The sequence below is a fragment of the Shewanella sp. Isolate11 genome (assembly GCF_022398315.1).
In the GTDB taxonomy this organism is placed as follows: Bacteria; Pseudomonadota; Gammaproteobacteria; order Enterobacterales; family Shewanellaceae; genus Shewanella.
This window is the reverse complement of record NZ_JAKEVF010000002.1, coordinates 749,194-806,864: the sequence shown is the minus strand read 5'-3', so window position 1 is coordinate 806,864 and position 57,671 is coordinate 749,194. Positions and strand designations below refer to the sequence as shown.

The following is a 57,671-nucleotide window of genomic DNA, read 5'->3' as shown; positions in this document are numbered from 1 at the left end:
CAAAGCCTGGTCTGGTGTTGCGGCAGAAGCGGTCGTGATGGGCACTGTTAAGCCTTATGGTCCGGATCAGTACCTAGTAAATTTTGAACTGGTTGATTTGGTGAAGGCACAGATGCAATCCGGCGGTCCGAGCAGTGTGTCTGACTATTTGCTCGACAGCCGTGAAACCGTGATCAGTGCAGCGCAGTTTAGACAGTATGGTCATCGCATCAGTGATATTGTTTATGAAAAGCTTACCGGTATTCGTGGCGCTTTCTTGACGCGTATTGCCTACGTTGTTGTTGATCATAAAGATAAATCTCCTTATAAACTAATGATTGCCGATTATGATGGCTATAACGAGCAGATGCTATTACGCTCACCTGAACCATTGATGTCGCCAGCCTGGTCTCCTGATGGTCGCCGTTTAGCATACGTGAGTTTTGAGAACAAGAAGGCAGAGGTGTTCGTACAGGATATTTACACTCAGTCACGCACTAAAGTGACCAGTTTTTCTGGTATTAACGGGGCACCTTCGTTCTCGCCTGATGGTAAAAAGTTAGCTCTGACTCTCTCTAAAGATGGCCAACCAGATGTCTACGTGGTGGATATTGCCACTAAAGCATTGAAACGTGTGACTAATCATTATGCAATTGACACTGAGGCTTCTTGGACACCAGATGGAAAGTCACTAATTTTCACCTCAGAGCGTGGTGGCCGCCCACAGTTATACGAAGTGACTTTAGCTTCGGGTAAAGTGACTCGTTTGACCTTTGAGGGTGAGTGGAACTTAGGTGGCTCAATTTCAGCTGATGGTCGTAGCTTAGTGTTTGTTAATCGCACTAACGGTAAATTCAATATTGCTCGAATGGATTTAGAAACGCGCTTTATGCAAGTACTGACCAGCACTCGTTTAGATGAGTCACCCAGTATTGCACCAAACGGAACTATGGTTATCTACGGTACAACTTACCAAGGAAAACAAGTATTAGCGGCCGTTTCAATGGATGGACGGTTTAAGGCAAGGTTGCCAGTGGGTCAAGGGGAAGTGAAGTCTCCTGCTTGGTCACCTTTTTTATAATTAATTATCACATCAAAGAAGATTAAGGATTTTAAAATGGATCTTAATAAGCTGTTTAAAGCTATCGCTGTAGCACTTCCAATAATGGCGCTGAGCGCATGTAGCTCAACATCTGATTCAGAAACCGATGCAAGCGGTTCTGTGAGTGGTACTGAAAGTGGTCAAGTGACTTCAGGTGGTGTTGAAACCGGTGGTGTTGCACCTATGCTGACACCTGAAGAACAGCAGCGTCTTAAGTTTGAAGAGTTACGTAAAGAGCACATTATTTATTTTGATTTTGACCGTAGTTCAATCTCTTCTGATTTCTCTGAAGTGTTGAATGCTCATGGTGAATATTTGCTTGAACATCCAAATGTACGTGTGATGATTGAAGGCCATGCCGATGAGCGTGGCACACCTGAATATAATATTGCCTTAGGTGAACGTCGTGCTAAAGCGGTTGCTAAATATTTGCAAAGCATGGGCGTATCTCCAAGCCAAATGAGCATTGTCAGCTATGGTGAAGAAAAGCCACTAGACTTTTCTCGTACCGATGATGGCTTTGCTAAGAACCGTCGCGCCGTATTAGTTTACTAAAAATTGAGTTAGATAAGGTTACTTATGAAAACTGCCGTTCTCACCGCGGCAATGCTAATGAGTGTTGGAGTAGCAATTGCTGCTCCTGCACCTGTTGAAGATATTGCTGGTGGTTCACCTGATGATCGTATTACTCGACTGGAGCGTATGATCAAAGCTAAGCAAGCTGCAGAGTTTGAGATGCAACAGAGATTAGATACCTTGCAACAAGAGGTATTAGATCTCCGTGGTATGACGGAGCAGCAAAACTATCAGATTAATCAAATGTTGCAACGTCAACGTCAGCTGTATGAAGACATTGCTAATTTGAGTAGTGCTAAGAGTACGCCAGTAGCTTCTACTCCCGCTGCTTCTCAAGTAACCACATCTTCCTCTTTAGGTGAAACGGCCAGCTATGAAAGAGCCGTTAATTTAGTACTGAAAGAGCGTAAATACGACGAAGCGATCCCCGCCTTTAGAGGCTTTATTAAGCAATACCCTGATTCGACTTATGCTGCCAATGCCAATTATTGGCTAGGGCAGTTATTGTTTAATAAAGGTGAGTTTGAAGAGTCTAATCAAGCGTTTAGTTCGGTAGTAAATCAATATAAAGATTCAAATAAGCGTGCTGATAGCTTGGTTAAGCTAGGAATGATTGCTCAAAAACGTAATGATGCCGCTACGGCAAAACGTTTTTATCAGCAAGCTATCAATGAATATGGAAATAGCGCGGCCGCTAGACTGGCTAAACAGCAGATGGTTGGTTTGTGATCTGTATTTTGCGAAAAAACATACTCTTAGTCTGTTTTTCATGCAAACGGTAAAAAATGGGAAATTTACACTTGCATGAGAAGATGAAAAAGGTATTATAGGCGCCCTCAAAGCAGTGTAGATGTTTTGAGGGCGAATTTCTCAGGAATAAGCCTTGAGATGGGTCATTAGCTCAGTCGCTATTTTTAGAGAAAGGGCAGTTGGCTTTTAACCAATGATGAAGGTTAATTTACATCAACATCGATAAATGGGTCGTTAGCTCAGTCGGTAGAGCAGTTGGCTTTTAACCAATTGGTCGAAGGTTCGAATCCTTCACGACCCACCACTTTTCTGACAGTGGCAAAACATTCAGAGCATCCTAGATGGGTCGTTAGCTCAGTCGGTAGAGCAGTTGGCTTTTAACCAATTGGTCGAAGGTTCGAATCCTTCACGACCCACCACTTATTTTTAAGTGGTCAAATATAGGACGGAGATTAAGTTAGCTTAGTCGCTGCTTGTTAAAAAAGAGGCAGTTGGCTTTACTCTTAACTCCACATTGGTCGAAGGGTTGAATACTTCACGACCCACCACTTTTCTGACAGTGGCAAAACATTCAGAGCATCCTAGATGGGTCGTTAGCTCAGTCGGTAGAGCAGTTGGCTTTTAACCAATTGGTCGAAGGTTCGAATCCTTCACGACCCACCACTTATTTTTAAGTGGTCAAATAGGACGGAGATGAAGTTAGCTTAGTCGCTGCTTGTTAAAAAAGAGGCAGTTGGCTTTACTCTTAACTCCACATTGGTCGAAGGTTTGAATACTTCACGACYCACCACTTTTCTGACAGTGGCAAAACATTCAGAGCATCCTAGATGGGTCGTTAGCTCAGTCGGTAGAGCAGTTGGCTTTTAACCAATTGGTCGAAGGTTCGAATCCTTCACGACCCACCACTTATTTTTAAGTGGTCAAATAGGACGGAGATGAAGTTAGCTTAGTCGCTGCTTGTTAAAAAAGAGGCAGTTGGCTTTACTCTTAACTCCACATTGGTCGAAGGNGACCCACCACTTATTTTTAAGTGGTCAAATAGGACGGAGATGAAGTTAGCTTAGTCGCTGCTTGTTAAAAAAGAGGCAGTTGGCTTTACTCTTAACTCCACATTGGTCGAAGGTTCGAATCCTTCACGACCCACCACTTATTTTTAAGTGGTCAAATAGGACGGAGATGAAGTTAGCTTAGTCGCTGCTTGTTAAAAAAGAGGCAGTTGGCTTTACTCTTAACTCCACATTGGTCGAAGGTTCGAATCCTTCACGACCCACCACTTCTTAAAGTTTCCCCTATAGTATTTTTCATCAGATAAGTTGGTTCAATTGTAGCTTTTGAAACGAGAGACAGTTGGCTTTTCTTTTCCTTATAAGAGTCCACATTAGTCGAAGGTTCTAATTCTTCACGATACACCACTTCTTATCCATCACCTTCGATTTTGTTTTCCTATGAATTTTTAAGAGCTGCTGCTTCTATTGCTATTACCCCTCGGGTAAGCATGAGAGTCTTCGGCTTTTACTTTTATTAAGGCATTAGGGCATGGTTTTTGAAGCAGGATGTGTTGGTGAATGGGGAAGGGGTATAGTTGGGGGAACTTCTAAGTATGGTCTATTTATTAGTTGTTGCTTATCGACCTTAGTCTTATAGACGTTTTGCTAATGTTTTTGACTTATTAAGTCCGTCATATTCACTCTGATAAAATAATAAGGGAGAGTACCGATGGAACAATTAAAATTATCAATCGTCGCGGCCGCCACTATATTAGCTATGGGCTCAAGCGGGGCTATGGCTGAAACCGACTTTAAATTTGGGGGGTATGTAAAAACGGATGTGATGTTTAGTGATTACAGTAATGGAGCTCCTGACTCTGGTAATCTGTCACGTCAGTTTTATGTACCTGGAACCATATACGGCACGGCTGATAATGGTAAGCAAGTAGTCGACTTTCAAGCAAGGGAGTCTCGCTTTAACTTTAAGACTTCAACCGATCTTGATGGCCATAAACTTTCGGGTTTTATCGAACTCGATTTTATGACTCATGCTGATGGTAACGAGCGAGTATCCAACAGCTATTCACCTCGTATTCGTCATGCGTTTGTGAGCTATGATAATTGGACCGTGGGTCAAACCTGGTCAACTTTTCAAAACCCTGGGGCATTACCTGAAAATTTAGACTTTGTGGGTGCTGCTGAAGGTACACCGTTTGTTCGTCAAGCTCAGGTGCGTTATACCAACGGTGGTTTCCAGTTTGCGCTGGAAAACCCAGAGACAACGGTCACGCCATATACCGGTGGTGCGCGCGTTGTTAGTGGCAGTGGTATGATCCCTGACTTCGTAGCTCGTTATAACTTTAATACCGAGGGTGGCGCTAAATTCACCGTTGCAGGTTTAGCACGACAGTTAAACGTTGAAAATGCCACTATCGATGCACAGACTATGGCATACGGTGTAAGCGTAACCGGTGTCATTCCTGTAGGTAGTGATGATATTAAATTCTCAGCAACGGCAGGTGATGGTATGGGCCGTTATATGGCGCTTAACTATGCTAATGCGGGTGTAATTGATGCTAATGGTGATATTGAAACCATTTCTTCTTACGGTGGTTTTGTGGCATATCGTCACTGGTGGAATGATAAGTGGCGCTCAAGTATTACTGCATCAGGTTTTAAGGCCGATAATGATGTTGCCTTAACCGGTGGTGCTGTCAACGAAGAGTCATATTCAGGCTATATAAACTTACTTTATTCACCTGTGAAACCAATGACATTCGGTGTTGAATATATGTATGCAGAAAATACCAAGCAGAATGGAGATAAAGGCGAACTTAATCGCGTGATGTTCTCTGTAAAATATGTACTCTAGTTTATTGTTAAGCTAAATAAAAAGGAGGCAATTGCCTCCTTTTTTACGTTAAGCGATAAACTTAAAGTAAGTTGTTGTCGCGAACATATTGTTCGAACTCAGTGCAGCCACCAACGTGTACTTGATCGACAAAGATCTGAGGCACTGTTTCAACAGGCTTACCCACGGTCTTTTCTAGATCCGCTTTGCTTATCCCTTCTGCGTGAATATCCACATATTTAAATTTAAAATCATCACGAGCTTCAACAAGTTGCTCTGATAACTGAACGGCTCTAACACAATATGGACAGCCTGGACGGCCAAAAATTACAACAAACATATAAGCTCCTGATAAATCAACTGAGTCTTTATACCATAGCGACAGGGAGTTTGTATATTGTGATTCAGGCAAACTTTTGTTCACTGTGAAAGCGGCCTTGATAATCAAAAAAACGTTCGACTAGCTCCCATCCTTTTTTATTCTTTTTAAGCAATAATAAATCGGGGTAACGAAATGCTTCTCGGGCAGCGATAACCTGCTCGATATTCGCTAATTTGGGCTGTTTACATCCAGGCGTGCGGGTGTGTTTGTGGACAAAGATACCATAGAAAGCACGAATTTGAGCCGGAGTTTGAAAGCTAAAATAACAACAAAAGTCATTACCCTGATTGTCAAGATAACGCACTCTGAGTTTATCTTTGTGCTTTTCAAACAACATATCTTGGCAACGAAACAGATGATGGTGCTTTTGCTGTAACACCTCTTTTAAGCGCTTATCGGGGTCGACTAAGACGCTGTCACAATGTTGGCAGATTTTGGCTGCGATATCATTTTCCATACCGCACTGAGGACAAGACTTACTGCGAAAGCGGAAGTCACACTGCTGCTTACCTTGCTTTGTGTCGATAATGGCTTGGCAGCGGCGGCCAAAATGTTCAACCAAATCACCGTCATTATCTACTACTCCCCAAAATATATTGGCAAAATCACACACAGGGCAGTGTACTTGAACCGGGACACTTTTGCTGTCGGGTTTGGCTTGTCCGACTTCGGGAAAGAAGAGATCAAAGCCATTGGCGGCGTAGTCGATGATCATACAATCGCTTTTGCCTTCACAGATCCTTAGCCCTCGGCCGATCATTTGTTGAAACAAACTCACCGATGCTGTGGGTCTTAATATGGCAATTAAATCGACATGGGGCGCATCAAAACCTGTAGTAAGTACGGCTACGTTTACTAGGTACTTCAGTTGGCGTTGTTTAAAGCGCTCGATGATCTCATCACGCTCAGACGACGGCGTAGTGGCGGTGATTAAACCTGCTGCAATATCGCCAAGTTGATTGATGATCTCCTGAGCATGTCTGATGGTGGCGGCGAAGATAATGCAGCCGCGTTTGTGGCTAGCCAACTGGGTTATCTGCTTAACGATTGCCGTGGTGGCTCTGCCTGCCACATTGAGTAATGCATCGATCTCAGCCTCTCGATACTCACCCGTGGCTGTCGGTTCAAGTTCGCTGAAATCATACTGCGCCGATAAGCCGTCAAATAATTTTGGCTCGGTTAAATAACCTTGCTTGATTAATGGCCGGATAGGGAGTTCAAAGATACACTGCTCAAACGCTGGGGCTTGGTCATTGCCCATTCTGCCATGATAGTGATGGCGGTAGATCCAGCCTGAATCCAGTCGGTAGGGCGTCGCCGTCAGTCCCAGCAGTTTGAGTTTTGGATTGCGCTGTTTTAAATGGCTGAGCAGTTGTTGATATTGGCTGTCTTTATCGGCATTGACTCGATGACATTCGTCGATGATCACCAAGGAGTATGGTTCATCAAATTTTACCGGGTTTTTAACGGCAGATTGAATACTCGCGACTACGGTTTTATTGCTGGTGTTTTTTTGTTTTAAGCCTGCGGAGTAAATACTCGCCTCGTCGGTCAACAAACCTACTTTCTCAGCATTTTGGGCGACCAGTTCTTTAACGTGAGTCAATACCAATATACGTCCGCGGGCAATACGCGCTAGCTCGGCAATGACGATGCTTTTTCCCGCTCCGGTTGGCAATACGAGTACGGCGGAATCTTGGCTTTGTTTAAAATGGGCGATAGCAGCATCGACCGCTTGTTGTTGATAATCTCGTAATTGCACGTTGTTGATGATTTTGCTGGAATTGACAATGAAGTGAGACAGAGGATAACAGCGCTAACGCTTGCGAACCAGTTGCCATTGAAAATAAAAAGCCCCTCATTTGAGGGGCTTGAATTAGCGACGTTTAGTATCAGCTTATTCGCTGCGATTTAAGCGAGATTCAATCAAGGTATCGATTACCGCAGGATCTGCTAGCGTAGAAGCATCACCCAAATTGGTTACTTCGTTAGCAGCGATCTTACGTAAGAAGCGACGCATGATTTTGCCTGAACGAGTCTTAGGTAAACCGCCTGCCCACTGGATCAAGTCTGGTGTAGCTAATGCACCGATCTCCTTTCTGACCCATTGGCGCAGCTCTTGGCGAAGTTCTTCGCTTTCTTGTGTGCCTTTAGTCAGCGTCACATAAGCGTAGATGCCTTGACCTTTAATGTCGTGTGGATAGCCCACCACAGCGGCCTCAGCAACATGCTCGTGAGAAACGAGGGCACTTTCTACCTCAGCTGTACCTAGGCGGTGGCCGGATACGTTAATCACATCATCTACACGACCGGTGATCCAGTAGTAACCATCTTCGTCACGGCGAGCCCCGTCACCTGTGAAGTACATACCGCGGAATGTCTTAAAGTAAGTCAGTGCGAAACGTTCATGATCGCCATAAACCGTACGCATCTGTCCAGGCCAAGAATCGAGGATTACTAAGTTGCCTTCAGTTGCGCCATCGATAATATTACCCATGTTATCAACCAGTGCCGGTTGTACACCAAAGAAGGGACGAGTTGCAGAACCTGGTTTAGTGTCGGTAGCACCTGGTAGTGGACTGATTAAGATGCCGCCTGTTTCAGTTTGCCACCAAGTATCAACGATAGGGCAGTTTTCATGTCCAATCACTTCATGGTACCAACGCCATGCTTCTGGGTTGATTGGCTCACCCACAGAACCCATGATCCGCAGTGAACTACCATCAAATGAATCAAACTGCTCTTTACCTTCAGCCATCAAGGCGCGAATCAGTGTTGGTGCAGTATAAAGAATGTTGACTTTATGACGATCCACCATCTCTCCTAAACGAGCAGGGCTTGGGTAGTTGGGAACACCTTCGTGGATCAGAATGGTTGCGCCATTGGCCAGTGGGCCGTATACCATATAGGAATGGCCGGTGATCCAACCTACATCGGCAGTACACCAATAGACTTCACCTTCTTTGTAATCGAATACATATTCGTGAGTCATTGAGGCGTAAACCATGTAACCCCCGGTGGTGTGTAACACACCTTTTGGATTACCGGTTGAACCTGAAGTGTACAGTAGGAATAGTGGATCTTCTGCGCCCATCTCTTCGGCGACACAGTGCTCAGAAGCGGTGTCCATGAGCGACTGCCATTTGATGTCACGACCTTCTACCCAATTGACTTTATTGCCTGTGCGTTCAAATACAATCACTTTTTCAACGCATTTCACGTCAGGGTGAGATAATGCTTCATCGATGTTGGCTTTAAGCGGGATGATGCGTCCGCCGCGTACACCTTCATCGGCAGTGATCACCACCTTAGATTTGCCATCGATAACACGAGAAGCAATAGAGTCAGGTGAGAAACCACCAAACACCACTGAGTGAATTGCACCGATGCGGGCACAAGCCAGCATGACGATAGCCGCTTCTGGCACCATTGGCATGTAAACTGTCACAACATCACCACGGCGCACCCCCTGGCTGCGTAGTGCGTTGGCAAATTTACAGACTTCTTTGTGTAGCTCGCCATATGTTAGCGTACGTTGATCCGCGGCGTCGTCACCTTCCCAGATGATAGCGACCTTGTCGGCATTGTTTTCTAAATGTCTATCGAGACAGTTAACAGATGCATTCAGGGTGCCATCATAAAACCAGTTAATTGACAGGTTATGATCATCAAAAGAGGTTTGTTTAACTTTAGTGTAAGGCTTGATCCAATCGATGCGCTTACCGTGTTCTCTCCAGAAACCTTCAGGGTTGACCACTGACTCCTGATACATTTTTTTGTATTGTTCTTCGTTAATGTGTGCTTTAGTTGCGATTTCGCTTGGCACTTTATAGAGAGACTGCGTGCTCATCTGACTTCCTTTATTAGCTTATTGTGCATAAATGAAGTATGGATTGCTTGGGGCGATTAGCTCTATTAGACCTTGGTCTAGCAAAAAAAATATCGTTAACTTTTAGTCTGTTGTGATTATCCTCAGCAGAGAATTGCGCTAGTATTTAGCGCAGAATAATTAAAAAAATGGAAAACCTATGAATCTAACCCTCGTTGTGGGCGTGATTGCCATTTTATATGTGTCATTGCTTTTTCTATTGGCCTGGGGGGCCGAACGCTGGTTTGGGCGCATCACAAAGCGGATTCAGAGCTGGATTTACGGACTGAGTCTTGCTGTCTATTGTTCTTCTTGGAGTTTCCTTGGCACGGTAGGGCAATCGGCTGAAGATTTGTGGTCATTTCTACCGATTTTTATCGGACCAATTCTGATTTTTGTGTTTGGTTTCGGTTTACTTCGCAAAATGGTTATCGTGTCAAAGGCGCAAAATATCACCTCTGTAGCCGATTTTATTGCCGCTCGCTACGGTAAATCACAAACCATTGCCGCAATCGTCACCCTGATCGCGCTGTTTGGCATCATGCCTTATATTGCTTTGCAGTTGAAGGCGATGGTATTTAGCTTAAATCTGTTTCAACCTGAAATGTCACCTTATGATGGCGCTCGGGTATCCTTGATTGTTACTGCGTTATTAGCGCTTTTCGCCATCTTATTTGGTACTCGTAAACTTGATGCGACCGAACATAATCCAGGTATGATGTTAGCGATTGCGTTCGAGTCACTGGTTAAGTTAGCAGCCTTTTTGTTGGTGGGGTTAGTCGTCTGTTTTGGATTTTTTGATGGCTTTGGTGATATTTGGCAACAGGCGTTAGATAAAGATCTGATTATTAATCCCGAGCTGCGGATAGAACAGTTAACACCTCAGCTTTTGGTGGGGATGGCGGCTTTTCTGTGTATGCCTCGGCAATTCCATGTGATGATGGTGGAGTGTGCTGATGAGAAAACTTTACTCAAGGCACGCTGGCTATTTCCATTGTATTTGCTGTTATTTGGCCTTTTTGTCGCACCGCTGGCTCTCGCAGGTAAAATCTTGCTAGGTGACAGTGTTGCAGCCGATACCTATGTGATTAATTTACCCTTAGCGTTAGAGCATCCAGCAATTGCTTTAATCGCATTGCTGGGCACCTTATCGGCCGCGACTGGGATGGTAATTGTGGCGGTAGTGACCATTAGTGTGATGGTCAGTAACGAATGGTTAGTGCCACTATTGCTGCGCTCAGGACGTATCCGCCAGAAAAATTTCAGTCAATTTTCACAGTTCTTGTTAAACACCCGTCGTATATCCATAGTGCTGATTTTAGCCATCGGCTATTTCAGTTACCTGACCTTTATGGACAGCAATTCGCTATCGACATTAGGTATGTTGTCCTTCGGTGCATTTGCCCAATTGGCACCGGCATTAGTGGGCGGTATGTATTGGAAACACGGTAATCGTCGCGGTGTATATTTAGGCTTGATAGTCGGTTTTGGTTTGTGGTGTTACATCTTATTTCAAGGCATGGGTGATACAAGGGGAGTGTTTGGAGCAGAGTTAACCTTGCTCGATTCTATTAATCCTAGTGTTCGCGACACCCTTACCGCATTAATCGCTAACACCTGTTGTTATGTTTTAGGCTCCATTTGGTTTAGAGCTGGGGTTGCTGAGCGAATTCAAGCCAGTGCCTTTGTGACACCCGGTCAGCTAAAAAACAGTGATAATCGCCGAGCATCACCGATTTCCCAGCAAGATTTGTTAATTCTCGCCAGTCGCTTTGTTAGCCCTACGAGGGCTTATGAAAGCTTTTCGCGTTTTTCTGATGAAGCAGTACGCAGTGATAGTTGGCATAAGGTGGCATCGCCCGAGCTTATCGATCACACCGAGCACATGCTCGCCGGGGTTTTAGGTGGTTCCAGTGCTTCATTGGTGATGGACTCGGTTTTACAAGGGCGAGATCTTGCGCTCGATGAAGTGTTTAACTTAGTCGATGAAGCATCTTCGAAAATTATTCTTAGCCAAGATATGTTGCGTGGCGCGATAGAGCATGCCTATGAAGGTATGAGTGTGGTCGATAAAGACTTTAATCTGGTAGCTTGGAATTACAAATATGAAGAGTTATATCGATACCCAGATAACTTCTTACAACAAGGGATGCCTATTGCAGAGGTGATCCGCTTCAATGCCGAGCGCGGTTATTGTGGTGCTGGCGATATTGAAGAGCAGGTCGCCAAGCGCGTGCAACATATGAAAAACGGCACTGCTCATGTGTCTGAGCGAGAGCGCCGTGATGGTAAGGTGATAAAAATTCAGGGTAATCCTATGCCCAGCGGCGGTTTCGTGATGACTTTTACCGATATTACTCAATATCGGGCTCAAGCCAGGGCGCTACAAGAAAGTAATGAGACCCTTGAGGCAAGAGTCAAAGAGCGTACTTATGAACTGGCGTTGCTCAACAGTCAGTTACTGGAAGCCAAGGCGCAAGAGGAAAATGCCAATGCTTCGAAGAGCCGCTTCTTAGCCGCTGTGGGTCATGATTTAATGCAGCCGCTTAATGCGGCGCGACTATTTACTGCCTCGTTAGCTCAATATCCGAACCTAGACCAGGAGGGACGCACCACGCTGTCCCATGTCAATAGTTCGTTAAAGATCGCTGGTGAATTACTGACGGATCTGCTGGATATTTCTAAGTTGGATTCTGGCATGGTCGAGGTGAACCGCCGTGATTTCTCGGTATCTGAATTACTTGAAGGACTGGCTGTTGAGTTCAATGCGATGGCTAAAGATTACGGTATTAAGTTTTCGCTGATCCCGAGCAGTGTCATCATAAATTCAGATCTGAGTTTACTTCGTCGTATCGTGCAAAACTTCTTAACCAACGCTTATCGCTATGCCAAAGGTAGCCGAGTCGTTTTAGGCTGTCGCCATCGCGCTGGAGTATTAGAAATTCAGGTTATTGATGCCGGTTGCGGCATAGATGAAAAAGAGGTCGGTGAAATTTTTAAAGAGTTCAAGCGTCTGGATAATCCGCAATCAAAAAGTGTCAGTGGCTTAGGGCTTGGGCTAGCGATTGCCGACCGTATTGCACGGGTGCTCGAGCATGATATCAAGGTGGTATCTAAGTTGGGTCTAGGTTCGATGTTTTCTATTATCGTGCCTTTGGGTGATAAAGCCCATGTTACCTCGCCGAAGAGATCCAACATGGTCATGCAACCGCTCGCTGGAGTGAAAGTGCTGTGTATCGATAATGAAGAGGCAATTTTAGCGGGACTGGAAAGCTTATTGAGCCGTTGGCAATGTGATGTAGTGTGTGCCAGTGATCTGGCCGATGCGCGAATAAAGCTCGGATTAAAAGGAGTTGCGCCCGAGATTGTTCTTGCTGATTATCATCTGGACCATGGCCAAAATGGAGTCGATGCCATGGATGGTATTCGTGCACTTTATGGTGTTCACTTACCTGGTATTTTGATTACTGCCAATACCAACAAAGACTTGATTGAAGATATTGAGCGACGTGGATATCACTATATGGCAAAAATGGTCAAACCCGCGGCGCTAAGAGCCTTGATTTCAAGTTTGATAAAAAAATAGTTTTGATTGAAATTTCATGAAAAATATAAGTTATTAAGGATGTTATCTTGAACTTACAACAAGTCAGCTGCATAGATGGCCAAGGGATTTCTAGCTTAGTCGCTCCAAGTAAAGTGGTCTGTGTCGGGCGTAATTATGTTGAACATATCAGCGAGCTCAACAATGAAGTGCCACAACAGATGGTGCTGTTTGTTAAACCCAACTCGGCAATTTCAAGCCAATTAAATAGCTTTCATCATGAGCCACTGCATTATGAAGCCGAACTGTGTTTTATGGTTAAACAGGGAAAGTTTCATGGTGTCGGCGTTGGGCTCGATCTCACTAAACGTCAACTACAAAGCGAATTAAAAGCTAAAGGTTTACCCTGGGAGCGCGCCAAAAGTTTCGATGGCTCGGCGTTATTTAGCGAATTTGTTGAGATAAAAGGTGACTTATCCGAGCTATCTTTTAGTTTGCATATTAATGGCCAGAAGCGCCAATTTGGTAATGTGGATTTAATGATCAACAAGCCGGATGATATTTATCGCGAAATCAGCGAGTTCATGACGTTAATCGATGGTGACATAGTGATGACAGGGACACCCAAAGGGGTGGGGGTTGTCGAAAGTGATCATGAGTTTACTCTTTGTTTATTTGAGCAAGACCAAGTGATGACACATGTGAGGTGGAACGCGTGTTAAAATGTTGAATAGTGGTTATGCGATGCATTTTATTGACCTGACTTACAACTTCGATATACTCGAATATCAAACGTTTTGTAAAAAATATAAAACAATAATTACTGGATCACTTCTTACTTAGCGCGAAAAGGAAGCCAAATGTCTCTACCTCGTTGTCCCTCTTACTATAACGCGACCATTAAACATGAAACCCATTATCCTCAACTTGAGGGTGAGTTAGAAGTTGATGTGGTGATCATCGGTGGTGGTTTTACCGGAGTAGCAACGGCATTGGAGCTTAGTGAGCAGGGGATCTCGGTGGCGATCGTTGAAGCCAATAAGATTGCTTGGGGCGCAACGGGCCGAAATGGAGGCCAAGTTACCGGCAGTTTGTCTGGCGATAAAGCCATGGTAAAGCAGCTACAAAATAGCATTGGCATCGAGGCTGAACAGTTTGTATGGGATTTACGTTGGCGCGGACATGAGATCATCAAACAGCGAGTGGCTAAGTATGGTATTGATTGTGATTTAAAATATGGCCATCTGCACACGGCTTATAAACCGGCGCATATGGCTGAAATGCTAGCCACTTTCGATGAAGGTGCTCGCCGCGGTATGGCTGATGAATTAATTTTAGTGTCAAAAGCTGGCATCAGCGATTATCTCGATACACCGCTTTACCATGGTGGATTATTAAATAAACGCAATATGCACCTGCATTCGGTTAATTTATGTATTGGCGAAGCCAGAGCCGCTGAGGCCAATGGTGCGAAAATTTTTGAATATTCCCAAGTGATCGATATACAAGATGGTGAGCAGGTGGTTGTTAAAACGCCGAAAGGGCAGATCACTGCGAAAACCGCTGTGCTTGCTGGTAATGCATATCATAAGCTGGCGCGAAATAAGTTAAGCGGTTTATTGTTTCCCGCATCATTAGGTAATTGTGCCACTGTTCGATTAGATCCCGCACTGGCAAAACAGTTAAACCCACATGATTTAGCCGTTTACGATAGTCGTTTTGTGCTGGATTATTATCGCATGACTGCGGATCATCGCTTAATGTTTGGCGGTGGGACTAACTATTCTGGCCGAGACTCTAAACATGTTGCCGATGAATTAAGGCCGGCATTAGAGCGCACATTTCCAAAGCTTAAAGGCATTGAAATTGAGTTTGAATGGACTGGCATGGCGGGGATTGTGGTGAATCGTATTCCACAGCTTGGAAAAATATCTCCCAATTTGTTTTATTGTCAGGGTTATTCTGGCCATGGGGTTGCCACCTCTCACATCATGGGGGAAATTATGGCGCAGGCGGTGAGAGGGCAATTAGAAGAGTTTGATCTATTTGCCAATATGAAGCAGATCCGCTTGCCAGTTGGCGAATGGTTAGGCAAACAGGGGATGGCGCTGGGGATGCTCTATTATCGGATGATGGAGCATTTTCGCTAATATCTGCGGAAACACCGATCGGTTGATATCGTGCTAAACATGGCTGTATCTGCAATCTAGTGTTTATCAGCTTTGTGGTAGATGATAGTTACGACAAAGCTGATCAATACAGTAATGATTATTTGACCTTGGTAATACCTATCAATATGCACACGGCACCGCCAATCATGCCTGCCCAAGCTTCAATTGGCGCATCGCCGCTAAAGGCTCTGCTGAGTTGAGAGCTCGCCGAATCAAAGATGTTATAACCCCATGCTGCCAAAGCAACGCCAACGATAATAAGTACAATTCCGAGCACTTTGTTCATTGATATCGATCCTATAGTGAAAATATGAATATAAAATTTACCAGCATTGAGTAAAAAGTGTTTGTCTGAACGTCACAATTTTGTGTTCTCTATCAAACTTAACCTCTCGACTAAAAAAATCAATCTGAATCTGGATTATTTTCAATAGATTATCGATTAGGGCAAGTTTGCTTCGAGAAAGTCCACCATCAGTCTGACTTTCGGTGAAAGGTGACGATTCTGCGGATAGAGTGCCCACACGCCTTCATTGGGTTCTTGATAGGCCGTCAGGAGAGGAACCAGAGTGCCTTCTTCTATGTCCTGGCTAATATAGTAATTTGGCAGTTGCGCGATACCTATACCTTTAAGTACAGCGTCACGTAGGCCGTGGCCTGTATTACATTTTAGTGTGCCTTTAATTTTGACTTGTCGTTCACGACCTTGGTCGATAAAGCGCCAATAGTCATAATTGCCACTAAGACAATTATGCTGGCTGAGTTCAGACAGGGTATGAGGCTCACCAAATCGTTTAAGATATTCGGGTGAAGCACAAACAAAGTTAGTTCGCTGGCTGACACGTTTGGCCATCAGACTGGAGTCGGCCAGCTTTCCTATACGGATAGCTAAATCTATACCTGCATCGATTAAATTAACTTGCCTGTTGGTGAGCTCAACATCCATCTCGACGCTGGGATACTGCTGCATAAAGTCATTAACTATGGGTAGAATATATTTTTCACCATAAGCCACAGGCGCAGTGAGTTTGAGTAAACCTTGAGGGGTGTTTTTTAGGCTGCTTAATGCACGCTCTGCTTCATCTAGCCCATCGAGAACCTGACGGCAATGCTTATAGTAGAGGCTTCCCTCTTCGGTTAAGGCCACTTTACGAGTTGTACGGTAAAACAGTTTGGTATCGAGTCTGCGTTCTAGCGCACCAACTTGGCGACTCACTTGAGCGGTCGATAAATTTAATCGTTTAGCGGCTCCGGTAAAGCTATTTGTTTCACTGACTGCGACAAATTCACTGACCCCTTCCCAATTCTGCATTGTTACTATCTCGTAAAAATGATTTACAGTTTTGCTAGATTATCATTGCATGTGAAATAAATACAATAAGCCATAACCTTTGGTCGCGGCACCATGATGCCGTAAAGCACAGCAATTTAGGCAAAAGCGGCTAAATTGTGTGTGGGTATGTAATTTATTGGAGTAGCTAAACATGGCAGATAAGTTTATTAAATCGAAAGCGGCAATTGCTTGGGCAGCGGGTCAACCTTTATCGGTAGAAGAGGTTGATGTGATGTTGCCTAAAGCGGGTGAAGTCTTAGTCAAAATCGTTGCTACAGGCGTTTGCCATACCGATGCATTTACCTTATCAGGTGATGATCCTGAAGGGGTTTTCCCAGCGATCTTAGGCCATGAAGGTGGCGGTATTGTTGAAATGGTTGGTGAAGGTGTTACCAGCGTAAAGGTGGGAGACCATGTTATTCCGCTTTACACCCCTGAATGTGGCGAATGTAAGTTTTGTAAATCGGGTAAAACTAACCTTTGTCAAAAGATCCGTGAAACTCAAGGTAAAGGTTTAATGCCTGATGGCACCACACGTTTCTATAAAGATGGTGAGCCAATTTTCCATTACATGGGCTGCTCAACCTTCTCTGAATATACTGTGTTACCTGAGATTTCTTTAGCAAAAGTCAATCCTGAAGCGCCATTGGAAGAGGTGTGTCTCTTAGGTTGCGGTGTCACTACCGGTATGGGCGCAGTACTCAATACGGCTAAAGTCGAGCCGGGCGCAAGTGTGGCTATTTTTGGTATTGGAGGGATTGGGTTATCAGCCATTATTGGTGCGACAATGGCTGGCGCTACCCGTATCATTGCTATCGATATTAACGAGAGTAAATTTGAATTAGCACGTCAATTAGGCGCGACTGACTGCATCAATCCTAAAAATTATGACAAGCCGATCCAAGAAGTGATTGTAGAACTGACAGACGGTGGTGTTGATTATTCATTTGAATGTATCGGTAACGTCGATGTAATGCGCTCAGCGCTGGAATGTTGTCATAAAGGCTGGGGTGAGTCGGTAATTATCGGTGTGGCAGGTGCGGGGCAGGAGATCTCTACACGTCCATTCCAATTGGTTACTGGACGTGTATGGCGTGGTAGCGCATTCGGCGGTGTGAAAGGGCGTTCAGAGCTTCCTGAAATTGTTGAAAAATACCTACGCGGTGAGTTTAAACTAAGCGATTTCATCACTCACACTATGGCGCTAGAAGAGATTAACAGCGCATTTGATTTGATGCACGAAGGTAAGAGTATCCGCTCGGTAGTGCATTTCAACAAATAAACCATAACCAAACAAGCGATCAGCTCTGTGCTGGTCGCGTTGTGATATAGGTGGGATGATGACGTTAGAAAATATTAGCAGCACAAAGAGTTTTGCTGGTTGGCACAAACAGTACCAACATCAATCAATAAGCCTAAATTGCCAGATGCGTTTTGCCATCTTCTTGCCACCGCAAGCCAGCGAGCAGAAGGTACCTGTGGTTTATTGGTTATCGGGTCTGACTTGTACCGATGAAAACTTTATGCAGAAGGCGGGGGCACTTCGAATTGCTGCCGAGCTGGGTATTGCTATTGTTGCACCAGATACCAGCCCTCGCGGCGAAGGTGTTGCCGACGATGCACAGGGGAGTTATGACTTAGGTTTGGGCGCAGGGTTTTACCTCAATGCAACTGAGGCTCCTTGGAAAAGCCATTATCAGATGTATGATTATGTGGTCAATGAGCTGCCTGAACTGATTGAACAGCACTTTCCCGTTAGCCAAGTGCGTGGTATTGCTGGGCATTCGATGGGGGGCCATGGCGCGTTAACCATAGGCCTTAAAAACCCTTTGCGTTATCAGTCTATTTCGGCATTTAGTCCCATCACTAATCCGATTAATTGTCCTTGGGGACAAAAGGCATTTGAGCATTATTTAGGCAAGAACCGAGATACGTGGCTGCAATACGACGCCTGTGAATTGATGAAGTCGGTTGACTGCGATTTGCCTATCTTAGTGGATCAAGGGACCAGTGATAACTTTTTGGAAGAGCAGCTAAAACCCCATGCCTTAATTGATGCTGCGGCCAGTAATGACTATCCGTTGATCCTGCGTATGCAGGAAGGTTATGACCATAGTTATTATTTTATCGCCAGCTTTATCGAAGAGCATTTACGCTTTCATGCAAAACACTTCGAATAGGCATTTGCAACAATGCATTTGGAAATAGTACTGAGATTCAATATCTAGTCTGAAGATCTCCAGCCTTTAAATGGGTTTGATCAACAGAAAGCCGAACATGAGTTCGGCTTTATTTATATGTGATTTTGAAATTCCAAGCGTGTGCTAAATTTCGACTTTTTCCATTTCAAGTTGCTGCAGCGATATTACCGCTTGAGTGCGGTTCCTGACCCCCAATTTGCGAAAAATAGCGGTGGCGTGAGCCTTGATAGTTGCTTCTGATACGCCTAAATCGTAGGCGATTTGTTTGTTCAGCAAGCCTTCGGCAAACATTTGTAGCACCTTGTACTGCTGTGGGGTGAGATCGGCGAGTTTCGCTGCCATTTGATCGGTAGCATCTTCATTTATCTCTTGTAATTCGACATTTTCCGGTAACCAAATATCACCATATAACACAGAAGTTAATGCATCGGCTAAGGTTTCCATTGATGCCGATTTAGGTATAAATCCAGCACTGCCATAGTGCACGGCGCGGCTAATGGTCATTGAATCTTCATGGGCTGATATCACGACCACAGGCAAGTCGGGATAATGGGTACGAAGATGTATTAGGGTTGAATAACCGTGTGAACCAGGCATTTGCAGGTCGAGTAATACCAAGTCGTAAGGTGTGTTGTTTTGGTCTAATAACCCTTGCAGTGCATCGGCACTGTCTGCCTCAAACCAGCTTGTATCGGCAAATGAGCCGCTAAGTGCTTGACGTAAGGCGTTACGAAACAAAGGGTGATCATCAGCGATGATGATATTCAAATTTTCTAGCTTCATTGCTTTGTGATTATCTTTGTGGCATTTGAAGATTATTTAATGTAACAGATAATTCACGATTTGTTCTATTGCTTTATGCTTAAGATAGTGGTTTTACGGTTATTTATGCTGGAATTTAGACTTTAGTCGCGTGTTATCTTGTTGTTAAAACGATGCCGTATGAGGTAATGGCCATTTAACCTCAACTTGGGATAACTTAAGCCTTTTCGTACCTTTTGCTTGGTCTGTAATAATTTTAAAATCAATGTAATAGGGCTGATATTGGTTTGTGTTTTTGTTTTATTATCCATCTAAAATTGCAGCATAGAGCCCAATTGAACCTTCATTTGTAAGAAAACCAAGCTATATCGATTTTCTTATTCCCAAGTTGGGTTATTTAGACCGTGATAGCCATGGATGCGAGTATATTACTCATCCATTGGTAGGTTAGATATCGAGCCTGGCTGAGTTGTTGTTATAGCGAGTCTCGATATCTTTCAAAACCATTGCATGTCTCAGCAGGTGCTTACTCTTGAGTCCAAACTTTAGTGGGTTTACGGTTCTCATCTACGGCTACAAAGGTGAATACTCCGCGAATCGCGTGTTCACGACAATCTTTGTACATATCTTCGACGAAAATATTCACTTCAACTTTGAGGGAGCTGTTACCCACTTCAATCACTTTTGCGATGATTTCGGCAAGGGTTCCTGCTGGGATCGCTTTGTTGAAATCAATTCTGTCTGAGCTGACGGTGACCAATGCTTTGCGGCAAAAGCGAGTCGCTGCGATAAAAGCCGTTTCATCCATCCAGGCTAAGGCTTCGCCACCAAATAGGGTGTTATGGTGGTTAGTGATAGATGGGAAAATGGCTTTAATAACGCGAGCTTCTGATTGTTCAATTCGCGCTAAAATCGCGTCAGAGTAAGTCGATGGTGATTGTGGCATACTGCAACCTTAAGGTTATGCGATTAAAAATAGTCAGCGGGCAAAGCGGCAGATAGTAATCCAATGCTTGGCACCAAAGATGATGGAGTCTGTTCGACCTTATATAAATATCGAAATATAACGATCTTAGGCTAGATAGAAGTAAGGCTCCTTTGGGAGCCTTATCTTTAGACTAACTCGTTATGTGGTCTGAGTTTATGCAAGCTTGTTAATTCTCGCTCGAGAAGCTTTGGCTAAATCACGCAACAAAACTTCTGAATCTTGCCATTTTAGGCAGGCATCGGTAATGCTTTGGCCATAAGTAAGAGGTTGACCTGCTACTACTTTCTGGTTGCCTTCTTCGATGAAGCTTTCAGCCATGATCCCTGCAATCGCCGTCGAACCTTGCTCTAATTGAGCAATAATATCTTTAGCTACGCTAAGCTGACGCAGGTGCTGCTTCTGGCTGTTACCATGGCTAAAGTCGATCACCATACGGTGAGAAAGACCAACCTTGCTCAGCTGCTCGGCTGCGGCTTCGACATCGGCTTGATGATAATTAGGCTGTTTACCGCCACGTAAAATGATGTGTCCAAAAGGGTTCCCGCTAGTACGGTAAACCGCCATGGCGCCATCTTTATCTGGCGAATAGAAGATATGTGGCTCTTTTGCCGCGCGTACCGCATCGATAGCAATATTGATATTACCGTCTGTACCATTTTTAAAGCCAACAGGGCATGAAAGCGCTGAAGCCATTTCACGGTGAATTTGACTCTCTGTCGTACGGGCTCCCACTGCGCCCCAGGTGATCAGGTCGGCAATGTACTGACCATTCACCATATCGAGAAATTCAGTGGCGATTGGCAGTTTGAGTTCGGTAATTTGTTGTAGCAGATGACGCGCTAAACGCAGACCTTTGTTGGCATTAAAGCTACCATCTAAGTCTGGATCAGAGATCAGGCCTTTCCAGCCCACAGTAGTGCGTGGCTTTTCAAAGTAGACCCGCATCAGGATACATAAATCGTCTTTTAATTCTTGATGTAATACGGCTAAGCGTTTGGCGTAGTCGATTGCCGCTTGAGTGTCATGGATAGAACAGGGACCAATAATCACTAACAAACGCTGATCATCACCGCTTAAAATGGCTTCAACTTCATGTCGTTGCTGCACTAAGTAATCGGCAGCATCTTGAGTGAGTGGATATTCAGAGGCGAGTTTAGCCGGTGAAATGGCTTTACATAACAATGTGGTGCGTAATTCGTCTGTTTTAATGGTCATTCAATATACCGAGCGTTTGTCTTTAGCATTTAGCCTTAATGCTTCGGATTATAACGAATAGTTGCACTCAGCACAGCGCCTAAAACATGAAAATATGGTTAATTTTCGGCGACTGTGCGGTCAAAGGGGTTATTCTTAGCAATTGTTGCCTTTATGTTAGCGACTTGAACTTAAAACATATGACGCTCAAGTCCGGTCCTTTCTAGGATTTTAGTGGCAATCTCTTCGACAGAGTGATTGGTGGTATTCACATAAGGGATGCGTTCTCGCTTATACATCATTTCCACTTCTTTCACTTCTATTCGGCATTGTCTTAGCGACGAATAGCGACTGTTTTCCATACGGCTTTGACGTATCTCATGCAAACGCACCGGATCGATAGTTAGACCAAAAAGTTTAGATTTATTCTTCTTAAGTATTTCTGGCAATTTTAGGTTGTCCATATCATCTTCGATGAAAGGATAGTTAGCCGCCTTGATGCCAAACTGCATAGACAAGTAAAGACTGCTAGGGGTCTTACCACAGCGGGAAACACCTAGTAAAACGATGTCGGCTTTATCTATGTGTTTTAGGGTTTGACCGTCGTCGTTTTCCATCGCGTAATTAATGGCATCGATACGCGCTTCATAACTGTGATTGGCTTTTCCGTGGGTTCGATGTGTCACTGGAACCGCTTTCATTCCTAATTGTTCTTCCAATGGCGCCACAAAAGTATTCAAAAAATCATAATCGATACACTCACTGCTATAGATAATGTCTCTGATCTCAGCTTTTACGATGGAATGGAACACCAGTGGCCGCTCGCCTGTTGTAATAAAACAATCATTGATTTGCTTTTTTACAGCCTCCGCTTTTTTAGGTGTTTCAACAAATGGAATGGTAAGTGCTTCAAACTCAACTGGAAATTGAGACAAAACCGCATGGCCAAATACTTCAGCTGTGATAGCTGTCCCATCAGAAATATAAAAGACTTTACGTGACATTTTGACCTCTTGTAGTAATAAAATTACAAATAAAATTATACATTTACGCGTGTTGCTGTGGAGTGTAAAATGCGGCTGCCCTCCTGTGAAGGGGCCACACACAAATAAACTTGCGGAGATAGAACTGTGCAGCAATATGTACTCTGGTATCAAGAATTAGGCATGGGAGACGTCAACAAGGTAGGCGGTAAAAACGCTTCTCTTGGAGAGATGATCAGCAATCTAGCTAATGCAGGTGTTCAAGTGCCTGGTGGCTTTGCGACCACCTCTTTTGCGTTCAACGAGTTTCTTGAACAAAGCGGACTTAACCAGAAGATATACGACATTCTAGATTCTCTAGATGTAGATGACGTGAATGCACTCGCTACAGCCGGTGCACAGATCAGACAGTGGGTAATTGATACCCCATTCCACCCAGAATTTGAGCAGATTGTACGTGAGTCGTACGATAAGCTTTCCTCAGAAACTAATGATGCTTCTTTCGCTGTGCGTTCATCTGCGACAGCTGAAGATATGCCTGATGCCTCTTTTGCTGGCCAGCAAGAAACTTTCCTTAACGTGAAAGGTTTCGATGCTGTACTGGTCGCAATTAAGCATGTATTTGCTTCACTGTTTAACGACAGAGCTATCTCATACCGTGTACACCAAGGATATGACCATAAGGGCGTTGCTCTTTCAGCTGGTGTACAGCGTATGGTTCGTTCTGACACCGCCGCTTCAGGTGTGATGTTCACTATGGATACTGAGTCAGGCAACAACGACGTGGTATTTGTGACATCTTCGTTTGGCCTTGGCGAAATGGTAGTACAAGGAGCTGTGAACCCTGATGAATTTTATGTTCATAAGCCAAGCCTAACCGCGGGGCATAAGTCAGTTGTTCGCCGTAACATCGGCAGCAAGTTGATTCAAATGGTTTACTCTGATGACTTAAGTCACGGCAAGCAAGTTAAGATTGAGGATGTGCCTGCTGAGCAGCGTCGTCATTTTTCAATTAACGATGATGAAGTGATGGAATTGGCGAAACAAGCCATGATCATCGAGAAACACTATGGTCGTCCAATGGACATCGAGTGGGCAAAAGACGGTAACGATGGCAAGCTTTATATCGTTCAGGCGCGTCCTGAAACCGTACGTTCACGTGAAGATGTGCAGCTCATCGAGCGCTACCACCTTAAGAGTAAAGGTGATGTGATTGGTGAAGGTCGTGCTATCGGCCATAAGATTGGTAACGGTACTGCTAAAGTATTGGCTTCAATCGAAGATATGGACCAGATCCAAGAAGGCGATGTACTGGTTACTGACATGACTGACCCAGATTGGGAACCTATCATGAAGCGTGCCAGCGCGATTGTGACAAACCGTGGTGGTCGTACTTGTCACGCAGCGATTATCGCTCGTGAATTAGGTGTTCCTGCGGTTGTGGGTTGTGGCGACATCACAGATAAGATTAAACATGGTCAGCAAGTTACCGTGTCTTGTGCAGAAGGCGATACAGGCTTCATCTATGAAGGTATTCAAGATTTTGATGTGATCTCTTCGCGCGTTGATTCTATGCCGGAATTGCCGATGAAAATTATGATGAACGTGGGTAATCCAGACAGAGCGTTTGACTTTGCTCGTCTACCTAGCGAAGGCGTAGGCCTTGCACGTCTTGAGTTCATCATCAACCGTATGATTGGTATTCACCCTAAAGCCTTACTTGAGTTCAACGATCAAACGGCTGAGTTGCAAGCTGAGATCCACGAGATGATCGCCGGTTATGACTCTCCTGTTGAGTACTATGTTGCGCGTTTGGTTGAAGGTATCGCGACAATCGCATCGGCTTTCCATCCGAAGAAAGTGATTGTACGTATGTCAGACTTTAAGTCTAACGAGTACGCTAACTTAGTTGGTGGTGACCGCTATGAGCCAGAAGAAGAAAACCCAATGTTGGGCTTCCGTGGCGCTAGCCGTTACATCTCAGAATCTTTCCGTGACTGTTTCGCGCTAGAGTGTGAAGCGATTAAGCGTGTGCGTGGTGAGATGGGTCTGAAGAATGTTGAGATTATGATCCCATTCGTTCGTACGTTGGAGGAAGGCCGTCAGGTTATCGAGCTACTGAAAGAGCAAGGTTTAGAACGTGGTAAAGATGGTCTACGTGTCATCATGATGTGTGAATTGCCTTCTAACGCGCTGCTTGCAGAACAGTTCCTTGAAATCTTCGATGGTTTCTCTATCGGCTCAAACGATTTGACCCAGTTAACCCTTGGTCTTGACCGTGACTCAGGCATCATTAGTCACCTGTTTGATGAGCGTAACGAAGCCGTTAAAGCCCTATTAGCAATGGCTATCAAGGCTGCTAAAGCGAAAGGTGCTTACGTGGGGATTTGTGGTCAAGGACCTTCAGATCATGCCGACTTTGCTGCTTGGTTAGTAGAGCAAGGTATCGATACTGTATCGCTAAACCCAGATACCGTTATCGACACTTGGTTATACCTAGGTGAACAACACGGTTAATAAACATTCTGTGAAAAGAATTTGTTAATTGACAGAAGCCGCTTTTTAGCGGCTTTTTTTTGTTTATAATGGCTCAACAATTTTTTAACCATAATAGACATAATCCATGCTTCCAAAGTTATCTCATCAACAAATGCTTGAGCCAGTGTACTTCGATTTTCTTGGTGCTTTGGCAGCCAGTGGCTTTACTGGTGATATCGATAAACGCTATAGCGCACGTTTAGCTCAGGCAACCGATAACTCTGTCTATCAATTCTTACCCCAAGCCGTGTTATATCCACGCAATCAAACTGATGTACGGATTGTGCTAAAACTCGCGGCTAAACCCGAATTTGAAAAAGTGGTCTTTAGTGCCCGTGGCGGCGGAACTGGTACCAATGGTCAGGCGCTGACCCATGGTTTAGTGCTAGATCTGTCGCGCTACATGAATCGGGTGCTTGAGGTGAATGCCGAAGAGGGTTGGGTAAGAGTCGAAGCCGGTGTCATTAAAGATGCCCTCAACGATGTGCTTCGTCCATATGGTTACTTTTTTAGTCCGGATCTTTCGACCTCTAATCGCGCTACGCTTGGCGGTATGATCAACACCGATGCTTCTGGCGCAGGCTCGCTAGTGTATGGAAAAACCTCAGATCATGTACTTGAGTTAACCAGCGTGCTGTATGACGGCAGTGTGTTAGAAACTAAGTCATTAAATCAGGCTGCACTGAGTGAACTTGAGCAGATAGAGTCGCTAACATTGGGCGACATTCTACAGCGAGAAATTGCTAAGTTGACTCGCGAACATCGCGACGAAGTCGAAGCTCGTTTCCCTAAACTCAACCGTTTTTTGACCGGTTATGATCTGAAAAATGTTTGGAATGAATCACTAGATCAATTCAACTTGTCGCGCATTATCACTGGCTCTGAGGGAACATTAGCAGTTGTCACAGAAGCCAAGCTGGATATCACTAAGCTGCCGACAACTCGCATGATGGTGAATATCAAGTACGACTCATTTCAATCAGCATTGCGTCATGCACCAGACTTAGTTAAAGCCAATGCGACTGTGGTTGAGACTATCGACTCAAAAGTACTTAACCTCGCCAAGCAAGATATTATCTGGCATTCGGTTTCATCTTTGATTGAAGAAGTGCCTGGCAGCGTTATCGACGGTTTGAATATGGTCGAGTTTGCCGGAGAGACTGAAGAAGTTGAGCAAAAATTACAGCATCTTTGTGCCATGCTCGATGCGCAAGTTGCTGCCCAGCAAGCAGGTTTGCTTGGCTATCAAGTGACGGCCGATAAAACATCAATCAATACCATTTACGCGATGCGTAAAAAAGCGGTGGGATTACTAGGAGCCACCAAAGGCAGTCGTAAACCTATCGCTTTTGCCGAAGATACCGCAGTGCCACCAGAGAAACTGGCCGATTATATTATGGAGTTTAGAGCGTTACTCGATAGCCATCAGCTGCAATACGGTATGTTTGGTCACGTCGATGCAGGGGTTTTGCATGTACGTCCAGCACTGGATATGTGTGATCCCAATGATGAGCGTTTACTAAAAACCGTATCGGATCAAGTGGCGGCATTAACCCTTAAATACGGTGGCCTGATGTGGGGTGAGCACGGAAAAGGCGTGCGTGGTGAATATGGCCCCTCGGTATTTGGTGACAAACTATTTGGTATTCTTGAAGATGTTAAATGGCTATTTGATCCGCTGAATAAACTTAATCCGGGTAAGCTGGTGGCACCAAGAGATGGTGGACCATTAAAGTACAATGTTGATAGTACCAAGCGTGGTGCATTCGATCGTCAGATCCCAGTGAATACCCGTGAAGCCTTTCCCGATGTAATGAACTGTAATGGCAACGGTCTTTGTTTCAATTACAGTGTGTATTCACCTATGTGTCCTTCATTTAAAGTTACTGGCGATCGAGTACAATCACCAAAAGGCCGTGCAGGCTTGATGCGTGAATGGTTACGTTTATTGGAGTCGGAAGGGGTAGACGTTGAAGCCTTAGCTAAGGCAAAACCACTAGGCTTACTACAACGTACCCAAAACACCTTAAAGAAAGATAAAGAGTACGACTATTCTCACGAGGTAATGGAGTCGCTCAAGGGCTGTTTAGCTTGTAAGGCGTGTACTTCTCAGTGCCCAGTTAAAGTAGATGTGCCTAAGTTTAGGGCGCAGTTCTTTAATATTTATTATCAGCGCTACTTACGCCCAGTGAAAGATTACCTAGTGGCAGGCATCGAAGATTCATTGCCATTAATGGCGATGATGCCGCGAGTGACCAATGCTGTTTCACAAAACAAGCTTAGCCAATGGGTGATCAAACAATCCTTAGGTTATGTGGATGCGCCGGCTTTATCTGTGCCTACTTTGAAACAGCGCTTAGAAAATCATAGTTGTCGTGGATATGATCTATCAGCATTGCAGCAAATCCCTGTTGAATCACGAGATCAGTATGTCTTAGTGGTACAAGATCCTTTTAACAGTTTTTACGAAGCCGACACGGTTTATCATCTGATATTACTGATCGAAAAACTGGGCTTTAAACCGGTACTTCTGCCATTTAAACCTAACGGCAAACCTATTCATATCAAGGGCTTCCTTGATAAATTTGCCAAAACGGCGAAGTCGAGTGCTGATTTTTTAAATCAAGTGTTTGCCCTTAATATGCCGCTGATCGGTGTCGATCCTGCGATGGTGCTTTGTTATCGCGATGAATATAAAGAAGTCTTAGGCGATGAGCGTGGTGAGTTTCACGTGCAAGTTGTCAACGAATGGCTATTGAAAGTGATTGAACAACGGGATGACTTGCCAAGCGGTGACACGCAGTTTACTTGGTTTAGTCATTGTACAGAGTCTACCGCTAAGCCTAATACCGCCAAAGAGTGGCAAACTATTTTCGCCAAGTTTGGAGCAACCTTAAATACGGTAAACCTAGGCTGTTGTGGTATGGCGGGAACCTATGGTCACGAAAGTGAAAACCAGCAACGTTCGAAAGCACTGTTTGAGATGTCTTGGGAGCAAGCTATCAAGCAATTACCAGCAGAGCAGATCTTGGTTTCGGGCTATTCTTGTCGCAGTCAAGTGAAACGCTTTGGTGGCTTTAAGCCTAAACATCCGGTGCAAGCTTTATTGGCTTTGCTTGGTAATGAGTGATCACTATGGCAGAAACTAGCGGGGCACAATCACAGTTACATAAGTTAACCCAAGGGGTTAGCTTATGTGATGACGAGCCGCTGTTTGTTATCGATAATCAGGGTAATTGGTTTTATAAGGATGAGCCGTTACCCGATAAGTTTTGCCGCTTATTTGCTTCAATTTTATATGCCGTCGATGGTCAATATTTTCTTATCACTCCGGTTGAGAAAGTCATTGTTAGCGTTGCTGCTTTTCCGCTGCTGATTGTCGACTATGAATTCGATTCAAAAGGACAGTTGGTGCTGACCACTTCAATTGGCACGTATTTTACTGTTGAGAGTGAACAGCATTTTACTGTTGATGAACAAGATATTTTTGTTAGTTTGGATAAAGGGTTATCGGCAAAACTAGGACGAGCGTGTTATTACCGTTTTATTGAACAATTTCTATTAAAGCAAGACTAGTTCTCGTTACTCACTTAGCCAATTTACTAAGTTAACCTTTTCAGGAAAATCCCATTGAGCATTCTAATTCGCAAAGAAACTGCTAGTGACATCGAAGCAATTAATGATGTCACTATTGCCGCATTTATGACTGCACCACATACAGATCATACTGAGCAATTTATTGTTAATGCCTTGCGTCATTCAGGCGCTTTATCAATCTCCTTGGTTGCGCAAAAAGGGGAAAACATTATTGGGCATGTGGCAGTGTCTCTAGTTTCAATTTCTGATGGCTCTGAAAACTGGTATGGGTTAGGGCCTATTTCTGTGGTGCCCAGTGAGCAAGGTCATGGCGTAGGTAGTCAATTGATGGATACTGCTTTAGCCGAATTGAAACGTTTAAATGCACAGGGTTGTGTGCTGTTAGGTGACCTACAATACTATCAGCGTTTTGGTTTTAAACCATTGGAGCAGCTGATTTTAGCAGGTGTTCCAATGGAGTATTTTCAAGCTCTTGTGCTAAAAGGAAAACAGCCTCGCGGCGAAGTGACTTATCACAGTGCTTTTACAGCAACGGCGTAATTTGCCGATTTTATATTTAAGTTTCATAGGATCCTATTATAAGTTTGCTGCTTTATTTCTATTGATACCTTAAATTTCTGAGCAAAATGCGACCTATCATTGTGTTTTATGCTAAGCCTTTCTTTCTCAATATGAATCGCTTTACTCGTTAAATTTTGTTGATTGTTTCTCTAGTTTCTTCAGAAGCAAGTGGTAGTATTAATTAAAGCCACTGTTTTTGGAGGTGTCGATTGAAGCATTATGAGAGTTTGGGATACTTGGTATCTCACCTTAATATCGAACTGCAAAAAGCGTTAGATGAGCAGCTAAAGCGCTATGATTTAGATATTAAATTATGGCCTGTGTTGTTTGCCCTGTGGCAAGAGGAGGGGATCACACAAACAGAGCTTTCAAAGCGCTGTGATGTGGCTAACTACACCATGACCAGACTGTTAGATCAGTTGCAAGTTCAAGGATTGATCACCCGTCATCAAGAAGCCGATAATCGTCGCGCTTTTCAAATATTTCTTACAGACAACGCTAAAGCATTAGAACAGGATTTGACCCGCGAAGCGGAGCGAGTCAATGAACGTTTTCTAGCCAACCTAAATGAGCAAGAGTCACAGGATTTTATTCGTCTGTTGAACAAGATTAATCGCCTAAGTTAATGGTAGATAAGGTTTCATGGTGTTTTAACGTGTAGATGGTCGACGAAAATTAGTCTTTAGAATTAACGGTTTAGTAGAAATTAACCAATTTATTCAAATATTTAATCTAAATGATCAATAATCCTAAAGAGGCTAATGCACTTAAGCAAACAACACCATATAACCATTGGCGGCTTTGTAGCAGGTTAGCATTTCCTTGTTTGATACTAGTTATCAATCGATTTTGTTTATAAATACGGCAGATCATCTGTTCGCTGTTGGGGTCGATAAACAGTTGGAATTTGCAGGGGATGCCATTGCGAAGCTGAACTTGATGTTCGCTTTTGGGACCAAAATTAAGTTTACGCGATACGCGTTTACCATTAACAAAGACCTGCTCTAATCCACACCAGTCACTTGCCTTTAGCTCAACTAAATCCTGATTAAAGTCATGTTTGAAGCAGATCATTTTAGTGTCCACACTCTGATATCGGGGATTTAATTCAAGCAGAGGAATATGACATTTTCCAGTATGGTTTTATGAAATATTGGTGTTTTCAATTTATGTTGTTGCTAGTAAAAAGAAAATTATTTTTACATTGGTGATATGACTTAAGTTTGTGCAAGCGAGTAGTAATATTTTTGTGTAACCAATTGAAATACAACTTTAAATCAACCTTGTTTATGATATGAAAAAGCCACCGTGTTTTAACGGTGGCTTTTAAAATAATGAGCTTTAGTCTTTGTTATCAGAGACTATTTTAGCCGTTGATAATAGCTCTAGCTAACTCATCTGCGACGGAAGCCGTCGTGCGGTTTTGCTCATCTGAAAGGGTGAATACTTTCAGTAAGGTGTTGTAGATCTCTTCAACTTTTGCGGTAGATTTCTGAGCATCATAATCTTTCTCAAATGAGACGTTAATGATACCGCCTGCGTTGATCACATAATCTGGCGCATACAGAATACCCAACTCTTTTAGCTTCTCTCCATGACGCGCTTCGGCTAACTGATTGTTGGCACAACCGGCAACGATGCTAGCTTTTAGTAATGGAATAGTGGTGTCATTAATCGTGGCGCCTAAAGCACAAGGGGCATAGACATCGACATCTTGATGGTAGATATCTTGAGGAGCCACAATAATAGCACCAAATTCAGTTGCAACTTTATCTAGAGATGCCTGATGAATGTCGGTGACGATAAGTTCAGCGCCTTCAGCATGTAGGTGACGACATAGGTAGTAGCCTACATGGCCTACACCTTGAACAGCGATCTTAAGACCTTTAAGGCTATCGATACCACGCTGATGCTTAACTGCGGCTTTAATCCCTAAGTAAGTACCTAGTGCAGTGAAAGGAGATGGGTCGCCGCTTTTGCCTTCAAGACCAGCTACGTAAGGCGTTTCTTGGTGGGCGATCATAATATCGCTAGTTGAAACCCCAACATCTTCAGCAGAATAGTATTTACCGCCTAATGTATTAATACAGCGTCCAAAGGCTCTAAAGAGCGCTTCACGGTTTTCTGTTTTAGGATCGGCAATGATCACAGACTTTCCGCCACCCATAGCAAGGCCTGCTAATGCATTCTTGTATGTCATACCACGTGACAGTCGTAATACGTCGGTTAAAGCCTCATCATCCGATTCATAGTTCCACATTCTACAGCCACCAACAGCAGGCCCCAGATTGGTGTTATGGATTGCGATAATTGCACGCAAACCACTTTCTTTATCATGACAAAATACAACTTGTTCGTGATCGTCAAATGAGATGTGATTAAATACTGCCACTTTGAGAGTTCTCCGCTTGGGAATTAAAACATCGAATAACAATTTGCCTTTCGATGGAGTGTGATATTTATTGCAGAACGATAGCATTTAGCGATACTCTCGACAAAGTAAGAAACCGCTTTTATTTGTGATTTATGTGGCAATTTTGCTTTCCACTTTACGTCAACGTAAAGTTTTTGGTTTGCTATGCTGCCAAATCATTGTTTTAAATGATTTTGGGCTTATATAGATTGCAGAATAATTATAAGAATAGGAAGTAGTATGTCAGAACAAGTAGCCGATCAAACGCAAACTTTATCGCCAGAAGAGATTGAAGCACGCACTCAAGTGTGGATAAGAGAGCATTTCCAGAAGGCGAATCGCTTTTTAGCTGAGAAAGGGGTGATCCCTGAACGTGTTATTGCCGAAGAGAGTCGTTATCTCGCGCCATTTTTAGCGATTTGGAAACTAGAGTCTAAGCAGCCTAAATCGCAAACCTTCTGGGTGATGTCTGGTGACCTTCCTACCGATTATGTCGATGTTAGTGTGGCAGCAACCGCTCGTGATGCCATTCGCCATTTTTCAATGATGTGGCAACTTAAAGCTGAAAACTTGATGAAATCAGGTGCAACTCAAGATCCGACACAGGCTAAGTTTGCCCAACTGTTGGTTTCCCGTGCTGAGAGCCTATTTCAAATTCATAACGATGAAAAGTTATGGAAAGAATCATAATCGAACCCTTAGGTTATCCTATAAAATGCCGCTTTAATTAAGCGGCATTTTTGTTTTTGAAGTTTATGCTTTTGAGGCAAGGTAAGTGACAACAAATATCTTCGTGGTTATACCAATCAGCATAAAGATGTGATCGCTGAGTAGAGCACTTTCTTATAATACCGTTTGGAATTTTTCTGTTTAAGCCAAATAGGCATAGCCGCGATTAAGCATCCACAGGAAGTAGTCACATATTTCAGTTTGCTGACACAATTCGAGTGCGCTAGTACTGTCAAAGCTAATTTGGTTGGCAAGTTGTGTCAGTAATTCAGCTTGGCAACTACCTAATGAGTAACTTTCACCATTGATGAATAAGCGTTGCTGTTGATCGGCTTCAATTTGAATTACCTTTAATCCGCCAATACGAAGTAGCTCAGCCCCTTCTTCTAAAGCGCTAATGAGTTCAGCTTTATGGTAGTCTTGCTGAGGTTCACATAGGTCAAGCTCAAAACGGTTTTGACTGAGTAAGTGCCCTAAAACATTTTGATAGTGCTCTGGCTGGGTCAATAATGTCTGCAATAAATCCATCATGCCTTGCTGCTGATCTATGGTGAGTAATCCAGAGGCATTGGGCTCTTGTTGAGATGTGAATCGGGTTAAGCCGCTATTGGTATCGATAAGGTGATCGGCAATACTGCTGAGTAACTCTTGCTGACTGGGAGCGCGAAAACCAATCGAGTAGCTTAAAGCCGTTTCTAAGGTCTCGCCGCGGTGAGGAAATCCCGGTGGGATATATAACATGTCACCGGCTTCAAGTATCACGTCAATAATGGGCTCAAAGTCATCAATCAGTGACGTATGAGTATCTCCTCCACGGGGAGAATATTGTCCTTTAGCGCCGACTTTCCAACGTCGTTTACCTTCACCTTGTAGCAAGAAAACATCATAGTTATCTATATGGGGGCCCACTCCACCGCCGGGAGTGGCAAATGACACCATTAAGTCATCGAAACGCCAGTCGGGGATAAAGCGAAAAGCGTCAACTAGCGGCTGTGAATCGGGATACCAGTGATTTACCGCCTGAACCAAGAGTTGCCAATTATCTTCGCCAAAGGGTGAATAATCTTCGATAGGCCCTTGAATGATCTCCCAGTTACCTTGTTTGGTTAGTACGATACGTGATGCGATCTCTTCTTCGCAGGCCAAGCCTGCAAGTTCTTCTGGGCTGATAGGGTCTTGGAAGTGTTTAAAGGCGGCCTTAATCACTAGAGGCTGTTTCTGCCAGTGCTGTTGTAAAAAAGCTTGTGGATCGAAGTTAACTGTATACATGAAAGGTTAAACCCAGATTGTGGTGCGTAAATGTGAGCAGTATAAGCTAAATAAAAAAGGCGGTAAGCATAATGCTCACCGCCTTTTTTAAATATCAGTCGATAATGATCACTTTAGCTCATCAACAAAGGCTTCTGCACGGCCGATGTAGTTAGCAGGCGTCATTTTTTTCAGTTCAACTTTAACTTCAGCTGGAAGCTCAAGATTATCGATGAACTGGGCAAGTTGCTCACCATCAATACGCTTACCGCGAGTTAGCTCTTTAAGTTTCTCGTACGGCTTTTCAATACCATAACGACGCATAACTGTTTGTACAGGCTCAGCAAGTACTTCCCAGTTTTGATCTAGCTCTTCACGTAGGTGAGCTTCGTTAACTTCTAACTTGCTGATCCCTTTTAGCGTGGCTTGGTATGCGATTAACGCGTGTGCCATACCCACACCTAAGTTACGTAGAACGGTAGAGTCAGTTAGGTCGCGCTGCCAACGAGATACAGGTAGCTTAGCCGCAAGGTGTTGCATCAATGCGTTTGCAATACCCAAGTTACCTTCAGAGTTTTCGAAATCGATTGGGTTAACCTTGTGTGGCATGGTTGATGAACCAATTTCACCAGCAATGGTTTTTTGCTTGAAGTGACCTAGGGCGATGTAACCCCAGATATCACGGTCGAAGTCGATTAAAACAGTATTGAAACGAGCAACGGCATCAAATAACTCAGCGATGTAATCGTGTGGTTCAATTTGAGTGGTGTACGGGTTCCAGTTTAGGCCTAGGCTAGTCACGAAGCGTTGTGACAGAGTATGCCAGTCAACTTCTGGATAAGCAGATAGGTGAGCGTTGTAGTTACCAACCGCGCCGTTAATCTTACCCATAATTTCCACAGCTTGAATTTGCTTAAGTTGACGTTCTAGACGAACTGCCACGTTAGCCATCTCTTTACCTAAAGTGGAAGGTGAAGCAGGTTGACCGTGAGTACGTGACATAAGTGGAACTGACTTGTATTCAGCCGCTAACTTCTTAATACCATCAAGGATTTGTTGGCAGTAAGGCACTAATACTTGCTCGCGAGCATCTGTCAGCATTAAACCGTGTGACAGGTTGTTGATATCTTCAGAAGTACAAGCAAAGTGTACAAATTCATCGATGGCAACCAGTTCGGCGTTATCGGCGATTTTTTCTTTGATGAAATATTCAACCGCTTTAACGTCGTGATTGGTGGTTGCTTCAATGGTTTTAACGCGTAACGCGTCTTCTTCATTGAAGTTGTCTTTGATCTGGTCGAGTAGGGCTAATGCCGCTTCGCTAAAAGGTGGAACTTCTTTAATTTCTGGACAGCTAGAAAGTAGCTTTAGCCAGTTAATTTCGACTTGAACACGGTATTTGGTCAGGCCGTACTCGCTGAAAATCCCTCGTAATGAGGCGGTTTTACTACCATAACGACCGTCTACCGGAGAGATAGCAGTTAGTGCGGAAAGTTCCATCAGAAGCTCCTTTATGAACTTAGATTAATTATTTATAGGGTAAGGCTTTTATTTGCTATATCGACAATTGCTTTTCTAGAGAAGACAAGGTGTCTACGCTTGCCTCCTAATTGGCGCCATAATACTGCGCTACGCATAGCGGCGAGCAGTAAGGCGCGAATTCTTTGTTGAACCAACGGCTGCTTCAAAAACTCAGGGTTGCCTGAGATCTGAATTTTAGGGCCTATATCGCTGATAATGTCGCTATAAATACCAGCGAAATTAGCGACAACTTGATCATCGGTGATCGAGAAGTGATGCAGTTGACGATGCACCTGATTAATACGTTCTGCTAACATGCCCATGGCATTTGAAGAGCGAGAGAGTTTGCGCTCAAGGGCGAGAATACCAATCAGGTAGCGGGTTATTTCAACATCTTTTTGTTTGTCATCGCCCAGTTGGTTGATGATCAGTTGATAGCCGCTTCTGAGAACGATTTTGTCAGCATACACATCGCTAGTACTGTCAGGGTTAGTGACTAAGATGGTATTGAGGCAGGCCGCCAAGGCGTCATTATCGCCTTGCCCATGACGGGCAACACGCTGTACTTGGGCAATTGCCTGCAAGATGCCGGCAAATGCCATGGTTCTGTCAAAGATTGCTTGGCTCACGTATTTTCTCTTCTTCTGTTTACGATTTGATCAGTGAGTCTATGATGCCGCCGCCAAGGCAGACTTCACCATCGTAGAACACTGCAGATTGGCCTGGCGTAACGGCTGCAACAGGGTCTGTAAACATCACTTTAATGCGGTCTTCACCATCATAGGAAAGGGTACAAGCCACATCGCGTTGTCGATAACGGGTTTTTACAGTGATGTTTGCACCGTCTGCTGGGCCTTTGCGATCAACCCAATGTAGTTGGTCGGCATAAAATCCGCTGGACATCAGGCGTGGGTGGTTGCCGCCTTGACCGACAACCAGTACGTTACGTTCAAGATCTTTGTCTACCACATACCAAGGATCGTCATTGCTATTCTTCATGCCGCCAATGCCAAGGCCTTTGCGTTGGCCAAGAGTGTGGTACATCAAACCTTGATGTTCACCGATCACTTCGCCGTCAGCGGTTTCAATCTTACCGGGCTGAGCGGGCAAGAAGGTTTGTAAGAAGTCGGTAAACTTGCGCTCGCCGATAAAACAGATACCTGTGCTGTCTTTTTTATCGTGAGTAATAAGCCCCATCTCTTTGGCTATTTCACGCACTTCGCTTTTCTCTAACTCGCCAACGGGAAATAGAGAACGCGACACCTGTTCATGGCTTAAGGTATAGAGGAAGTAGCTTTGATCTTTATTGCTATCGACACCTCGAAGCATTTGGCTTTGACCTGAGGCATCGCTGCGGCGTACATAATGGCCCATTGCGATATAGTCGGCATCTAAGATCTCATCGGCAAACTCTAAGAAGGCTTTAAATTTGATCTCTTTGTTGCACATGATGTCTGGGTTTGGCGTGCGTCCCGCTTTATATTCTGCCAAAAAATATTCGAACACATTGTCCCAATATTCGGCGGCGAAATTAACGGTGTGCAACGTGATACCTAATTTGTCGCAAACGGCTTGTGCATCTTTTAAGTCTTCAGCTGCGGCGCAATACTCGTCGGTATCGTCTTCTTCCCAGTTTTTCATGAACAGGCCTTCAACTTGATAGCCTTGTTTCATTAGTAGATATGCAGAAACAGATGAGTCAACACCGCCAGACATACCGACGATGACTTTTTTACCGTTTGGATTGGGTTCGATTAGTGCCATAGATCCTGAAAACCATTAAAAATTATGTTGCTACGACAAGACATTAGGCATTGATTATGTCGCTTATAGCGACATTCTTGCTCAACTTGTTAATTAAGGAGCATAAAATGCGCCTATAACACCTTATCTGCGGGGGCGTATTCTATCACGCATTATGCGCGGTAGCTAACTAGAGAAATTGACAATTAACTATCTCTGGCGAAAATTGTTTTCCCTGTAGCTGATCTTCAATGCATTGCAGCACTAATGGGCTTCTAAGTTGTGATTTTAGTGTACGAATTTCAGTGATTGATAACCATACGGCTCGGTTAATAGCTTGGTCTTGAGGCTCTGTATCGAGCTGTTGTTCGAGTTGGCAGAAATAGGTGAAGCGTAAGAAAGCCAGTTCGCTATTAGCTTGAAATTGATAGATACCGATTAGCGACTCAGGCTCGACGGTTAATCCGGTTTCTTCACGGACTTCTCTTTTGCAGGCATTGATAAGTGATTCATTGGCTTCGAGGTGTCCTGCAGGTTGGTTATACTTGAGCTCACCGTCAATCAGCTCTTCAACCATTAAATATTTATCTTGGCTGCGAATGACACATGCCACGGTAACGTTGGGTTTATAGCGATGCATATTGGTTCCTTAAGGCTGTGAACCACCAAATTTATTGCTCAAAAATTTGCAGTGGATGACTTATCTGAAACCACCCGATATTCGCCATTGGCAATATCATCTAGGCTCCATTGTCCTATTTTATAACGAATTAATCTGAGTGTTGGGTAACCCACATGAGCAGTCATTCGACGTACCTGGCGATTACGCCCTTCACAAATTTCAATTTGTAGCCAGGTGGTTGGGATATTTTGTCGCTCTCGTATCGGCGGATTTCTTGGCCAAATTACAGGCGATTCGATAATTTCAACTTTGGCAGGTAAGGTAAAACCATCTTTTAACTCAATGCCTTGGCGTAGTGAGGCTAAAGCGGATTCACTCGGCTGACCTTCAACTTGCACCCAGTAAGTTTTAAAGGTTTTTTTGTTTGGCTGGGTTATTTTTGCTTGTAATTGACCGTCGTTGGTTAATAAGAGTAAACCTTCACTGTCGCGGTCTAAACGGCCTGCGGCATAAACATCTTTGATTGGAATAAAGTCTTTTAAGGTTTGTCTACCTTGTTCATCGGTGAACTGACATAGCACATCAAAAGGTTTATTAAACAAGACAATGATGGGCTTTTCTGCTCGTGGCTTTGTGGTTTTTCTTGCAGGACGACGAGCTGAGTGTTTGGGATTACCCTGTGATTGGGTTTTCGAACTCTTGCTACGATGAGTCGCTGCAGCAGGACGGGAATATGAGGTTGATTTTTTAGGTTTCGATACGCTCACAAGGCCAGTTTCTAAGGTCATTTATTGGATATAACACATTGTACTTGGCATTCGCCCTTAGTGGAATTTGAATATTACTGGGAATGATTTATGATGTCGTCCATAAAAATGTGATCGATAGCAAAACGTAATTAGTTTTTGAGATGTTAGATGCGGGTTGTATTGCATTGATTTTGAATTCATAAGTGATGGTGGCATTGAGCGATTTAATCACTTTTCAACCTCTGTATTTGCATACCTCTAGGTCATTTCACTCTACAAAAAATGCGATTTACTCGCAGATATAATTAGAAAAATAATCAGATTCATTAACGCTTTATTATACAAAACGTAGGACATACAATGAACGACAATCCAACGATTATCTATACTGAAACCGACGAAGCTCCAGCTCTAGCGACCCTATCTTTACTTCCGATTATTAAAAACTTTACTGCCGCTGCAGGTGTCGGTGTTGAAACCCGTGATATTTCACTTTCTGGGCGTATTATTGCTAATTTCCCTGACTTTCTGACTGCTGAACAACAAATTTCTGATGCCCTAGCTGAGCTAGGCGAGTTGGCGACTAAGCCAGAAGCTAACATTATTAAACTTCCAAATATCAGTGCATCTATTCCACAGTTAAAAGCTTGTATTAAAGAGCTTCAAGCCAAAGGCTATGCGCTTCCAGATTATCCTGATGAGCCAACGACTGATACCGAAGTTGACGTGAAATCACGTTACGACAAGATTAAAGGTAGTGCGGTAAACCCGGTTTTACGTGAAGGTAATTCAGATCGCCGTGCACCAACGTCTGTTAAAAATTATGCAAAGAAAAACCCACATTCAATGGGTGCATGGAGTAGAGAGTCAAAGTCTCACGTCTCTCATATGGATAACGGTGATTTTTATGGTTCAGAGCAATCGGTAACCTTTGCTGAAGCCACTCAAATTGATATCGTTTTTGAAGCAAAAGACGGTACAAGCAAGACATTAAAGTCGGCACTGGATCTGCAAGCGGGTGAAGTGATCGATGCTGCGACAATGAGTAATAAGGCGTTAGTTTCCTATTTTGAGCGTGAAATCGCTGCAGCTAAAGATGAAGACGTATTACTTTCTCTGCATCTTAAAGCGACCATGATGAAGGTGTCAGACCCGATTTTATTTGGTCATGCAGTTAAGGTTTTCTATAAAGAACTCTTTGCTAAACATGGTGAACTATTTGAACAGTTAGGCGTTGATGTTAACAACGGTTTTGGTGATGTGTATGCCAAAATTGCTAGTCTACCAGCAGAGCAAAAAGCTGCAATCGAAGCTGACATCGCTGCTATTTATGCCCAGCGTCCAGCATTAGCTATGGTTGATTCTGATCGTGGTATCACTAACTTACATGTTCCAAGCGACGTGATCATCGATGCTTCTATGCCTGCGGCTATCCGCTCATCTGGTCAAATGTGGGGCCCCGATGGTCAGCTGAAAGATACCAAAGCACTTATCCCAGATCGTTGTTATGCCGGTGTTTACCAAGAAACGATTCAGTTCTGTAAAGAGAATGGCGCTTTCGATCCAACCACTATGGGAAGCGTACCTAATGTGGGCTTAATGGCGCAAAAAGCTGAAGAGTACGGTAGCCACGATAAGACCTTCGAAATCGCTGCCGATGGTGTGGTGAAAGTGGTTGATGCAGCTGGTAATGTGTTATTGAGCCATGATGTGGAAGCTGGTGATATTTGGAGAATGTGCCAGGTTAAAGACGCGCCTATCCGTGATTGGGTAAAATTAGCCGTTAACCGTTCGCGTTTATCAGCGACGCCAGCCGTATTTTGGCTTGATGCCGAGCGTGCACACGATGCTCAGCTTATCGCTAAGGTCAAACAATATCTGCCTGAGCATGACACCAGCGGTCTTGAAATTTATATCATGTCGCCAGTGGAAGCAACTCGCTTCTCACTACAGCGTATTAAAGCAGGTTTAGATACCATCTCTGTCACAGGTAACGTGTTACGTGATTACCTGACAGATTTGTTCCCTATTTTAGAATTGGGTACCAGTGCTAAGATGCTTTCGATCGTACCATTAATGAGCGGCGGTGGATTATTTGAAACCGGTGCTGGTGGTAGTGCGCCTAAGCACGTACAGCAGGTTGAAAAAGAAGGGCACTTGCGTTGGGACTCACTAGGTGAATTCTTGGCTCTAGGCGCTTCTCTTGAGCATCTAAGTCAAAACTACAATAACCCTAAAGCTCAAGTCTTGGCCGATGCGTTAGATATTGCGATTGGACAGTTCTTAGATGAAAACCGCTCACCATCACGTCGCGTTGGTGAACTCGATAACCGTGGTAGCCACTTCTATTTAGCGATGTACTGGGCTCAAGCGTTGACTGCGCAAGATAGCGATCAAGAGCTAAAAGCTTATTTTGCTCCATTGGCCGCAGCGATGAGCGAAAATGAGGCTAAGATTGTCGCTGAATTAAATGGTGCTCAAGGTAGTGCGGTTGATTTAGGCGGTTACTACCGTTTAGATGCTGCTAAAGCAGCAACAGCGATGCGCCCGAGTGCAACGTTAAATGCGTTAATAGGCCAATGATGAAGTTGGAAACGGAGAGAGTTTACTTGCTCCGTTTCCGATGAATATCAGCCAATAAAAAAGGCAGGGGAAACCCTGCCTTTTTTGTTTTCACGCCTACTATTTTGTAGGAGATATCGCTGACGCGTGCATCCCTTTTGGCCCTTCTTCTACTTCAAATTGAACTGGTTGGCCTGCTTTTAGAGTTCGATAGCCTTCCATTTCAATGGTAGAATAATGTGCGAAAACGTCTTCACCACCAGCTTCAGGGCAGATAAACCCGAATCCTTTGGCGTTGTTGAACCATTTAACAGTTCCGTTTGCCATACTTCCACTTCCTTCTGTTGTTTACTGACCAGTAAGATAGTAAAACTAAACTGACTGGGATAATTCACCACTCAGTAAACAGAATGTAACCAGTAAAAGTGGATGTCAAGCGTAACTTAACAATGCGGCAACATTTTTGATAAAAAATATGATCAATTGCGTTATTGAACCCCTGACTGGTATGTTTGGATAAAGAGAAAAATCAACATTTGGTAGAAGCCAAAACTAGAGGCTAATATTTAAAGATGGGCAAAACAGGCAATATAGAACGTGTTGAAGAAAGAGTTGAATCAGAGATCGCTCCGCCTTCAATGTATAAAGTAATTTTAAACAACGATGACTACACCCCAATGGATTTTGTCATTGAGGTATTACAACTTTTTTTCAAAAAAAATGAGCAAGAAGCGACAGATATCATGTTAGCGATCCATCATAAAGGCAAAGGAGTCTGTGGTATTTTTCCTTTTGGTATTGCTGAAACCAAGGTTGCTCAGGTAAATCAATTTGCAAGACAAAACCAACATCCGTTACTGTGTTCTTTAGAGAAAGCCTGAATCTCAACATGTAGTGATTAATTTAGGGGGTGCTATGTTAAATAAAGATCTAGAGGTCACCTTAAATCTGGCATTTCAACAAGCCAGAGACGCTCGCCATGAGTATATGACCGTTGAGCATCTGCTATTAGCGTTAATTGATAATCCAGCAGCGCAAGAGGCATTACTCGCTTGTGGGGCTAATCTCGATAGACTTCGTCAAGATGTGGCGAGTTTTATTGAGCAGACCACACCGATTATTAGCGATCCTAATGATGAGCGAGAGACCCAACCTACCTTAGGCTTTCAGCGCGTACTGCAGCGGGCAGTGTTTCATGTGCAATCTTCCGGTCGCAATGAAGTGACTGGCGCCAATGTGCTGGTGGCTATTTTTAGTGAGCAAGAATCACAAGCGGTTTATTTGCTGCGTAATGGCGAGATCACCCGCTTAGATATCGTTAATTATATTTCTCACGGAGTGGGCAGAGACGAGATTGATGAAGCGCAAGAGACTGAGCAGATAGAGGATAATAGTGAGGCTGAGGAGCGTAGTAAGCTATCGCAATTTACTTCGAATCTGAATGAAGAAGCCCGCAATGGCAATATTGACCCATTGATTGGCCGCAGCGATGAAATTGAGCGTGCGATACAGATCCTCTGTCGTCGTCGTAAAAACAACCCTTTATTAGTCGGTGAAGCTGGTGTAGGTAAAACGGCTATCGCTGAAGGCTTGGCTTATCGCATCGTCAACGAAGAAGTGCCAGAGGTGATGGAAACCGCTACGGTTTATTCACTCGATTTAGGCGCGCTACTGGCGGGCACTAAATACCGTGGTGACTTTGAAAAGCGTTTCAAAAGCCTGCTAAAAGAGTTAGCTAAAGATAAGCATGCCATTTTATTTATTGATGAGATCCATACCATCATTGGGGCTGGGGCTGCATCTGGTGGGGTGATGGATGCATCTAATCTGCTTAAGCCATTGTTATCGAGTGGTAATTTACGTTGTATGGGCTCAACCACTTTCCAAGAATACCAAAGCATTTTTGAAAAAGACCGTGCCTTAGCAAGACGCTTTCAAAAGATTGATGTTAATGAGCCTTCGGTTGCCGAAACGACTAAAATTTTGCAAGGCTTGAAGTCAAAATATGAAGAGCATCATGGCGTGCGTTATACCTTAGCTGCGCTTGGTGTGGCAGCCAAATTGTCGGATAAGCATATTAATGACCGCCATCTTCCCGATAAAGCTATCGATGTTATCGATGAGGCTGGGGCGAGAATGGCGATGCTACCGGCGAGTAAACGTAAAAAAACCATTGGTCAGAGTGAAATTGAGGCGATTATTGCCAAGATGGCACGTATTCCAGAGAAAACCGTGTCTGCCACCGATAAAGATATGCTGAAGAATCTTGAGCGTAATCTGAAGATGGTGGTCTTTGGTCAAGATAAAGCTATCGAGGCCCTTAGCTCGGCGATACGCTTATCTCGCAGTGGTTTGAGCGGTGATGCTAAGCCGGTGGGGAGTTTCTTGTTTGCAGGCCCTACGGGTGTTGGTAAAACTGAGGTGACCAGCCAGTTAGCTTCGTGCCTAGGGTTAAATTTGGTTCGGTTTGATATGTCCGAATACATGGAGAGCCATACGGTATCACGTCTTATCGGTGCGCCTCCAGGTTATGTTGGCTACGACCAAGGTGGTTTGTTAACCGACGCTGTGATCAAAAATCCACATTGTGTGGTGCTGCTCGATGAAATTGAGAAAGCCCATCCCGATGTGTACAACTTGCTGTTGCAGGTAATGGATCACGGTACATTAACAGATAACAATGGCCGTAAAGCCGACTTTAGACATGTGACTTTGGTGATGACTACCAATGCGGGTGTGCAAGAGACGGTGCGTAAATCGATTGGTTTTAAGCAGCAAGATCATAGTCAAGATGCGCTGTCGGAAATCAACCGTGTGTTCTCTCCTGAATTCAGAAACCGTCTTGATGAGATCATTTGGTTCAATCACCTCGATATGACAGTGATTGCTAAAGTGGTCGACAAGTTCTTGGTTGAATTACAGGCGCAGTTGGACGATAAGGCCGTAGTGCTTGATGTGAGTGATGAAGCCAGAACCTTGCTTGCAGAGAAGGGGTACGATAAGGCGATGGGCGCACGTCCAATGGCACGTGTTGTGACTGAGCTTATCAAGCGGCCGCTAGCCGATGAAATCTTATTTGGTAAGCTAGAGAAGGGCGGTACGGCTCACGTCGATGCCGAAGGTGATAAAATTACCATTAATGTTGAACGCCCTGAAAAAGTGACAAGTTAGTCACAGGGTAAATTAACAGGCTGCAATTGCAGCCTTTTTTGTGGCTTCTGCCCCGTCCTAAATAGCGTTGAATGGCCTCATAAGGGAATAACCATTTCATCATGCATTCCCTTTGAGTTCATTGCTAAAAATACGCTGAGTAGATCACTTTCTTAGACTGATTGGGATAATAATACCAATCTCAGTAATTATCTGATCGTTCTTGCTAGTTAAAATCGCCGATAACCGTGTTGTAAATTTTGTTATTAGAATAACTAGTGACTGCAATTTACGCCTTGTTCTCGACAATTTTTCCTGCGCCCTTTTCTGTTACAAACGGGCTGATCACTCATTTACTTTGATTGGTATTACTTGGGGTATCTTTTTCAATTAGATTTTTCAGAGTACAAAAAAACCGGCATTGGCCGGTTTTTTATTTAAATCGTTAGCTAACTCTTTAGCGTGAACGGAAGACGATGCGCCCTTTGCTCAAATCATAAGGGGTCAGCTGAACTGTGACCTTGTCACCCGTAAGAATACGGATGTAGTTTTTACGCATTTTGCCTGAGATATGGGCGATTACTACGTGACCATTCTCTAGCTCTACTCGAAACATTGTATTTGGCAAGGTTTCAAGAATAGTGCCTTGCATCTCAATGTTGTCTTCTTTCGCCATTAATCAGTTATCCTGTTAGCCTTCAAATATTAAAAACGGGCGTATCATGCCGCAAAACGGCCGTGCTGTAAAGAGGGATGTCGTGATAGCGCACTAAGGAGATGTGTTCGTAATCGCTATTTGTTTAGCTTATTCGCTCTGTTGCCAGCCTTGCTGGGTAAGAATTTGGTAAGGCTGGTAATTGGTTTTGTAATTCATTTTTCTAGACTCGTTTATTTGATAGCCTAAATAAACAAATTCTTTTGCCAATAGTTTCGCAATACGGCATTGGATTAAGATCATTAAGCTACCCATGGAGCGCTTGTGTTCCTCGGGTGCAAAAAAACTGTAAATAGCCGATAGGCTATTGGGTAGCATGTCGGTTACCGCGACACCAATTAATCTACCATTTTCTCTCAGTTCAATCAGTTGTGGTTTAAGCCAGTTGCAATGGAGAAAATGATCATATTGTTGTCGAGAGGGTGGATACATTGGGCCGTCATAATGTCGTTTGGCAATATACTCTTGGTAAAGCTGGTAATGTTCATCTGTGGTGCTATTCACAATTGACCAACTAAGGTCTCTGTTGTTTTTTAGCGTGCGTTTTTGTCGCCTGGAAGGGATAAAGTCTTTAACCGGAATTCTGATGGGCTGACAGGCACTGCACATAGGGCAATGGGGTTTATACAAGGTATCGCCGCTACGACGAAACCCCAATGAGATCAACTGCTCATACAGTTCGACGTTAAGGATGTTTTCTTGCAGCACCAGCAACTGTTCATTTTGCTCTGGTAGATAACTACAGGCAAACGTGTTGGTCATGCCTACTTGAATGGTGTCTGATTTAGAGTTCAAGGAAAACCTCGTTGCAATGCCAAGTGTCACTTGCCACTTCGATATCTCTAAAGCGTTTTAGCAGGTTAATAAAATCACTACGTTTTAGTGCTTTTGCGCCGAGAGATTCAAGGTGCGGATTCATTACTTGGGCATCGATAAGCCTGAACTTGTGATTCAGTAGATGTTGATGCAACATCATCATTGCGGCTTTAGAGGCGTTGGTTTTGTAATGAAACATGGATTCACCACAAAATACTTGGCCCACGGCAATACCATAGAGTCCCCCGACAAGCTGTTCATTTTCCCAAACCTCAATGGAGTGTGCTTTACCTTGCCTATGCAGGGCTTTATAGGCGTGTTGGATTTCAGCAGTGATCCAAGTACCTTCTTTGCCTTGACGGCTTTGAGCACAACTTTCTATCACCCGATTAAATGCGCGATTGACACTGAAACGCCATTGAGACTTGTTAATGTGACGCTTTAGGCTGCGGCTAATTTTCATGGTGCCGGGGACAAAAACGGCACGGGGATCGGGAGACCACCAGAGTATAGGGTCATTCTCATTAAACCAAGGGAAAATACCGTCGTAATATGCGCTTAATAATCGCTTGGGATGAAGATCACCGCCAATAGCCAATAGTCCGTTTGGATCGGTGAGGGCATACTCTGGTGAAGGAAACTTCGCCAATTCATTATTTAAGTAGGACAGTGAGTTCACAATTGAGTAAAATTAGTTGATAGCCTCTTTATAAGTTAGCGGAAAAATAGCTATGTTGAAACCTAGAGTCCACTTCTTTCGCTTTATCAGTCTGATTTTTGTTGCCAGCTGTTTTGCAGGTATTCCATCTGTAGTCAATGCCGCTTATGAGCGTAATAAGGCTGTACCTGTTGAAAAAGTTGTTTATGGCTATGTGAATTCGGTGCGTAATATTAGTCAAAGTCAGCTGGTTGAAGATCAACACCGTGGCTGGAAGATGTTTGGCGGTGCGCTACTCGGTGGTGTGATTGGCCATCAGTTCGGTGGTGGTAGTGGTCGAGATGTAGCAACCGTTTTAGGGGCATTGCTTGGTGCCGGCGCGGGTAGTCATTATAGCCGAGATTATCTGCAGCAACTCAAATTGGTTGAACTATTGATCACCTTCGATAGTGGCGAACAAGTGATGGTGTTACAAGATTTCGATCCCGCTATGGTGTTTAATACTGGAGATCAAGTGCGTGTGATTTATTTAAAGGGCAGCGTTAGAGTCGACCTTGCGATGTAATACCAATCAATATAAAGATGTGTCGCTGAATAGATCGCTTTCTTAGACTGATTGGTATAATCGAGCTGCCATAAACAGATAACAAAAAAGGAGCCGAGGCTCCTTTTTTGTTATGGATTGTAGAGATTAGAATCCGCGAGGAAGCTGACCTTTACCTGCTAATTTAGCGCGCCAAAGTTCTTTTGGCGTCATACCAGAACCGCTTTTCGCTGCTGGTTTAGCCGCAGCTTTCTTCGGTGCAGCTTTGGCTGGTGCTTTTTTAGCTGCAGGCGCTTTCTTTTCTGCAGGCTGCTTTTCAGTAGTCGCTGCTACAGTGCCGCCTTGCTCAGCTAACATAGCCTCAATCTCGCTAAAACGAAGAGATTTACCGCCATCGATTTTGTACCAACTACCTTTTTGCTCGATAGTTACCGTTTTCCCTTGCGCCTTTGTTAGTGCAGATTCTAACGCGCTAATTACCTCTTCTTTAGTCAAATTTGACATAGTTTTAACCTATTTATTTTTAATGTGTAATTGAAGGTTTGCACTAATTTTATAGTTTAAAGGGTAAAAAAGTCCAATTTTCACCGAATTTCGGCCTATTTCTATGAAGTAATTGCCAATTTTGGCTACACTAGCGCAATATTTATTGCTCATCATTGGCATTTTAATGTCTGGTAATTAAGGGATTTTTAGGAGTCGCCATGAATCGCTCAGATTTAACGCAATATCTCGCTGAGTTTTTGCAAGTATCAAATTATAAAGATTACGCCCCTAACGGCTTACAAGTGCAAGGTTGCGATCAAATCAACACCATAGTGACAGGGGTTACAGCATGCCAGGCACTGATTGACAGAGCTGTGGAGCTTAATGCTGATGCCTTATTGGTACATCATGGTTTTTTCTGGAAAGGTGAGACAGCAGTGCTCACCGGCATGAAATATCAGCGGATCAAATCATTGATAAATAATGACATCAACCTTTACGGTTATCATCTGCCTCTCGATGGACATCTAATGCTTGGCAATAACGCTGAACTTGCGCGAAAGCTTGGTCTTATCGATGCGGAAGCTGTTGCATCTTCCCCTCAAGCATTGGTGTGGCAAGGTCATTTAGATGCTCCTATGTCTGTGGATGACTTTAATGCCTTATTGGTTAAAGTGCTGGGACGTAAAGCACTGCATATTGGCAGTAACGATAAGCCCATTCATCATTTAGCTTGGTGTAGTGGTGGGGCTCAAGATTATATCGATATTGCTGCAGAACTTGGTGCAGATGCCTTTATAAGTGGTGAAGTTTCTGAGCGTACTTTCCATAGCGCTGTTGAGCAAAATATTCATTATTTTGCCGCAGGCCATCATGCGACAGAGCGATTTGGTATTCAGGCATTGGGTGAGCATTTAGTCGAGAAGTTTGGTGTGACTCACCATTTTGTTGATATCGACAATCCGGTTTAACGCTATATCAATCGATTGATATAACATAGCTAGTATCAAATGATAGATAACAAAAAGGCCCTTAAAGGGCCTTTTTCGTTTAATGAATTAATTAACGGTTAAGTTATTTAACTCGCATACCTGGTTGAGCACCTTCGTGAGGCTCTAAGATCCACAAATCTTTTTTGCCTGGACCTGCAGCGAGCACCATGCCTTCGGACATACCAAAACGCATCTTACGTGGTGCTAAGTTGGCCACCATCACAGTGAGTTTACCTTCAAGATCTTCTGGCGCATAAGCTGATTTGATGCCTGCGAAAACCTGTTTAGTTTCACCACCTAAATCTAATTGTAGTTTAAGTAACTTGTTGGCCTCGGGGACGTGCTCAGCCTTGGCGATACGTGCGATACGTAAATCGAGTTTAGCGAAATCATCGAAGCTGATCTCTTCACTGATAGGATCGAGTTCGAGTTGGCTTTGAGCTTGCTCTGATGGTGTTTCTGTCACTTGTAAGTTTTCGGTTGAAGCTTCGATGATCGCTTCGATATTCTTCATTTCAACGCGTTGCATCAATGCTTTGAATTGAGCGATTTCATGGCCAGATAAATCGAGAGCTAAATCATCCCAAGTCAGAGTGAGTTGTAGGAAGGCTTCAACATCTTTCGCAAGCTGAGGCAGTACTGGCTTAAGGTAAGTGACTAAGATACGGAACAAGTTAAGGGCATTACTGCACACTTGATGCGCTTCTTCTTGTGTCTCTTCTTGTTTAACCAGTTGCCAAGGTGCGGCATCGGCGACATAGGCGTTAGCAATATCGGCTAGCGCCATAATTTCACGCATCGCCTTACCAAATTCACGGGTTTCGTAAAATTCAGCAATGGTCTCTTGCTTAGCAAGGAAGGTTTCTGCTAATGATGAACCCTTAACTTTCGCCAATTTGCCATCGAAACGTTTGCTGATAAAACCTGCTGTACGAGAAGCAAGGTTAACCAGTTTGCCGACTAAGTCTGAATTAACACGTTGAGCGAAATCTTCAAGGTTCAAATCTAAGTCATCGATACGGCTACTGAGTTTAGCGGCGTAATAATAACGTAGGTATTCTGGGTTTAAGTTATCTAGATAGGTACGAGCTTTAATGAAGGTACCTTTCGATTTAGACATCTTGGCGCCATTAACGGTGACATAACCATGAGCATAGACACTGTTCGGCTTACGGAAACCGGCGCCTTCGAGCATGGCTGGCCAGAACAGACTGTGGAAGTAGACAATATCTTTACCGATGAAATGATACACTTCGGCAGTGGAGTCTTTAGCCCAGAAATCGTCAAAATTCAGATCATCACGCTTATCACATAGGTTTTTAAATGAACCCATGTAACCGATGGGTGCATCTAGCCACACATAGAAAAACTTACCCGGAGCATCTGGGATCTCGAAGCCAAAGTAGGGGGCATCACGAGTGATATCCCACTGTTGTAGTCCCTGTTCGAACCACTCGCCGAGTTTATTAGCCATCTCTTGTTGCAGTGAACCTGAACGGGTCCACTCTTTGAGCATATCTTCAAAAGCGGGAAGGTCGAAGAAGAAGTGCTCGGTATCTTTCATTATCGGCGTCGCACCCGATACAGCCGATTTAGGGTCGATAAGTTCTGTCGGGCTATAGGTTGCGCCGCAACTATCACAGTTGTCACCGTACTGATCCGCTGACTTACATTTAGGGCAAGTGCCTTTAACGAAACGATCAGGTAGGAACATCGACTTTTCTGGGTCGAATAACTGAGAAATGGTTTTCGACTTGATATAGCCGCCATCCCGAAGTTTGAGGTAAATTTCGCTCGCAAGTTGACGGTTTTCTTCACTGTGAGTGCTATGGAAATTGTCGAATTCAATATTAAAGTCAGCGAAGTCTTGTTGGTGCTCAGTTTGTACTTGGGCAATCATCTGCTCTGGTTCGATGCCAAGTTGCTGTGCCTTTAACATAATGGGCGTGCCGTGGGCATCGTCGGCGCAGATATAATGACATTCGTGACCACGAAGTTTTTGAAAACGTGCCCAAATATCGGTTTGGATATATTCTAGCATGTGGCCTAAATGGATAGGTCCATTAGCGTATGGTAGTGCGCTGGTCACGAGAATTTTACGTTGTGAAGTTGCCATCTTGTCTCAAAATCAGTTAAGTGCCCAAAAAGAATGGCATAGATACTAACCGATCATCGCAAAAGTTTCATTAAAAGCTGCTTTAACTGAGCTAAATCTAGCCGAATGCTGTTAGAATTTCTGATACACTTAGCCAAATTAATTTTTAGGGGTAGTCGTTTTGTCTTCAGCTTCTCAGAATTATCATCTTAGCGATGATCTTCTCGGGCCGGTTTTGGCCATTTTAGATGCATATCAAGATCCATATTTACATCAAGGTTTAGTCTCGGCAGGCTGTGTGACTAAGTTGGATATTGAAGGTAAGCGATTACAACTTGGGTTGTGTTATCCCTATCCTTGTCAGAGTCAATATCGCGATACGGTTATGGCGATCACTCATAAACTTGCTGTACTCGATGAAATTGATGAAGTCGAATGTGAGATTGATTTTCAGGCCGCAACGATTTCATCTGGGGCTGTTGAGCCACTTCCTAACATCAAGCAAGTGATCGCTGTTTCATCTGGTAAGGGGGGAGTTGGTAAATCAACCACTTCGGTCAATTTAGCCTTAGCCTTAGCGGCGGAAGGTGCAAAAGTGGGCATATTAGATGCCGATATCTACGGCCCATCAATCCCTATCATGTTAGGTGTACCTGACTTTAATCCGGTTTCTCCAGATGGCAAAATGATGACCGCTGCAAAAGCCCACGGCATTAGCGCACAATCTATCGGCTTTATGCTTGGCGGTGATGAAGCGGCAGTATGGCGTGGTCCAATGGCGGCTGGCGCCTTGGCACAATTGCTTAACGAAACTCTCTGGCCTGAGCTGGATTACCTCATTATTGATATGCCTCCAGGAACGGGTGACATTCAGCTGACCCTTTCACAAAAAGTGCCTGTGAGCGGTGCCGTGATTGTCACTACGCCACAAGATATTGCTCTTGCCGATGCTAAGAAAGGCATCAGCATGTTCCAAAAAGTGAATATTCCAGTACTGGGTATCGTCGAGAATATGAGCTTTCATCTGTGCAGCGAATGCGGTCATAAAGAGCATCCCTTTGGACAAGATGGCGGCGCAAAAATTGCTGAACGCTACCAGGTGCCGTTACTGGGGCAATTGCCACTTAAGCTCAATATTCGTGAGGATGTCGATAACGGCACTCCTACAGTGGTTGCAGATCCTGAAGGTCCAGTATCTCAGCTTTATCTTGCTATTGCGCGTAAAGTCGGTGCGCAACTAGCCTTAACTCAAACACAAAGTGCAGTTTCAATTTCAATTTCAGATGATGAGTAAGGGTTAAGCATGAAATCGCAATGTGTGATTATTGGTATTGCTGGCGCGTCTGCTTCAGGTAAGAGTTTAATTGCTAAAACTATTTACGAAGAGTTATGTCGTGATTTGGGCACGGACCAAATCGCGGTCATAGCCGAAGATGCGTATTACAAAGATCAGAGCCATCTGTCGATGGAACAGAGGGTGTTGACCAATTATGATCACCCCAAAGCCCTTGATCATCCGCTATTGTGTGAACATCTCGATGCGCTAAAAAATGGCCAAGCGGTTGAAATTCCACAGTACAGTTATACCGAACACACTCGTTTGGCTGAGACGGAAACCCTGACACCTAAGAAGGTGATTATTCTCGAAGGGATCTTGTTGCTGACGGATCCTAGGCTAAGAGAAATAATGGATGCCAGCGTGTTTATGGATACGCCTTTAGATATCTGTTTTATGCGTCGTTTATCTCGCGATGTTGCAGAGCGGGGCAGAACCATGGAGTCGGTGATGCAGCAATATACCCAAACGGTGAGGCCGATGTTCCTGCAATTTATCGACCCATCAAAACAGTACGCTGATATTATCGTACCTCGTGGTGGTAAAAATCGAATTGCAACGGACATCTTAAAAGCCAGAATTCAGCACCTATTAGTCAAATAATTTAGCCGGATAAGAAATTTATTTTAGGAGTTAAATTGAGATGCGTTTGACCGATTTAGAGATTGAAGCATGTTTAGATGACGGCACTATTGTTATTGAGCCGCGTCCCGCAGCCGATGCCATCAGTGGTGTAAGTGTGGATGTTAAGCTAGGTGATCAGTTTCGCGTATTTCAAGACCATACGGCTCCTTTTATTGATTTAAGCGGCCCCAGCGCAGAAGTACAAGCGGCACTCGATAGAGTGATGAGCGATAAAATTGTGATTGCCGAAGGGGAAGCTTTCTTCCTGCATCCAGGGGAACTCGCCTTGGCGGTAACCCATGAAAATGTCACTTTACCATCGGATATAGTTGGCTGGCTCGATGGGCGTTCTTCGTTGGCCAGATTAGGCCTTATGGTGCATGTTACTGCTCATCGAATCGATCCGGGTTGGCAGGGTAAAATTGTATTGGAATTTTACAATAGCGGTAAATTACCGCTGGCACTGCGTCCGATGATGACCATAGGGGCATTAAACTTCGAACGTTTAAATTCGCCAGTGGCTCGTCCCTATAATAAACGTGCCAGCGCCAAATACCGTGACCAGCAAGAAGCGGTTGCTAGCCGGATAAGTCAGGACAGCTAATGTCTATAGATGTTTGGGTTAACGGCATTGCACAAGATAGCGTCTCTGCATTCGATAGAGGGTTAGCGTACGGAGATGGTCTGTTTGCGACAATGCGCTGCTCGAAACAGGGCGTGTTATTTCTCGATGTGCACTTAGCGCGTTTGGCCCAAAGTGCTCAACGTCTTGGCATAGAGTGGCAGCCGAGTTCGGAACTTTTAGGGTTAATTCAGCAGGTGGCTGAGCGTTACGTTGCCGACGGTGGCCATGATGGCTGCATTAAGCTGTTGCTGAGCCGTGGTGTAGGGGGCCGTGGTTACTTGCCGCCAAATGATGCATTAATAACAGAAGTGTTGTCGGTGCATGACATACCTGCTCATTATCGAGACTGGCAAGCTCAAGGGATTACGCTGCAAAGTAATCCTGTGCAGCTTAGTCGTCAGCCTCGCCTTGCTGGGATGAAGCACCTAAATCGTTTAGAGCAAGTATTGCTCCGCTCAGAACCTCTTAATCAAGATTTTGATGATTGGCTGGTACTTGATTGCCAGGGTAACCTAGTTGAATCTTCGATGGCGAATATCTTCTTTATCAAAGGTAAAACGGTCGTGACGCCAGCACAGAGCCATTCAGGTGTTGCCGGTGTGATGCGTGAACAACTTTTTTATTATTTGATTGAGTCAGGCTTTAATTTAGAGTGCCGCGATATTGCCTACGCTGAATTGACTCAATTTGAACAGGCCTTGATCTCCAACAGTTTGTTTGGTGTGGTAGCGATTAAGCGTATTGATCAAATCCAATATGCAATGAGTGATATCTCAAGGAAAATACAAACGGATTTAAGTTTATCTTTATGAAAAAACCATTAGTCAATTTGCTGGGGGCGATGCTAACGCTATTAACCTTAGCCGGGGTAGGCCTGTTATGGGGCTATCAAACGGTGATAAGTTACAGTCAATCACCGCTAAAGATCAGCACAACACAAGAGTTCGAGGTTAAACGCGGTAGTTCCTTTATACAGATGGCCAATGGGCTAGTTCAGCGCGGCGTACTAGATGATGTTTGGAAGCTAAAGCTATTAGTGAAACTCAAGCCTGAGTTAGCGCATATTCGTTCAGGTTTATATCAAATTACTCCAGAAGACACGGTAAGTAGTTTACTCGATAAATTGAATCAAGGCCGTGAGATGGTGTTCGCCGTGACGCTCATCGAAGGGCAGACAATTAAAGAGTGGCGGCAAGTTCTGCAGCAATTACCCAGACTTAAATGGCAGGATGATGTATTTAATCAGGTGCTCACCCAGCACGGTGATACATCGGGTTTACCAGAAGGCAAGTTTTATCCAGATACTTACCATTATGTAGCCGGCGATGACATTAAAGTTATCGTTGAGCAAAGCTATCTGAAAATGCAAACCGAGTTAGATAAGGCTTGGCAAGGTCGAGATAAAAACATTCCACTTACCTCGCCTTATGAGTTATTGATTATGGCATCGATTATCGAGAAAGAGACAGGACAAGCGAGCGAGCGTCCTTGGATCTCGGCGGTGTTTACTAATCGGCTTCGAAAAAATATGCGCCTTCAAACAGATCCTACGGTGATTTATGGCATGGGCGATAACTATCAAGGTAATATTACCCGTAAAGATTTATTGAAAAAAACGCCCTACAATACCTATCGTATCAATGGCTTAACCCCTACACCAATAGCTGCGCCAAGTGGAGCGTCTTTGGCGGCGGCTGCACATCCTGCCGAGGTAGATTACCTTTACTTTGTGTCTAAAAATGATGGTAGCCATACATTTTCAAAAACATTAACAGAGCACAATCGTGCCGTAGATAAATATCAGAGAAATCGATGAGTCAACCCAGCGCAAAATTTATCGTTATTGAGGGATTAGAGGGAGCCGGTAAATCGAGTGCCATCGCTTTGGTTCGAGATTTTATTGAAAAGCAGATAGGGCAGGCTCCTATATGTACCCGCGAGCCTGGTGGTACGCCGCTAGCAGAGAAGATTCGTGACCTCGTTAAAATTGCTGAACCAAGCGATCCCTTATGTGACGAAGCGGAATGTTTGTTGATTTATGCCGCAAGAGCGCAGCTGGTGGCTAATGTCATTAAGCCTGCGTTAAAAACTGGAAGTTGGGTGCTAGGAGATAGACACGATTTATCTTCCTTAGCCTATCAAGGCGGTGGACGTGATTTGATGCCGCTAGTGGCAACTGTGAGTGCCGCTACGCTTAAAGGTTTCAAACCTGATCTGACACTCTATCTCGATATTGACCCTGTGCAGGGCTTGCAACGTGCGGCTAAACGCGGCGCATTAGACAGGATCGAGCAACAGGATATCAGTTTCTTCCAGCGAGCTCGTGCAACTTATCTCAGCCTTGCCGAACAAGATGATTCAATCTTTGTTATTGATGCTAGCCAAGAGATGGCTGATGTTCATCAAGCCATTTTGACTGTGCTGCAACAGCAAGGCTGGTGAAAATGAATGTGATCCCTTGGCATCAAGCTGTGATTGCCCAATTTAGTCAACAGCTAAATAGTGGATTACAGGGCCATGCTTATCTTGTTGGGATGCACCAAGGCTATGGTGGAATTGAACTAACGCAAACCTTAGCGAAATTGGCATTGTGTTTAAGCCCCGAAAGCACTGGCGCTTGTGGTCAATGTAAACCTTGTCAGCTTTTCGCTGCAGGCAGTCACCCCGATTTTTATGTAGTTGAGGCGGACGGTAATCAAATCAAGGTCGATCAAATACGTGAATTGTGCCAAAGCTTGACTGCAACGGCTCAGCAGGGCGGTAAACGGGTTGCCATTATCTATCATGCTGAGCGGTTAAATACCGCGGCAGCCAACGCGCTGTTAAAAACGTTGGAAGAACCAGGTAAAGATACCTTGTTGTTATTGCAAACGGATACCCCTGGACGCCTAGTAGCGACCATAAGTAGCCGTTGTCAGCGGTTACATTTCAAGTTGCCCAACATTGCAGAAATTCAGCAATGGCTACAACAGCATCATCAATTATCTGCCGATGTCACTTGGTGTTTACCTGTTATGGGGGGCCCAACTGAGTTATTATCGGCATTACAATCAGAACGTTACGCCGATTTAATTCATCTTAGAAAACAGTGGGTACAAAGTTTGTCGTCTGGACACCTCTGTGCTAGTTTATCTAATATAGATCAAAAGCAAGTTTCTGATGCGCTTAAAGTTTTGTATCTTGTCTTACGACAAAAACTCATTAAGCAGAAAAGTGCCGATGCATTAATTAACGCTAAGATAAGTGACTTTGCAGCTAAAGTTATGACAACGTATCACGAATTGAGTATGATGCCGAATATGAATTATATGGCTATATTTCAATCGTTTATCTTAGAATATCAGTCGCTAAATAAAAGTTAAAAATACATGGTCGATATTGTAGTTAATTTTGATACATTACATCAGCTGTATCGCGCTTATATGCCGTTTATCCAGCCGGCAGGGCTATTTGTTACCACCTCAGAAACACATTATTTAGGGCAAGAGTTGTCTATTGCTTACCAGCTTCCAGGCTCAACCGTAAAGCATGAGTTTCTAGGCGTAGTGGTGTGGATTAACCCTTTAGGTGCCTCTGGTGGTAGACCTGCTGGAATAGGTGTCAAAATTGTTTCCGATGCCTCGACACATAAGCACCATATTGAAAACCTGCTTTCGCGGGAACTGGCCTCCAGTGATTTGACCTGTACCATGTAGCTAGGTATGCTTTGCCTCTTTTGTTGCCTACTTGGATATTTGCGTGTTAATCGATTCACATTGCCATCTTGATCGTCTTAAAGCCGCTCCCGATCATGCCTCTCTTCAACATTTGTTATCTCAAGCTAAGTCTCGAGGGGTCGACTATTTTCTTTGCGTTAATGTGCGCCAAAAAGGCTTTACGTCGATGCAGCAGAAAATGGCAGAATTTGAGCAAGTGTTTTTGTCAGCGGGTGTGCACCCTTTAGATGTGCAAGAAGGTCTGGATACCCAAGAGTTATATCAATACATTCAAGACCCTAAAGTGATTGCTATTGGTGAGACCGGCTTAGATTATTTCTATGCCGATGAAACTAAGGCACTACAACAATCTTGTTTTGAGCAGCAGATTGCGTTGGCTGTCGACGTTGATAAACCCCTGATTGTACATACTCGTGATGCACGAGAAGACACTATCGCATTATTGAAAGCGGGAAATGCAGATAAAGTAGGCGGTGTATTGCATTGCTTTACTGAAAACTGGGAGATGGCCAAGGCTGCCATTGATCTTGGTTTTTATATTTCGGTTTCAGGCATTGTGACCTTTAAAAATGCAGGCGAATTACGCACTGTTATCCGCAAAGTACCAAAAGACAGGTTACTGGTTGAAACCGACGCCCCTTATTTAGCGCCTGTTCCTCATCGGGGCCAAGAAAACCAACCTGCCTATGTACGCGATGTGGCTGAATTTGTGGCAGAACTGCGTGGGGAATCTTTAGAGTCGTTGGCCCAATCTACCACTGATAACTTTTTCAATCTGTTTAAAGATGCTGCCAAATTGGTTGGGCGATAAATGCTAGCTTGGAGCTAGTGTGTGCTTAAAGTCAGTTAACAAGCATGTGAGCAGCTCTTACACTGATTGGTATTACTCATTTATATCAACAACTGGACAAAAAAAGACCCAAAACTATTCCAATTGTTCTGGGTCTAGGGGAATGGCTC

At 44.0% G+C, this 57,671-nt stretch carries 52 protein-coding genes and 4 tRNA genes (1 of these 56 running past the window's edge); 33 read left to right on the top strand and 23 right to left on the bottom strand.

Translation table 11 applies throughout. The annotated features are described in order from the left end of the window. The 8 genes from tolB to L1D21_RS08750 all read left to right on the top strand — a co-directional run. Window positions 1-1,060, top strand: partial view of a Tol-Pal system beta propeller repeat protein TolB gene (gene tolB / locus L1D21_RS08785; protein WP_239844852.1) — the 3' portion only. It extends 266 nt beyond the left edge of the window; the window shows 1,060 of its 1,326 coding nt (coding positions 267-1,326); the start codon falls outside the window, past its left edge; it ends in the stop codon at window positions 1,058-1,060. 36 nt (window positions 1,061-1,096) lie between these two features. Continuing rightward, complete coding sequence (gene pal, locus L1D21_RS08780) at window positions 1,097-1,636, top strand: peptidoglycan-associated lipoprotein Pal (protein ID WP_239844851.1); 540 nt, start codon at window positions 1,097-1,099, stop codon at window positions 1,634-1,636. 24 nt (window positions 1,637-1,660) lie between these two features. Further along, on the top strand, window positions 1,661-2,386 hold the full coding sequence (gene ybgF / locus L1D21_RS08775; protein WP_239844850.1) for a tol-pal system protein YbgF: 726 nt from the start codon (window positions 1,661-1,663) through the stop codon (window positions 2,384-2,386). A 249-nt stretch (window positions 2,387-2,635) separates the two neighbouring features. Then, a tRNA-Lys gene (locus tag L1D21_RS08770) sits at window positions 2,636-2,711 on the top strand. Between the two features lie 39 nt (window positions 2,712-2,750). Further along, window positions 2,751-2,826 (top strand) — tRNA-Lys (locus tag L1D21_RS08765). Between the two features lie 168 nt (window positions 2,827-2,994). Then, window positions 2,995-3,070 (top strand) — tRNA-Lys (locus L1D21_RS08760). Between the two features lie 166 nt (window positions 3,071-3,236). After that, a tRNA-Lys gene (locus L1D21_RS08755) sits at window positions 3,237-3,312 on the top strand. Between the two features lie 811 nt (window positions 3,313-4,123). Next, window positions 4,124-5,266 (top strand): DcaP family trimeric outer membrane transporter, encoded by a 1,143-nt coding sequence (locus L1D21_RS08750; RefSeq protein ID WP_239844849.1) that lies wholly within the window; start codon window positions 4,124-4,126, stop codon window positions 5,264-5,266. Between the two features lie 61 nt (window positions 5,267-5,327). Here the strand turns inward: L1D21_RS08750 and L1D21_RS08745 are convergent, their stop codons facing one another. The 3 genes from L1D21_RS08745 to acs all read right to left on the bottom strand — a co-directional run bounded on the left by L1D21_RS08745 (window position 5,328) and on the right by acs (window position 9,477). Beyond that, window positions 5,328-5,585, bottom strand: a complete 258-nt coding sequence (locus tag L1D21_RS08745) for a GrxA family glutaredoxin (protein WP_028764773.1) — start codon at window positions 5,583-5,585, stop codon at window positions 5,328-5,330. A gap of 64 nt (window positions 5,586-5,649) precedes the next feature. Continuing rightward, the gene (locus L1D21_RS08740) at window positions 5,650-7,389 is read right to left on the bottom strand and encodes a DEAD/DEAH box helicase (protein WP_239844848.1); all 1,740 of its coding nucleotides are present in this window, start codon (window positions 7,387-7,389) and stop codon (window positions 5,650-5,652) included. A gap of 135 nt (window positions 7,390-7,524) precedes the next feature. Further along, window positions 7,525-9,477, bottom strand: a complete 1,953-nt coding sequence (gene acs / locus L1D21_RS08735) for an acetate--CoA ligase (RefSeq protein ID WP_239844847.1) — start codon at window positions 9,475-9,477, stop codon at window positions 7,525-7,527. 178 nt (window positions 9,478-9,655) lie between these two features. On the opposite strand from acs, the gene L1D21_RS08730 reads away from it, so the two are divergent. The 3 genes from L1D21_RS08730 (at window position 9,656) to L1D21_RS08720 (ending at window position 15,189) form a co-directional block, all read left to right on the top strand. Beyond that, complete coding sequence (locus L1D21_RS08730; RefSeq protein WP_239844846.1) at window positions 9,656-13,081, top strand: hybrid sensor histidine kinase/response regulator; 3,426 nt, start codon at window positions 9,656-9,658, stop codon at window positions 13,079-13,081. Window positions 13,082-13,128: 47 nt separating this feature from the next. Beyond that, window positions 13,129-13,761, top strand: a complete 633-nt coding sequence (locus L1D21_RS08725; RefSeq protein ID WP_239844845.1) for a fumarylacetoacetate hydrolase family protein — start codon at window positions 13,129-13,131, stop codon at window positions 13,759-13,761. Between the two features lie 138 nt (window positions 13,762-13,899). Beyond that, the gene (locus tag L1D21_RS08720) at window positions 13,900-15,189 is read left to right on the top strand and encodes an FAD-binding oxidoreductase (RefSeq protein WP_239844844.1); all 1,290 of its coding nucleotides are present in this window, start codon (window positions 13,900-13,902) and stop codon (window positions 15,187-15,189) included. Window positions 15,190-15,307: 118 nt separating this feature from the next. Here L1D21_RS08720 and L1D21_RS08715 read toward each other — a convergent pair whose 3' ends face one another. Together L1D21_RS08715 and L1D21_RS08710 are read right to left on the bottom strand one after the other, a co-directional pair. After that, window positions 15,308-15,496, bottom strand: coding sequence for a DUF3185 family protein (locus L1D21_RS08715; protein WP_239844843.1), 189 nt, complete (start codon window positions 15,494-15,496; stop codon window positions 15,308-15,310). A gap of 156 nt (window positions 15,497-15,652) precedes the next feature. Further along, the gene (locus L1D21_RS08710) at window positions 15,653-16,522 is read right to left on the bottom strand and encodes a LysR substrate-binding domain-containing protein (protein ID WP_239844842.1); all 870 of its coding nucleotides are present in this window, start codon (window positions 16,520-16,522) and stop codon (window positions 15,653-15,655) included. Window positions 16,523-16,694: 172 nt separating this feature from the next. Here L1D21_RS08710 and L1D21_RS08705 point away from each other — a divergent pair, with 172 nt between their 5' ends. Together L1D21_RS08705 and fghA are read left to right on the top strand one after the other, a co-directional pair. After that, the gene (locus L1D21_RS08705) at window positions 16,695-17,825 is read left to right on the top strand and encodes an S-(hydroxymethyl)glutathione dehydrogenase/class III alcohol dehydrogenase (RefSeq protein ID WP_239844841.1); all 1,131 of its coding nucleotides are present in this window, start codon (window positions 16,695-16,697) and stop codon (window positions 17,823-17,825) included. 58 nt (window positions 17,826-17,883) lie between these two features. Continuing rightward, entirely contained in the window at window positions 17,884-18,723 is an 840-nt protein-coding gene (gene fghA, locus L1D21_RS08700; protein WP_239844840.1) for an S-formylglutathione hydrolase, read from the top strand. A 144-nt stretch (window positions 18,724-18,867) separates the two neighbouring features. Here fghA and L1D21_RS08695 read toward each other — a convergent pair whose 3' ends face one another. The 4 genes from L1D21_RS08695 to L1D21_RS08680 form a co-directional block, all read right to left on the bottom strand. Then, window positions 18,868-19,527 carry a response regulator transcription factor gene (locus L1D21_RS08695; protein WP_239844839.1) on the bottom strand — a complete coding sequence of 220 codons (660 nt, stop codon included), beginning with the start codon at window positions 19,525-19,527 and terminating at the stop codon, window positions 18,868-18,870. Between the two features lie 505 nt (window positions 19,528-20,032). After that, complete coding sequence (locus L1D21_RS08690; protein WP_239844838.1) at window positions 20,033-20,452, bottom strand: acyl-CoA thioesterase; 420 nt, start codon at window positions 20,450-20,452, stop codon at window positions 20,033-20,035. 195 nt (window positions 20,453-20,647) lie between these two features. Then, entirely contained in the window at window positions 20,648-21,709 is a 1,062-nt protein-coding gene (locus L1D21_RS08685) for a 3-deoxy-7-phosphoheptulonate synthase (protein ID WP_239844837.1), read from the bottom strand. A gap of 170 nt (window positions 21,710-21,879) precedes the next feature. After that, window positions 21,880-22,692: a pyruvate, water dikinase regulatory protein gene (locus tag L1D21_RS08680; protein ID WP_239844836.1), complete on the bottom strand. Its 813-nt coding sequence runs from the start codon at window positions 22,690-22,692 to the stop codon at window positions 21,880-21,882. Between the two features lie 126 nt (window positions 22,693-22,818). Here L1D21_RS08680 and ppsA point away from each other — a divergent pair, with 126 nt between their 5' ends. The 5 genes from ppsA (at window position 22,819) to L1D21_RS08655 (ending at window position 29,993) form a co-directional block, all read left to right on the top strand. Next, window positions 22,819-25,188: a phosphoenolpyruvate synthase gene (ppsA, locus tag L1D21_RS08675; protein ID WP_239844835.1), complete on the top strand. Its 2,370-nt coding sequence runs from the start codon at window positions 22,819-22,821 to the stop codon at window positions 25,186-25,188. A gap of 106 nt (window positions 25,189-25,294) precedes the next feature. Beyond that, window positions 25,295-28,339 carry an FAD-binding and (Fe-S)-binding domain-containing protein gene (locus tag L1D21_RS08670; RefSeq protein WP_239844834.1) on the top strand — a complete coding sequence of 1,015 codons (3,045 nt, stop codon included), beginning with the start codon at window positions 25,295-25,297 and terminating at the stop codon, window positions 28,337-28,339. Window positions 28,340-28,344: 5 nt separating this feature from the next. Further along, window positions 28,345-28,785 (top strand): DUF1285 domain-containing protein, encoded by a 441-nt coding sequence (locus tag L1D21_RS08665; RefSeq protein WP_239844833.1) that lies wholly within the window; start codon window positions 28,345-28,347, stop codon window positions 28,783-28,785. Window positions 28,786-28,839: 54 nt separating this feature from the next. After that, complete coding sequence (locus L1D21_RS08660) at window positions 28,840-29,346, top strand: N-acetyltransferase (protein WP_239844832.1); 507 nt, start codon at window positions 28,840-28,842, stop codon at window positions 29,344-29,346. 230 nt (window positions 29,347-29,576) lie between these two features. Continuing rightward, on the top strand, window positions 29,577-29,993 hold the full coding sequence (locus L1D21_RS08655; protein ID WP_239844831.1) for a MarR family transcriptional regulator: 417 nt from the start codon (window positions 29,577-29,579) through the stop codon (window positions 29,991-29,993). Between the two features lie 106 nt (window positions 29,994-30,099). Here L1D21_RS08655 and L1D21_RS08650 read toward each other — a convergent pair whose 3' ends face one another. Both L1D21_RS08650 and L1D21_RS08645 read right to left on the bottom strand, forming a co-directional pair. Further along, window positions 30,100-30,441, bottom strand: coding sequence for a hypothetical protein (locus tag L1D21_RS08650; RefSeq protein WP_239844830.1), 342 nt, complete (start codon window positions 30,439-30,441; stop codon window positions 30,100-30,102). A 292-nt stretch (window positions 30,442-30,733) separates the two neighbouring features. Beyond that, the gene (locus tag L1D21_RS08645; RefSeq protein ID WP_239844829.1) at window positions 30,734-31,759 is read right to left on the bottom strand and encodes a Glu/Leu/Phe/Val dehydrogenase dimerization domain-containing protein; all 1,026 of its coding nucleotides are present in this window, start codon (window positions 31,757-31,759) and stop codon (window positions 30,734-30,736) included. A 261-nt stretch (window positions 31,760-32,020) separates the two neighbouring features. Here L1D21_RS08645 and L1D21_RS08640 point away from each other — a divergent pair, with 261 nt between their 5' ends. After that, complete coding sequence (locus L1D21_RS08640; protein ID WP_239844828.1) at window positions 32,021-32,470, top strand: DUF4826 family protein; 450 nt, start codon at window positions 32,021-32,023, stop codon at window positions 32,468-32,470. 180 nt (window positions 32,471-32,650) lie between these two features. On the opposite strand, the gene L1D21_RS08635 is transcribed toward L1D21_RS08640, so the two are convergent. From L1D21_RS08635 to rluE, 6 genes are all read right to left on the bottom strand, one after another. Further along, complete coding sequence (locus tag L1D21_RS08635; protein WP_239844827.1) at window positions 32,651-33,778, bottom strand: cupin domain-containing protein; 1,128 nt, start codon at window positions 33,776-33,778, stop codon at window positions 32,651-32,653. Window positions 33,779-33,886: 108 nt separating this feature from the next. Beyond that, window positions 33,887-35,257 carry an adenylosuccinate lyase gene (gene purB / locus L1D21_RS08630; protein ID WP_239844826.1) on the bottom strand — a complete coding sequence of 457 codons (1,371 nt, stop codon included), beginning with the start codon at window positions 35,255-35,257 and terminating at the stop codon, window positions 33,887-33,889. Window positions 35,258-35,289: 32 nt separating this feature from the next. Then, complete coding sequence (gene hflD / locus L1D21_RS08625) at window positions 35,290-35,907, bottom strand: high frequency lysogenization protein HflD (RefSeq protein WP_239844825.1); 618 nt, start codon at window positions 35,905-35,907, stop codon at window positions 35,290-35,292. Window positions 35,908-35,926: 19 nt separating this feature from the next. Beyond that, window positions 35,927-37,042 carry a tRNA 2-thiouridine(34) synthase MnmA gene (gene mnmA / locus L1D21_RS08620; RefSeq protein ID WP_239844824.1) on the bottom strand — a complete coding sequence of 372 codons (1,116 nt, stop codon included), beginning with the start codon at window positions 37,040-37,042 and terminating at the stop codon, window positions 35,927-35,929. 169 nt (window positions 37,043-37,211) lie between these two features. Beyond that, window positions 37,212-37,661 carry an NUDIX hydrolase gene (locus L1D21_RS08615; protein ID WP_239844823.1) on the bottom strand — a complete coding sequence of 150 codons (450 nt, stop codon included), beginning with the start codon at window positions 37,659-37,661 and terminating at the stop codon, window positions 37,212-37,214. Between the two features lie 38 nt (window positions 37,662-37,699). After that, window positions 37,700-38,410 (bottom strand): 23S rRNA pseudouridine(2457) synthase RluE, encoded by a 711-nt coding sequence (rluE, locus tag L1D21_RS08610; protein WP_239844822.1) that lies wholly within the window; start codon window positions 38,408-38,410, stop codon window positions 37,700-37,702. Between the two features lie 342 nt (window positions 38,411-38,752). Here rluE and L1D21_RS08605 point away from each other — a divergent pair, with 342 nt between their 5' ends. After that, window positions 38,753-40,975 carry an NADP-dependent isocitrate dehydrogenase gene (locus L1D21_RS08605; protein WP_239844821.1) on the top strand — a complete coding sequence of 741 codons (2,223 nt, stop codon included), beginning with the start codon at window positions 38,753-38,755 and terminating at the stop codon, window positions 40,973-40,975. 99 nt (window positions 40,976-41,074) lie between these two features. On the opposite strand, the gene cspD is transcribed toward L1D21_RS08605, so the two are convergent. After that, on the bottom strand, window positions 41,075-41,281 hold the full coding sequence (gene cspD, locus L1D21_RS08600) for a cold shock domain-containing protein CspD (RefSeq protein WP_239844820.1): 207 nt from the start codon (window positions 41,279-41,281) through the stop codon (window positions 41,075-41,077). A gap of 245 nt (window positions 41,282-41,526) precedes the next feature. Between cspD and clpS the strand changes: the two genes are divergently transcribed. Continuing rightward, the gene (gene clpS, locus L1D21_RS08595) at window positions 41,527-41,835 is read left to right on the top strand and encodes an ATP-dependent Clp protease adapter ClpS (RefSeq protein ID WP_239844819.1); all 309 of its coding nucleotides are present in this window, start codon (window positions 41,527-41,529) and stop codon (window positions 41,833-41,835) included. 34 nt (window positions 41,836-41,869) lie between these two features. Then, window positions 41,870-44,125, top strand: a complete 2,256-nt coding sequence (gene clpA, locus L1D21_RS08590) for an ATP-dependent Clp protease ATP-binding subunit ClpA (RefSeq protein ID WP_239844818.1) — start codon at window positions 41,870-41,872, stop codon at window positions 44,123-44,125. A gap of 436 nt (window positions 44,126-44,561) precedes the next feature. On the opposite strand, the gene infA is transcribed toward clpA, so the two are convergent. From infA to aat, 3 genes are all read right to left on the bottom strand, one after another. Continuing rightward, on the bottom strand, window positions 44,562-44,780 hold the full coding sequence (infA, locus tag L1D21_RS08585; protein ID WP_011865366.1) for a translation initiation factor IF-1: 219 nt from the start codon (window positions 44,778-44,780) through the stop codon (window positions 44,562-44,564). A 129-nt stretch (window positions 44,781-44,909) separates the two neighbouring features. Beyond that, entirely contained in the window at window positions 44,910-45,614 is a 705-nt protein-coding gene (locus L1D21_RS08580; protein ID WP_239844817.1) for an arginyltransferase, read from the bottom strand. Next, on the bottom strand, window positions 45,604-46,314 hold the full coding sequence (gene aat, locus L1D21_RS08575) for a leucyl/phenylalanyl-tRNA--protein transferase (RefSeq protein ID WP_239844816.1): 711 nt from the start codon (window positions 46,312-46,314) through the stop codon (window positions 45,604-45,606). Before aat ends, L1D21_RS08580 begins: the two co-directional genes overlap by 11 nt. A 52-nt stretch (window positions 46,315-46,366) precedes the next feature. On the opposite strand from aat, the gene L1D21_RS08570 reads away from it, so the two are divergent. Further along, a complete protein-coding gene (locus L1D21_RS08570; RefSeq protein ID WP_239844815.1) occupies window positions 46,367-46,858 on the top strand; it encodes a glycine zipper 2TM domain-containing protein in 492 nt (163 codons plus the stop codon). A gap of 126 nt (window positions 46,859-46,984) precedes the next feature. Here the strand turns inward: L1D21_RS08570 and L1D21_RS08565 are convergent, their stop codons facing one another. Then, on the bottom strand, window positions 46,985-47,341 hold the full coding sequence (locus L1D21_RS08565) for a hypothetical protein (RefSeq protein ID WP_239844814.1): 357 nt from the start codon (window positions 47,339-47,341) through the stop codon (window positions 46,985-46,987). Window positions 47,342-47,541: 200 nt separating this feature from the next. Between L1D21_RS08565 and L1D21_RS08560 the strand changes: the two genes are divergently transcribed. After that, complete coding sequence (locus L1D21_RS08560) at window positions 47,542-48,294, top strand: Nif3-like dinuclear metal center hexameric protein (protein ID WP_239844813.1); 753 nt, start codon at window positions 47,542-47,544, stop codon at window positions 48,292-48,294. A gap of 103 nt (window positions 48,295-48,397) precedes the next feature. On the opposite strand, the gene metG is transcribed toward L1D21_RS08560, so the two are convergent. Next, window positions 48,398-50,431, bottom strand: coding sequence for a methionine--tRNA ligase (gene metG, locus L1D21_RS08555; protein ID WP_239844812.1), 2,034 nt, complete (start codon window positions 50,429-50,431; stop codon window positions 48,398-48,400). 160 nt (window positions 50,432-50,591) lie between these two features. Here metG and apbC point away from each other — a divergent pair, with 160 nt between their 5' ends. Genes apbC through L1D21_RS08510 form a run of 9 tightly spaced genes read left to right on the top strand, consistent with a single transcriptional unit; the run spans window position 50,592 to window position 57,522 of the window. Beyond that, a complete protein-coding gene (apbC, locus tag L1D21_RS08550; protein ID WP_239844811.1) occupies window positions 50,592-51,704 on the top strand; it encodes an iron-sulfur cluster carrier protein ApbC in 1,113 nt (370 codons plus the stop codon). 9 nt (window positions 51,705-51,713) lie between these two features. Then, complete coding sequence (gene udk / locus L1D21_RS08545; protein WP_239844810.1) at window positions 51,714-52,349, top strand: uridine kinase; 636 nt, start codon at window positions 51,714-51,716, stop codon at window positions 52,347-52,349. Window positions 52,350-52,389: 40 nt separating this feature from the next. Then, entirely contained in the window at window positions 52,390-52,974 is a 585-nt protein-coding gene (gene dcd, locus L1D21_RS08540) for a dCTP deaminase (protein WP_239844809.1), read from the top strand. Further along, complete coding sequence (gene pabC, locus L1D21_RS08535) at window positions 52,974-53,807, top strand: aminodeoxychorismate lyase (protein WP_239844808.1); 834 nt, start codon at window positions 52,974-52,976, stop codon at window positions 53,805-53,807. The genes dcd and pabC overlap by 1 nt, the downstream gene beginning before the upstream one ends. Beyond that, entirely contained in the window at window positions 53,804-54,811 is a 1,008-nt protein-coding gene (gene mltG, locus L1D21_RS08530) for an endolytic transglycosylase MltG (RefSeq protein WP_239844807.1), read from the top strand. Before pabC ends, mltG begins: the two co-directional genes overlap by 4 nt. Next, the gene (gene tmk, locus L1D21_RS08525) at window positions 54,808-55,437 is read left to right on the top strand and encodes a dTMP kinase (RefSeq protein ID WP_239844806.1); all 630 of its coding nucleotides are present in this window, start codon (window positions 54,808-54,810) and stop codon (window positions 55,435-55,437) included. Before mltG ends, tmk begins: the two co-directional genes overlap by 4 nt. A gap of 2 nt (window positions 55,438-55,439) precedes the next feature. Then, on the top strand, window positions 55,440-56,357 hold the full coding sequence (gene holB / locus L1D21_RS08520; RefSeq protein ID WP_239844805.1) for a DNA polymerase III subunit delta': 918 nt from the start codon (window positions 55,440-55,442) through the stop codon (window positions 56,355-56,357). A 6-nt stretch (window positions 56,358-56,363) separates the two neighbouring features. Beyond that, window positions 56,364-56,690 (top strand): PilZ domain-containing protein, encoded by a 327-nt coding sequence (locus tag L1D21_RS08515; RefSeq protein ID WP_239844804.1) that lies wholly within the window; start codon window positions 56,364-56,366, stop codon window positions 56,688-56,690. Window positions 56,691-56,733: 43 nt separating this feature from the next. Next, on the top strand, window positions 56,734-57,522 hold the full coding sequence (locus tag L1D21_RS08510) for a YchF/TatD family DNA exonuclease (protein ID WP_239844803.1): 789 nt from the start codon (window positions 56,734-56,736) through the stop codon (window positions 57,520-57,522). Window positions 57,523-57,671: the final 149 nt, after the last annotated feature.

Excerpts from the sequence above, each read along its gene's own strand:
- L1D21_RS08695 (WP_239844839.1), bottom strand. The coding sequence starts at position 19,527 with ATGAAGCTAGAAAATTTGAATATCATCATCGCTGATGATCACCCTTTG.
- acs (WP_239844847.1), bottom strand. The coding sequence starts at position 9,477 with ATGAGCACGCAGTCTCTCTATAAAGTGCCAAGCGAAATCGCAACTAAA.
- L1D21_RS08570 (WP_239844815.1), top strand. The coding sequence starts at position 46,367 with ATGTTGAAACCTAGAGTCCACTTCTTTCGCTTTATCAGTCTGATTTTT.
- L1D21_RS08715 (WP_239844843.1), bottom strand. The coding sequence starts at position 15,496 with ATGAACAAAGTGCTCGGAATTGTACTTATTATCGTTGGCGTTGCTTTG.
- L1D21_RS08565 (WP_239844814.1), bottom strand. The coding sequence starts at position 47,341 with ATGTCAAATTTGACTAAAGAAGAGGTAATTAGCGCGTTAGAATCTGCA.
- L1D21_RS08750 (WP_239844849.1), top strand. The coding sequence starts at position 4,124 with ATGGAACAATTAAAATTATCAATCGTCGCGGCCGCCACTATATTAGCT.
- L1D21_RS08680 (WP_239844836.1), bottom strand. The coding sequence starts at position 22,692 with ATGTCACGTAAAGTCTTTTATATTTCTGATGGGACAGCTATCACAGCT.
- udk (WP_239844810.1), top strand. The coding sequence starts at position 51,714 with ATGAAATCGCAATGTGTGATTATTGGTATTGCTGGCGCGTCTGCTTCA.
- L1D21_RS08690 (WP_239844838.1), bottom strand. The coding sequence starts at position 20,452 with ATGCCACAATCACCATCGACTTACTCTGACGCGATTTTAGCGCGAATT.
- tmk (WP_239844806.1), top strand. The coding sequence starts at position 54,808 with ATGAGTCAACCCAGCGCAAAATTTATCGTTATTGAGGGATTAGAGGGA.
- metG (WP_239844812.1), bottom strand. The coding sequence starts at position 50,431 with ATGGCAACTTCACAACGTAAAATTCTCGTGACCAGCGCACTACCATAC.
- L1D21_RS08665 (WP_239844833.1), top strand. The coding sequence starts at position 28,345 with ATGGCAGAAACTAGCGGGGCACAATCACAGTTACATAAGTTAACCCAA.
- pal (WP_239844851.1), top strand. The coding sequence starts at position 1,097 with ATGGATCTTAATAAGCTGTTTAAAGCTATCGCTGTAGCACTTCCAATA.
- L1D21_RS08730 (WP_239844846.1), top strand. The coding sequence starts at position 9,656 with ATGAATCTAACCCTCGTTGTGGGCGTGATTGCCATTTTATATGTGTCA.
- pabC (WP_239844808.1), top strand. The coding sequence starts at position 52,974 with ATGTCTATAGATGTTTGGGTTAACGGCATTGCACAAGATAGCGTCTCT.
- L1D21_RS08705 (WP_239844841.1), top strand. The coding sequence starts at position 16,695 with ATGGCAGATAAGTTTATTAAATCGAAAGCGGCAATTGCTTGGGCAGCG.
- L1D21_RS08650 (WP_239844830.1), bottom strand. The coding sequence starts at position 30,441 with ATGATCTGCTTCAAACATGACTTTAATCAGGATTTAGTTGAGCTAAAG.
- infA (WP_011865366.1), bottom strand. The coding sequence starts at position 44,780 with ATGGCGAAAGAAGACAACATTGAGATGCAAGGCACTATTCTTGAAACC.
- L1D21_RS08710 (WP_239844842.1), bottom strand. The coding sequence starts at position 16,522 with ATGCAGAATTGGGAAGGGGTCAGTGAATTTGTCGCAGTCAGTGAAACA.
- cspD (WP_239844820.1), bottom strand. The coding sequence starts at position 41,281 with ATGGCAAACGGAACTGTTAAATGGTTCAACAACGCCAAAGGATTCGGG.
- L1D21_RS08720 (WP_239844844.1), top strand. The coding sequence starts at position 13,900 with ATGTCTCTACCTCGTTGTCCCTCTTACTATAACGCGACCATTAAACAT.
- L1D21_RS08640 (WP_239844828.1), top strand. The coding sequence starts at position 32,021 with ATGTCAGAACAAGTAGCCGATCAAACGCAAACTTTATCGCCAGAAGAG.
- holB (WP_239844805.1), top strand. The coding sequence starts at position 55,440 with ATGAATGTGATCCCTTGGCATCAAGCTGTGATTGCCCAATTTAGTCAA.
- L1D21_RS08670 (WP_239844834.1), top strand. The coding sequence starts at position 25,295 with ATGCTTCCAAAGTTATCTCATCAACAAATGCTTGAGCCAGTGTACTTC.
- dcd (WP_239844809.1), top strand. The coding sequence starts at position 52,390 with ATGCGTTTGACCGATTTAGAGATTGAAGCATGTTTAGATGACGGCACT.
- L1D21_RS08560 (WP_239844813.1), top strand. The coding sequence starts at position 47,542 with ATGAATCGCTCAGATTTAACGCAATATCTCGCTGAGTTTTTGCAAGTA.
- L1D21_RS08515 (WP_239844804.1), top strand. The coding sequence starts at position 56,364 with ATGGTCGATATTGTAGTTAATTTTGATACATTACATCAGCTGTATCGC.
- L1D21_RS08635 (WP_239844827.1), bottom strand. The coding sequence starts at position 33,778 with ATGTATACAGTTAACTTCGATCCACAAGCTTTTTTACAACAGCACTGG.
- mltG (WP_239844807.1), top strand. The coding sequence starts at position 53,804 with ATGAAAAAACCATTAGTCAATTTGCTGGGGGCGATGCTAACGCTATTA.
- clpA (WP_239844818.1), top strand. The coding sequence starts at position 41,870 with ATGTTAAATAAAGATCTAGAGGTCACCTTAAATCTGGCATTTCAACAA.
- mnmA (WP_239844824.1), bottom strand. The coding sequence starts at position 37,042 with ATGGCACTAATCGAACCCAATCCAAACGGTAAAAAAGTCATCGTCGGT.
- L1D21_RS08745 (WP_028764773.1), bottom strand. The coding sequence starts at position 5,585 with ATGTTTGTTGTAATTTTTGGCCGTCCAGGCTGTCCATATTGTGTTAGA.
- clpS (WP_239844819.1), top strand. The coding sequence starts at position 41,527 with ATGGGCAAAACAGGCAATATAGAACGTGTTGAAGAAAGAGTTGAATCA.
- ybgF (WP_239844850.1), top strand. The coding sequence starts at position 1,661 with ATGAAAACTGCCGTTCTCACCGCGGCAATGCTAATGAGTGTTGGAGTA.
- fghA (WP_239844840.1), top strand. The coding sequence starts at position 17,884 with ATGACGTTAGAAAATATTAGCAGCACAAAGAGTTTTGCTGGTTGGCAC.
- L1D21_RS08685 (WP_239844837.1), bottom strand. The coding sequence starts at position 21,709 with ATGACCATTAAAACAGACGAATTACGCACCACATTGTTATGTAAAGCC.
- purB (WP_239844826.1), bottom strand. The coding sequence starts at position 35,257 with ATGGAACTTTCCGCACTAACTGCTATCTCTCCGGTAGACGGTCGTTAT.
- L1D21_RS08615 (WP_239844823.1), bottom strand. The coding sequence starts at position 37,661 with ATGCATCGCTATAAACCCAACGTTACCGTGGCATGTGTCATTCGCAGC.
- L1D21_RS08605 (WP_239844821.1), top strand. The coding sequence starts at position 38,753 with ATGAACGACAATCCAACGATTATCTATACTGAAACCGACGAAGCTCCA.